The sequence below is a fragment of the uncultured Roseobacter sp. genome (assembly GCF_947493125.1).
Taxonomy (GTDB): Bacteria; Pseudomonadota; Alphaproteobacteria; order Rhodobacterales; family Rhodobacteraceae; genus Roseobacter.
On record NZ_CANLQB010000002.1, the window covers coordinates 342,631 to 397,969 of the forward strand.

Sequence of the window (55,339 nt, forward strand, 5' to 3'; positions counted from 1 at the left end):
CGGGCTTTTCCAGGGCCAGGCGGTCGAGTTCCGCATCGTGGTTGGACGTGCCGTCAAAGCCGACCACCGAGGTCAGAAAGCGGGAGGTCTTGGCGCAGGCGACCAGTTCGTCCATCAGCCGGGTGTCGCAGAGCGCGTGGGTGATCTCAGCCTTGTCGACGATCTTGGAGAGTTCGCCCGCGCGCAGCATCGGCATGGTGTTGACGACCACGGCGCCGACTTTGGTTGCCGCCAGCCAGCAAGCGACCATGGCCGGGTTGTTCGCGGAGCGGATCAGGACGCGGTTGCCCGGCTTGATCTTGAGATCGTCCACCAACGCGTGGGCGAGGCGGTTGGTCCAGTCGCTGAGCTCCTTGTAGGTGCGCCGACGGCCATTGCCGATCAGGGCGGTGTTGTCGCCCATGCCCTTGGCCACGATGGCGTCGGTCAGCTCGACCGCCGCGTTCAGATGTTCGGGGTAGTCGAAGCCGTCGAGCAGGAACGCCGGCTGCTGGCTGGCGGGTGGCAGGTTGTCGCGCGCAAAGCTGTCGATATGTCCGCTGTGCCCCAGCATGATCTAACCTCCCAGATGCTCCGACATGGCCTGCCGCGCGATGATCACCCGCTGTACGTCCGAGGCGCCTTCGTAGATGCGTAAGGCTCTGATATCACGGTAGAGTTCTTCGACTTTCTGGCCTTTGCGGACGCCGTCGCCACCGTGCAACTGGACGGCGCGGTCGATGACCTGTTGCGCCTGTTCGGTGGAGAAGAGCTTGGCCATGGCGGCTTCGCGGGTGACGCGCGCAGCCCCCTGATCCTTGGCCCAGGCGGCGCGATAGACCAGCAGCGCGCTGGCGTCGATGTCGAGCGCCATGTCGGCGATATGGCCCTGCACCATCTGCAGATCGAAGAGCGGCGCGCCCTGCACGTGGCGGGTGCCGACACGTGTGAGCGCCTCGTCGAGGGCGCGGCGTGCAAAGCCGAGGGCGGCGGCGGCGACCGACGAGCGGAAGACATCAAGGACGGACATCGCGATCTTGAAGCCTGCGCCACTGTCCCCGATCCGGGCGGTTTCGGGCACGCGCACATCATCAAAGCGCAGTGTGGCAAGCGGATGCGGCGCGATCACCTCCAGTCGTTCGACGACGGTGAGGCCGAGGCTGTTGGCGGGCACGATGAAGGCGGAGAGGCCGCGGGCACCGGGCTCTTCGCCGGTGCGGGCGAAGACGGTGTAGACGTCCGCGATGCCGCCGTTTGAGATCCACGTCTTTTCGCCGCTGAGGACATAGCTGTCGCCATCGCGGGTGGCGGCCATCGTCGCATTGGCCACGTCCGACCCGGACTGAGGTTCGGTCAGCGCAAACCCGGCGATGGCGCTGCCGTCGCGGACCCTCGGCAGCCATTCGGCCCTTTGTGCGTCGCGTCCAAAGAGCGAGATCGCGCCGGTGCCAAGCCCCTGCATCGCAAAGGCGAAATCCGCCAGCCCGTCGTGGCGGGCGAGGGTTTCGCGGATGAGGCAGAGGCAGCGCACGTCGAGCGGCGCGGAGCCTGCGGGATCGACCGTTGCGTGTTCGAGCCAGCCTGCGTCGCCCAGTGCGGCGACGAGTTGTCGGCAGGCGGCGTCATTGTCCGTGTGGTCGATCTCGCCCAGGGCGCTTTTGGCCCAGGTGTCGAGATCGTTGGCCAGCGCCCGGTGGCGGGCGTCGAAGAAGGGCCAGTCGAGGAAGCTCTTGTCTGGCATCAGTTCCCCTCGAACACCGGTTTGTCTTTGGCGACAAACGCTTTGTAGGCGCGTTCGAAATCGCCGGTCTGCATGCAGATCGCCTGCGCCTGCGCTTCGGCCTCGATGGCCTGTTCGATGGACATGGACCATTCCTGCGCGAGCATCGTCTTGGTCATCATGTGTGCGAAGTTGGGGCCGGCTGCGATGCGCTCGGCCCGCGTGTGGGCTTCGGTGGTGAGGGCGTCGGAGGGGACCAGCTGATTGAAGAAACCCCAGGCCAGCCCTTCGTCGGCGCTCATGGAGCGTCCGGTGTAGAGCAGCTCGGCCGCGCGGCCCTGTCCGATGATCCGGGGCAGGATCGCGCAGGCACCCATGTCGCAGCCGGCGAGGCCGACGCGGGTGAAGAGGAAGGCGGTCTTGGCCTCGGGCGTGGCGATCCGCAGATCGGAGGCCATGGCGATGATGGCACCGGCGCCAACGCAGATCCCGTCGATGGCGGCGATGACCGGCTTGCCGCAGTTCACCATCGCCTTGACCAGATCGCCGGTCATGCGGGTGAAGGTCAGCAGCTCTTTCATGCTCATCTGTGTCAGGGGGCCGATGATATCGTGGACATCGCCGCCCGAGCTGAAATTGCCGCCGTTTGATGCGAAGATCACCACGTCGATGTCGTCAGAGTAGGCGAGAGCGCGGAACCAGTCGCGCAGTTCAGCATAGCTGTCGAAGGTCAGCGGGTTCTTTCGGTCCGGCCGGTCGAGCGCGATGGTGGCGATACGGCCCTCGATCTCGCAGAGGAAGTGTTGTGGTGTGCTGCTAGCCATTCTCCGCCTCCGCCGTCTTCAGAGTGAGTGCGCTGCCCAGATCATCGGTGATGCGTTGGGTCTGCTCCGGATCGAGGCCGCCGAGAAGCTCGCTCACCCAGCTTTCATGGGCCGCGGCCTGACGCTCGAATTCCGCAATGCCGCGGCGGGTGAGCCGCACGCGCGCGGCGCGTCGGTCCCCCGGAACGGCCTCGCGCAGCATCAGCCCGTCTTCGGTCAGCCGATCAACGATGCCTGTGACATTGCCGTTCGAGACCATGAGCAGGCGCGACAGCTCGCTCATCTTCATGCCGGCAGGGTTGCGATAGAGCGCTGACATCACGTCGAACCGCGGCAAGGTGGTGCCGAAGGTCAGCCGCAGGCGCTCGCGCAACTCGGCCTCGATCAGCCGGTTGATCTTCAGCAGGCGCAGCCAGAGGCGCAGATGCCCCTTGGAGGCCGGATCGCCGGAGGGTTGCGGGCGGGGTGTCATACTTCGCCTCCCGAGACGGACAGCGCGTGACCATTGACCATCGCCGCGCCGGGCGAGGCAAGATAGAGGGCGGCGGAGGCGACTTCGTCGGTGCGGATCAGCCGGTTGACGGGGTTGGTCGATGCCACGATCTGCCGTGCGGCGGCGTCATCCAGCCTGCGGCTTTCCATCACGCTTTTCACCGCTGCATCGGCGAGCGGCGTGTCGACAAAGCCGGGGCAAATCGCGTTGCAGGTGATCTCCTTGCGGGCGACCTCATGGGCGATGGAGCGGACAAGGCCGAGCACGCCGTGTTTCGAGGCCGCATAGGCGGCGATGCGGGCGCCGCCTTTCAGCGCCTGTGTCGAGGCGATGGCGATCAGCCGCCCGCCCGGGGGCATGTCGCGCAACGCCGCGCGGAACGTGAGGAAGGTGCCGGTGAGGTTGATCGCCAGGGTGGCGTTCCACTCTGCGAGGCTCACCTCCGTCAGAGGGCGGGCTTTCCCGGTGCCTGCATTGGCGATGACCACGTCGAAGGGACGATCAAAGAGCGCCTCCACCGCGGCCTCGTCGGTCACATCGGCCACCGTGCAGGTCATGCCGCGGCCCGCATCGGTTTCGTGCAGCGCGTCCTCTCGGCGTCCGGCGATGGTGACATTGTCGCCTGCATCGGCGAAGGCGCGGGCGATGCCGCGCCCGATGCCCGATCCGCCGCCTGTGACCAGAACCCGCCTCATACCGCGCGCTCCATCTCTCCGGCGCGGTCGGCCAGCCGCCAGAGCTGGTCGCGCCCGGCTTCATAGGGCCGCGGCCAGGCCAGTGACCGGTCGCCGATCTCGGCCCCTGCGCGCAGGGTCCAATAGGGATCGCTCAGGTGCGGCCGGGCGAGGCAGACCAGATCCGCCCGCCCGGCCATCAGGATCGAATTTACGTGATCAGGCTCGTAGATATTGCCCACGGCCATGGTTGCGATGCCGGCCTCGTTGCGGATCCGGTCGGAGAACGGGGTCTGGAACATGCGGCCATAGACGGGCTGTGCCTCGGTGGAGGTCTGCCCCGCGGAGACGTCTATGATATCGGCGCCTGCGTCGGCGAAGGCCTTGGCGATCTTCACCGCCTCTTCGGGTGTGACCCCGGCCTCGCCTGCCCAGTCGTGCGCGGAGATGCGCACCGACATCGGTTTGGCGGCGGGCCAGACGGCGCGCATGGCGGCGAAGACCTCGAGCGGATAGCGCAGGCGATTCTGCAGGCTGCCGCCGTAATCATCCTCCCGCTGGTTCGACAGCGGTGAGATGAATGACGACAGCAGATAGCCGTGGGCTGCGTGCAGTTCGATCATGTCGAACCCGGCGCGCAGGGCCATTTCGGTGGCAGAGATGAAGTCTTGCCGGACCGCGTCCATGTCGTCGCGTGTCATGGCACGGGGTGTGGCGTTGTCTGGAGACCATGGGATGGCGGACGCCGAGATCAGATCCCAGTTGCCCGAGGCAAGCGGTGTGTCCATGCCCTCCCAGCCGAGGTTGGTGGAGCCCTTGCGCCCCGAATGGCCGATCTGGCAGCAGATCTTGGCGGGGGTCTCCTCATGCACAAAGGTTGTCAGGCGGCGCCAGGCCGCTTCATGCGCGGGATCGTAGAGGCCGGGGCAGCCGGGCGTGATCCGTCCGTCGGCGGAGACGCAGGTCATCTCGGTATAGACCAGCCCGGTCCCGCCCTTGGCGCGTTCGGCATAATGCACGAAGTGCCAGTCGGTCGGGCAACCGTCGACCGCCTTGTATTGCGCCATCGGTGAGACGACGACGCGGTTGTCCAAGGCCATGTCACGCAGCTTGAACGGCGCGAACATGGGCGCCCGCACGGGGGTTTCCGGTGCACCCGCGGTCGTCTGGAACCAGCGTTCGGCGCCTTCCAGCCAGGAGGGATCGCGCAGGCGGAGGTTTTCGTGGCTGATCCGCTGGCTGCGGGTGAGCAGGGAATAGTTGAACTGTACCGGGTCGAGGGCGAGGTAGCGATCCAAGTCTTCGAACCACTCCAGCGAGTTGCGGGCGGCGGATTGCAGACGCAGGACCTGCAGGCGGCGCTCCTCCTCGTAGAGCGCGAAGGCCTCGGCCAGCGTCTCCTTCTCGGTGACATAGTCGGCCAGTGCTATGGCGCTTTCCAGGGCGAGCTTGGTCCCTGACCCGATGGAGAAATGCGCCGACGCGGCGGCATCACCCATCAGGACGATGTTCCGATGGCTCCAGTGGTCGCAGAGCACGCGGGGGAAATTGATCCAGGCGGAGCCTCGGATATGGTTGGCATTGGTCATCAGCGGATGGCCGTCGAGGTAGTCCTTGAAGACCTCCTCGCAGACGGCGATGCTCTCCTGCTGGGTCATGTCGCCAAAGCCATAGGCGTGCCACGTCGCCTCATCGGTTTCGACGATGAAGGTCGCGGTGTCGTCATCGAACTGATAGGCGTGCGCCCAGAGCCAGCCCTTGTCGGTCTGCTCGAAGATGAAGGTGAAGGCGTCGTCGAACTTTTGCCGGGTGCCAAGCCAGACGAATTTGCAGGCGCGGGTGTCGATGTCCGGTTTGAAATGCTCGGCGAATTCCGTGCGTGCGACGGAGTTCAGACCGTCCGAGGCCACGACAAGATCGTAGTCCTTGGCGAACTCCGCGACGCTTTCCACCTCATGCTCGAAGACCAGGGTGACACCGAGGTCGCGGGCGCGGGCCTGCAGCAGGATCAGCAGCGTCTTGCGCCCGATGCCGCAGAAGCCGTGCCCGGTGGAGAGCTGTTTGCTGCCCCGGTAGTGCACGGCGATGTCGTCCCAGTAGGCGAACTGACTGCGGATGGCGTCGGCGCTTGCGGGGTCGTTCCGTTCAAGATTGTCGAGCGTTTCGTCCGAGAGCACGACGCCCCAGCCGAAGGTGTCGTCAGGCTTGTTGCGCTCGAACACGGTGACATCGGCCTCAGGGGCGCGCAGCTTCAGCGAAATCGCGAAATAGAGACCAGCAGGTCCGCCGCCCAGACATGCTACACGCATGATCGCCCCTTTTTTTGGCCAGAGAATGCCGTCGAGGGTAGGCGGCAATCTCGCTTATTTCAAGTCTGAAATTTTAAGCTTGAAATAAATGCCGCCGAAACATACGAGACCTGTTATGATGGCCGCGATCCCGCCGTATCCAGGAAAGGCCCTTTGCATGAGCGATTCCTACGATCCCGCCGAAGATGGCGCAAAGATGTCGTTTTCCAAAGACATGAGCTATGGCGATTATCTGGGCATGGACGGGCTGCTCGGAGCTGCGACACCGCTGTCGGATGCGCATGACGAGATGCTCTTCATCGTGCAGCACCAGACATCGGAGTTGTGGATGCGGCTGGCCCTGCATGAGCTGAGTTCAGCGCGGGACCTGATGCTGCAGGGCCGGACGCAGGAGGTGTTCAAGATGCTGGCGCGCGTGGCGCGGATCTTCGAGCAGCTCAACAGCGCCTGGGATGTGCTGCGCACGATGACGCCCAGCGACTATACCGCGTTTCGGGGTGATCTGGGACAATCCTCCGGCTTTCAGTCTCATCAGTACCGGCTGATCGAGTTCATCCTCGGCAACCGCAACCGCGCGATGATGAAGGTGCATGAGCATCGCACAGAACTGCACGCGATGTTGGCATACGAGCTGACGCAGCCCTCTCTCTATCATGTGGCGCTGGGTCTTCTGGAACGTGAACTTGATCTGACGTTCGATCCGTCCATCTTCCACATGGACACGCCGCACACTTCGGACCCGGCAGTGGTAGAGGCCTGGACGACAATCTACAAAGACCCACAGGCACATTGGACGCTCTATGACCTTGCGGAGAAACTTGTCGATCTTGAGGATTACTTCCGCCGATGGCGGTTCAACCACGTGACGACGGTGGAACGTATCATCGGGTTCAAGCGCGGGACCGGAGGGACCAGCGGTGTGAAATACCTGCGGCGCATGCTGGAGGTGGAGCTGTTTCCCGAACTTTGGCACCTGCGCGGAGGATTGTGATGACCTTGCCGAAAAAGCACCTCTTCGATCTGCCCTCGGGTGTCATCTACCTTGATGGCAATTCTCTGGGACCGCTGCCCAAAGGTGTCGCTGAAAAGGTACAGGGCGTGGTGACCGGGGAGTGGGGCCAGGCGCTGATCCGGGGGTGGAACGCCTGCGGCTGGATGGAGCAGCCGGCGCGGGTCGGCGACAAGGTCGCCCGACTGATCGGCGCCCCCCGCGGCAGCGTCGTGATGGGGGATACCCTGTCGATCAAGGTGTTTCAGGCGCTGTCTGCGGCCCTTGCGATGCGGCCGGATCGAAAGGTGATTCTCTCGGACACCGGAAATTTTCCAACCGATCTCTACATGGCGGAAGGCCTCATTCGGCTGAAGGATGCCGGATTTGAGCTGCGCACGGTCGATCCCGAAGCGGTGTCTCAGGCCATCAATGACGAGGTGGCCGCCGTGCTGCTGACCGAAGTGGATTACCGGACCGGCCGTAAGCATGACATGACCGCGATCACCCGACAGGCGCAGGAGGCGGGCGCGATCATGATCTGGGATCTGGCGCATAGTGCCGGTGCTCTGGAGGTCGATCTGGAAGGGTCGGGATGCGAGTTCGCGGTTGGTTGTACCTACAAGTATCTGAACGGCGGGCCGGGCGCGCCCGCCTTCATCTATGTGCGCCCGGATCTGACGACGCAGGCAGAGCCGGCGCTCTCAGGCTGGCTGGGTCATGACGCGCCGTTTGCCTTCGAGACCAGCTATGTCCCTGCCCCGTCGATCGAGCGGATGCGGGTCGGAACGCCGCCGGTTCTGCAGATGTCTGCCCTGGAAGAGGCGCTGCGGATCTGGGACGACATCGAGATGGCAGAGGTCCGCGCGGCCTCCATTGCGTTGTCGGAGCTTTTCATCCGGGAGGTCGAGGCGCGGTGCCCGCAGTTGAGCCTTGTGAGCCCGCGCGATGCGGCGATCCGCGGGTCGCAGGTGTCCTTTGCCTTTGAACACGGCTATGCCGCCATGCAGGCCCTGATCGAGCGCGGCGTGATCGGGGATTTCCGCGCGCCGAACGTGATGCGGTTCGGCTTCACGCCGCTCTATCTGGAGGCATCGGACGTGATGTCGGCGGTTGAGCACCTTGCCGCCGTTATCGGGGACCGGTTGTGGGACAATCCCGCCTATCGCACGGCAAATCGCGTCACGTGATGACAGAGGGCGCGCGCAATTGAAGGGCAAACCCTTGCCGCACCGCCCGTCTTTGATATGAAGTCGCTAACTACAGTGGCGACGAGGGCCTGATTCAGGCAGGTATTTCTGACATGATGAGCGCGATGGCATGCGCAGGTCTGCAGGCCGCGCAAATCTTCACAACTGCATGGCCCCCCTGCAGGATCGCCGCTTCGGCGAAGCACTGACCCCGGTGTAGGGTACGCCGCCGGATAGACAGAGACGGAAGAACGCAATGCAGACGTCATACGCGAAGATCGGACGCAAGGAGCTGAAGCGGGTGCGCAAGCGCAGCCGGTCGCTCTATTGGGCGGTGGCTCTGTTCAGCCTGTTTGCCAATCTGCTCATGCTCACCGGGCCGCTTTACATGTTGCAGGTCTATGACCGTGTTCTGGGGTCGGGATCGCAGGAGACGCTCATCGCGCTCTCGATGATCGTGATCTTCATGTACAGCATCATGGGGTTGCTCGACTACACACGCGGTCGGGTGATGGCGCGGGTCGGTGCGCGCTTTCAGGCGGATCTGGACCGCAGGGTGTTTGACGCGGTGGTGCGCAAGTCGGTCGTGGCGCCCGATCTCAAGACGCAGACCGGTCTGGCTGATCTGGAATCAGTCCAGCGGCTGATGACGTCGCCGGTGCTGATGGCGGCCTTTGACTTGCCCTGGACGCCCGTCTTCTTTGCGGGGATTTTCCTGTTTCATCCGATTTTGGGGTATTTCGCGGTCTGTGGTGCAGCGGTGCTGGTGATCATCGCCCTGGCGAACCAGCTGCTGTCGCGCGAGCCGCAGGCCAGTGCGACGCATGCTGGCCATGTGGCCACGCAGATGTCCGATCAGATCCGCACCGAATCCGAGATGGTTCAGGCCATGGGGATGCGGGATGCCGCCTTTGCGCGCTGGCAGACGGCGCGCGATCAGTCGCTGGGGCGGCAGGTGCAGGCCACCGATGTCACCGGGCTTTTCACCTCGCTGACGAAAGCGCTGCGGTTGCTGCTGCAGTCGGCGATGCTGGGTATTGGCGCCTGGCTTGTGCTGCACAACGAGATGACTGCGGGTGCGATGATCGCGGGTTCGATCCTGCTGGGGCGCGCGCTGGCGCCGGTGGAACTGGCGCTGAACCAGTGGCCCGTCGTGCAGCGCGCGTTCAAAGGGTGGGAGAATCTGAGCGAGCTTCTGGGTGCGGTGCCTGAGGAACGAGACCGGACGCCTCTGCCGAACCCGAAGGCGAACCTTGCGGTGAAACTGCTTAGCGTGGTGCCGCCGGGCGAGCGTCAGGCGTCGCTCAAGTCGCTGACCTTCGATGTCAAACCCGGCCAGGCCATCGGGGTGATCGGGCCGTCGGGGGCGGGCAAGTCGACCCTGGCTCGGGCGCTGACCGGTGTCTGGGCGCCGACTGCGGGGTCGATCCGGTTGGATGGGGCGACCCTCGATCAATATGCGCCGCATGTTCTGGGACAGCACATCGGCTACCTGCCGCAGCGAGTGCAGCTCTTCGATGGGACGATTGCGGAGAATATCGCCCGACTCGAATCGACCCCCGACCCGGAGAAGGTCGTGATTGCTGCCAAGAAGGCAGCGGCGCATCAGATGATCCTGGATTTGCCCAACGGGTACGATACGGTGATAGCGGCGGGCCAGTCGCGGTTGTCCGGCGGGCAGATGCAGCGGATCGGACTGGCGCGTGCGCTCTACAAGGACCCGGTGATCGTGGTGCTGGACGAGCCAAATTCGAATCTCGACAACGAGGGCAGCCAGGCTTTGAATGGCGCCATTCGGATGTTGAAGAAAAACGGCAGCTCGGTGCTGATCATGGCGCACCGGCCGGCTGCCATTCAGGAGTGCGATCTGTTGCTTGTGCTGGATAATGGCATGCGGTTGGCTTTCGGTCCCAAGGATGAGGTGCTGGCCGGCATGGTCAAGAACCACAAGCAGATCAAGAAGGCTCCGGCCGGTGCGGGAGGTGTGACATGAGCGACGCGTCGAAATGGTCCGCTCGGACGCAACTCATTCTGGGGTTTCTGGGCCTCATCGTGCTCGTCGGCGGGTTCGGCGCCTGGGCGGCCCTGACCCAGATATCGGGCGCCGTGGTGTCATCGGGGCGGTTCGAGGTCGACCGCAACCGCCAGATCGTGCAGCACGAAACCGGCGGCACGGTGGCGGAAATCCTCGTCGATGAGGGCGATACCGTCGATGCGGGCGATCTGCTTCTGAAGCTGGACGGGGCGCAGTTGACCTCGCGGCTGACCATTGTGGAGGATCAGCTTTTCGAACTGATGGCCCGCCGCGGCCGGTTGGAGGCCGAGCGCGATGAGGTCGATACCATCGACTTCGACCCTGAGGTTCTTGCGGCAGGCGAGTCGGACACGGACGTGCGGGAGTTGATTGAGGGACAGCGGAACCTCTTCAACGCGCGGCGTGCCTCTGTTGCGCAGGAGATTGATCAGCTGTCCAAGAGGTCCGGACAGATCCGGAGCCAGATCGTCGGGATCGAGGCGCAGGAAGTCTCTCTGTCCCAGCAACTTGCGCTGATCGAAGAGGAACTGGCCAATCAGCAATCCCTGCTGGAGCGGCAGTTGACGCAGGCCGGAACCGTGCTGGCGCTGCAACGCGAGTCAGCGGGGTTGAACGGACAATTGGGCGAGTTGGCGGCAGCGAAGGCGGAGGCGCAGGGGCGGATCACGGAGATCGAGATCGAACGGCTCAAGCTGTCCACCGGAGCCCGTGAGGAGGCGATCACCCGGCTGCGGGATCTGCGGGCGCAGGAGCTTGAGCTTCTGGAGCAACGCAATGCGCTGCGCGAGGAGATCGACCGGCTCAACATCCGGGCGCCGGTGTCCGGCGTGATCTATGACATGCAGGTGCGCACGCCCCGATCCGTCATTCGTGCGGCCGAGCCGGTCATGTTCCTGGTGCCGCAGGACAGGCCGCTCGTCATTGCCGCGCGGGTCGATCTGATCCACGTGGATCAACTGGTGGCGGGGCAGGAGGTGACGCTGCGGCTGTCAGCGCTGGATCAGCGGACGACGCCTGAGCTTTATGGTCAGGTCGTGCAGATTTCGGCGGATGCCTTCGAGGATGAGGTCACGGGGCAGAGCTATTATCGGACGGAAATCGTGCTGAACGACGGCGAGGTCGACAAGCTGGCGCAGGGCACCGTGCTGATCCCCGGGATGCCGGTCGAGGCCTATATCAAGACCGGGGATCGCACGCCCATCGCCTATCTTGTGAAGCCAGTCACGGATTACTTCGCGCGGGCGTTCCGCGAGAGCTGAGGCCTCTCCGGGCGTCGTGCATCAGCTGCGCCCCGGAATTTCCCTGCGTGCCGGCAGCTCCTGCCAGGCGTCGATCAGACGCATCGCCTCGTCGGCACTGTCGACGAAGCGGAAGAGCGACAGATCTTCCTCTGAGATGGTGCCCGCATCGGCGAGGGCCTCCCAGTTGAGGATCCGTTCCCAGAAATCCCTGCCAAAGAGCAGAACGGGCACGGGTTGCATTCGGCCCGTCTGGATCAGCGTGAGCGTTTCGAAGAGCTCATCCATCGTGCCGAAGCCACCGGGAAAAACGCAGATTGCCTTGGCCCGCATCAGAAAATGCATCTTGCGGATCGCGAAGTAGTGAAAGTTGAAGCAGAGGTCCGGGGTCACGTATTCATTCGGCGCCTGCTCATGCGGCAGGACGATGTTCAGCCCGATGGAGTGCCCGCCCGCGTCGATTGCGCCGCGGTTTCCCGCCTCCATCACGCCGGGGCCACCGCCGGTGACCACCACGTTTTCCCGCCCACTGCTTTCCAGGCTTTTCAGGGTCATCAGCCGCGAGAACTCGCGCGCCTCGTCGTAGAAGTGCGACAGATCCGCGAGGGTCTTGGTGCGGGCGCTGCCCTTGTTCGCAGGGCTGGGGATGCGCGCACCACCGAAGAGGACAATCGTGCTGGTGATGTTATGCGCATCCAGCATCATCTCGGGTTTCAAGAGTTCCAGCTGCAGCCGCACCGGGCGCAGCTCTTCACGGCAGAGAAAATCCTCGTCGGCAAACGCCAGCCGGTAGGCGGGCGCGCGGGTTTGGGGTGTATCCGGTACGTCTTGAACCGCGTCGCGGTCCATATGCGCGTCGCGCAGCGGGTGGCGGGGTCTGTTCATTCCGGTTCTCCGATCCATCTTGGGTGCTAGGGGGACATGTTGCGTGCCCAGATGCAATGGCTTTGACGCAGATGGATTGCGCGTATGCCGTCGGGCTTGTATAGGCGCGGCATATTAATTCTTTGCTTGGGGGAGCCTGATGTCCAACGCACAGCTTGAAACTGCGATTGAAGCCGCATGGGACGCGCGGGATACAATCACCCCCGCCACGACCGGTGAGACCCGCGAGGCCATCGAGGACACGCTGGCCGCGCTGGACAGTGGCAGCCTGCGCGTGGCCGAAAGGCAGCCGGGCGGTGACTGGCATGTCAATCAGTGGGCCAAGAAGGCCGTGCTCCTCGGCTTTCGCATCAAGGACATGGAGATGCAGTCGGGCGGGCCGCAGCAGGGCGGCTGGTGGGACAAGGTGGACAGCAAGTTCGCAGGCTGGGGGGACAATCAGTGGAAGGCGGCGGGCTTCCGTGCGGTCCCGAACTGTGTCGTGCGCAAGTCCGCCTTCATCGCGCCGGGCGTGGTGCTGATGCCGTCTTTCGTCAATCTCGGTGCCTATGTGGACGAAGGCACGATGGTCGACACCTGGGCTACGGTTGGCTCCTGTGCGCAGATCGGCAAGAACGTGCATCTTTCGGGTGGCGTGGGCATTGGCGGTGTGCTGGAGCCCATGCAGGCGGGCCCGACCATCATCGAGGACAATTGCTTCATCGGTGCGCGGTCGGAAGTTGTCGAGGGGTGCATCGTGCGCGAAGGCTCCGTCCTTGGTATGGGGGTTTTCATCGGGAAATCCACAAAGATCGTGGATCGTGAAACCGGCGAGTTCACCTATGGCGAAGTTCCGGCAGGGTCGGTTGTCGTGGCCGGGTCGATGCCATCGAAAAACGGTGTGAACCTCTATTGTGCCGTCATCGTCAAGAAGGTGGACGCGCAGACGCGCTCAAAAACCTCCATCAACGAACTGCTGCGCGATTAAACTCCGCATTAACACCTGGGGCAGTGTTGCCTCAGGAATACCCGGCAAAGGTCAGGGCTTGGATATAATCCGGCCTGCATGGTCTACTATGGCCAAAATATGCGTCACGCCTCTGTACCCATATCATTTCAGACACTTCAGGTCGTTGGCGACCTGCAGTCGGCTGCGGCCATCGGGTTCACGGGCCTGGCGGAGCGTCTGAAGCCGGCGCAGAAGCAGGTTCTGCGGCGGGTCATTTTCGACCAGAAGGGTGTTTTGTCGACAGCGGATGCGGAGGCGATCCACGCTGATCTGCTATTGATTGCGGCGCTGCCCGACAAGGGGCCGGATGCGTTTTTGTCCGCGACGGCGCTGTTGCTGGCGGACAGGCTTCAGGGTGGCGCGGGCCATGACGATCTTTTCTGGAACTGGGATGCCTTCCGAGAGCATTACCGCAAGGGGCCATCGCCGGTCCGGGCTGCGGTGATGAACGGATATCGCTGGGCGCATACCACCCGGCGGGTCAATCTCGAGCAACTGCCCGAGGGGCGCGATCTGCAGACGTATGACGCCGATGATCTGATCCGTGTGCTGAAGGTCGTGGCCTGCGCGATGCCGGACAGCCTGCGTGATCTCGTCTGCAAGGCGGCCCCCGAAGATACGCGCATCGTACACCGCAAGGCGCTCGACAACTGCCTCAACGGCAGCTGCATCCTGTCGGACTATGGCGGCTGGTTTCCGGGCGAGGTCGTCGAACTGGTCTCGCTGGATCCGGAGCATGCCGCCTTTGCGTATTGCACGGCGATGATCCTGCTGGATGCCATTGTCACGCGGGATGCCAAGGGCCGCATGGCGTTTCGCTGGGAAGAACATGCGCCGCGCTATCTTCGCATGAAGTCGAACCTGCGCAATGCGATCATCGCGGGCGTCCGGCATCTTTATGAGTCCTCTGTGGATTGGGCACCCTATTCCGGATGGGCGCCGGACAGGCTGGTTGAAAAAGCCGTTGTGGTCCCGTTTGCCAAGCCCTAACAGAAGGGGCATGGCACAGAACAAAAAAGCCTCGCGGCAGCAGGTCTATACGCTGGTTGTGCAGATCGGCCGGAAGGAGGGCGACGGTCTTCCAGCCAACGCCACAGGTGCGGGCCTCGTCGTGTTTGCAAGCGGGGTGGACGAGGCTGAGGCGGTGCGTGAAACCGTTGCGGTGCTCAAACAGGCGGAGACCGCGCCGCTCGACGTCACGGGCTATGGCACGCTGGCGGACCGGCTGGCCGAAGGACATGAGATCAGCGACGAGGAACGTGACCTGATGCAGCGGGCGCTTGACGAGAACGCTGTGATCATTGCGCAGATGGAGCCCTTCTATGACACGCATCCGGCCACAGACGCGGACTAGCCGATCCGGCGCAGCCCGACCGCGAAACCAGTGTTGTCCTCCGGATTGGCGCTCCGGTGACGACTCGCTCTCATTCTGGAAGGACACCCTGCCATGCCCGTGACAGATCCCGTTGCGCTCACTGCTGATCTTGTGCGTTGCCCGTCCGTGACACCGGCGGATGAGGGCGCTCTCGACATCCTGCATGATCTTCTGGAGACCGCAGGATTTGAGTGCAGCTGGGCGGACCGCGGCGGAATTCGCAATCTCTTTGCGCGGTGGGGCGAGAAAGGGCATGCGCGCACCTTCGGGTTCAATGGTCATACGGATGTGGTGCCCATTGGTGATGAGGCCGCCTGGACCATGCCACCGTTCGGCGCGGAGATCGACGGCGGCATTCTCTACGGTCGCGGTGCAACGGACATGAAGTCAGGCGTGGCCGCCTTTGCCGCAGCAGCGGTGGATTTCGTGACGACGCAACCGCCGGATGGGGCGATCATCCTTGCCATCACAGGGGACGAGGAAGGCGATGCGGTCGACGGGACGACCGCGTTGCTCGACCATATGGACGCCCGCGGCGAGCGGATGGACGTCTGCCTCGTCGGGGAGCCCACCTGCCCGGATCGCATGGGTGAGATGGTGAAAATCGGGCGCCGCGGATCCATGTCCGCTTGGGTCAAGGTGATCGGCAAGCAAGGGCATTCTGCCTATCCCCACAGGGCGCTGAACCCGCTCCCGGCGATGATGCGCCTGATGGACCGGATGGCCAGTCATGAGCTGGATCAGGGAACGGAGTACTTCGACCCCTCAACGCTGGCGGTCGTGACCGTGGACACAGGCAATGCCGCCACGAATGTGATCCCCGCGGAGTGCTCTGCCGCGATCAACCTCCGGTTCAATGACAGCCATAGTGGCGCCTCCTTGAGCGCGTGGATCAGGGAGGAGATATCCCGGATTGAGGCAGAGTTCGGTGTCAGAACCGAGCTGCGGATCAAGATTTCCGGGGAGAGTTTTCTGACGCCACCGGGCCCTCTCTCCGAGCTTGTCAGCAAAGCCGTTGCTGCGGAGACCGGTGTTGTCCCGGTTCTGTCGACGACCGGTGGCACCTCCGATGCGCGGTTCATCAAGGATCATTGCCCGGTTGTCGAATTCGGCCTCGTCGGTCAGTCCATGCACCAGGTGGATGAACATGTGGAGGTTGCCCAGATCGAGCAGCTCAAGGCCGTCTACAGCCGGATCCTGAAAGACTACTTCGCATGATAATTCGTGGCTGGCAGGCGTGGGCGGCGTGACGATGTGCAGAGGGGTGCTGGGTCGACCGTGCCGCGGACGATGAAACGCACCGTGATCGTTATGCTCAAGGAGCCGCACCCCGGGCGGGTGAAGACGCGCCTGGGTCGTGATATCGGCATGGTGCCCGCGGCGTGGTGGTTTCGACATCAGAGCAGGGCGCTGTTGCGCCGTCTGGAGGATCCGAGATGGTCGGTGGTGCTGGCGGTTAGCCCGGATGCCGAGGGCCTGGCCAGCCGTGTCTGGCCCCATCATTTGCCCCGGACCCCGCAGGGTGCCGGTAGCCTGGGAGATCGCATGCGTCGGATGCTGCGCCGCTTCAAGGGCGGAGATATCTGCATCGTGGGTGCGGATATTCCGGGCATCGGGCGGGATCATATCTTTCGCGCGTTCCGCGCCCTGGGGCGCGCGGATGCCGTCGTCGGACCGGCGCCGGATGGCGGCTATTGGCTCATTGGATTGAAAGCGGCGCGGGCCGTCCCGCCTGGGCTTTTTCGCGGCGTCCGCTGGTCCACGGAGCATGCCTTGTGCGATACAGCGGCGACGTTGGGTGATCTGCGCCTTGCCCATGTCGATGAATTGCGGGACGTGGATGGTCTCGACGATTTGCGCATGACGACCCAGCATGTGCGTGCTACCTGAGGGGCATGAGCCGCATCCCCTCAAAGTCCGACATTCTCGACTGGATCAGCGAAAACCCGACGCTGACCGCGAAGCGCGACATTGCCAAGGCGTTCGGGGTGAAAGGGGCCGCGCGTATTGACCTCAAGCGCGTGCTGAAGGAACTCGAAACCGAGGGTCACCTCGAAAAGCGCAAGCGCAGCTATCAGGATCCCGATCGTCTGCCCCCGGTCTCTGTGCTTCAGATCACCGGCCCGGATGCCGATGGCGACCTTTTTGCCAAACCGATGGAATGGCAGGGCGAGGGCGTGGAGCCCGTGATCCTCGTTGTCACGCGGGCCGCTGACCCGGCGCTGGGGTCAGGCGACCGGATCCTGGCGCGGCTGACGCTGATCAAGGGCGAGGAGCATCACTATGAGGCGCGGCTCATTCGCCGCATCGGCACCAACCCGCGCCGTATCCTCGGAGTATTTCGCAAGACCGCGGAGGGGGGGCGTATTGTTCCGGTCGACAAGGGATCGGACAAGGAATGGGTCGTGGCCGAGGGCGCCACGCACGGAGCCAAAGACGGGGAACTGGTCGAGGCTGAGCAGGCTGGGCCGAAGGGGCGCATGGGGCTGCCACGCGCCCGGGTGGTCGAACGACTGGGAGATCCATCCGCGGCAAAGGCTGTCTCGCTCATTGCGATCCACCAGCACGGTATTCCCGACAGCTTCCCCGATGACGTGATTACCGAAGCCGACCGCGCCAAGCCGATTGGCCTGAAGGGGCGCGAGGATTTGCGGCATCTTCCGCTGATCACCATCGACCCATCGGATGCGCGCGATCACGACGATGCCTGTTATGCACACGCTGACGAGGACCCTTCGAACCCGGACGGCCATATCGTCTGGGTCGCGATTGCGGATGTGGCGGCCTATGTGACGGCGGGCTCGGCGCTGGACCGAGAGGCGCGCAAGCGTGGCAATTCCACGTATTTTCCGGATCGTGTGGTTCCGATGCTGCCGGACCGGCTGTCGGGCGATCTCTGTTCCCTGCATGAAGGGGTGCCGCGCGCCTGCATTGCAGTGCGCATGCAGCTGGATGCGGAGGGCACCATGCTCTCACACAGCTTTCATCGCGGATTGATGCGGTCCCCTGCGTCGCTCCACTACGAAGAGGTTCAGCAGGCTGTCGATGGCGCACCGAATGATCGCTGTGGTCCGCTGCTGGAGCCCGTGTTGAAGCCGCTCTATGCGGCCTATGAGGCTCTGGTTGCGGCGCGTGCGCGGCGCCAGCCGCTCGATCTGGATCTGCCCGAACGGCGGATCGAATTGGACGACGCGGGGCAGGTGACGTCGGTCAGCTTCAAGGACCGGCTGGACGCGCACCGATTGATCGAGGAGTTCATGATCCTCGCCAATGTCGCCGCCGCGGAGACGCTGATCGCGAAGCGGGTCCCGCTTCTCTTCCGCGTCCATGAAGAGCCGAGCCCAGAGAAGCTCGACGCCTTGCGTGAGACGGCGCAGGCCAGCGGCTATGCTCTGGCGAAGGGTCAGGTCCTGAAGACCGCCCACCTCAATCGGTTGCTGAACGCGGCAGCGGGATCCGAGGATGCGGAACTGATCAATATGTCCACTTTGCGCGCGATGACCCAGGCCTATTACGCGCCGGACAATCTTGGGCACTTCGGACTGGCACTGTCGCGGTATGCGCATTTCACCTCTCCCATTCGGCGCTATGCCGATCTGGTGGTTCACCGCGCGCTGATCGCGGCCCATGGTTGGGGCAATGACGGGCTCAGACCCGAAGACTATGACGCACTGGAAGCAATCGGGGAGCATATCTCGGATACGGAACGGCGCTCCATGATTGCCGAACGCGATACCACGGACCGCTACATCGCATCCTATCTGAGTGAGCGCGTGGGCGATGAGTTCAGCGGTCGGATCAGCGGCATTGCCCGCTTCGGTGTCTTCGTGAAGCTGGACGACGCCGGAGCCGACGGGCTGGTTCCGATGCGGTCGATTGGGCGCGAATACTTTCACTATGATGCCGAGGCGGGGACGCTGATGGGTGCAGATACAGGGCTCATGATCAGCCTTGGACAGCGGGTGACCGTACGCCTTGCCGAGGCCACGCCGGTTACGGGTGGTATCGCGCTTGAGCTTCTGGCGCTGGAGGGCGATGCCATTCCGCAGGGCCGCCGGTCGCCTGCGGGCAGGCCGCCGCGCCGCGGGCGGATCAAGGCCAAACGTCGGGCTGAGAAGACACGGCGCAAGGTCAAGCGGACGCGGCGCTAGGCCAGCATCTCTTCTACGCGGGAGACATAGCCCATCAACACGGCATTCTCCTTGATCCGATTCGAAAGTGCTGTCTCGCCCGGGCTTGAGATCGCGGCGCCGAGCATAGGCCCGACGGAGGCATCTGCGGCGGTCGGGCGGTCCCCGAAGAGGAACCGGTTCTGCCAGAGGCGCGTCACGATGGCTTCCAGATCAGGCTCCAGCCTCGCCAGCCGCTGCTCGGACGTGAAGCGCCCCAGACCCTGGACATACATCGCCGCCAAGAGGTTTTTGCGTATCCGGCGGGCGACCATCCGGCGCACCAGTTTCGGCACCGAGGCAAAGTAGGTCTCGCGGATTTCGGGCCAGGCCAAGTCGTCTCCCCAACGGTCCAGTACGATATGGAAGTAGAGATGCTCCTCTGCCATCCGGATGAACGCGCGCGAGGTCGACTTGTCCATCTCTGACAGGCCGCTGTCGAATCTGGCGCCCTGCGCTTCGAGATAAGACCGGATCATGTCGCTGTCTGCGATCAGTTGATCCTCGGCGCGGATCACCGGCAGTTTCTGGTGGGGCATCATGCGGGGATCAAGCGTGTTTTCGCGCCTCCAGCGCTGGCCGGAGAGGTTCAGCAGATGCGCGGCCTTGATGCAAAACGGGCTGCCTGAGAACTGGCCAAAAGCGGGCGGGTAGGTGAGCAATGTGATCATGGGACGCTCCTTGTCTGTCGGGTAAGGTTTATACGCAGCTGCTGTCACTTTCTGTCACCACTTGTGGTAGTGTCGCTGTATGAGCCGCACACACCGCCTCTTTCAGATGATGCAGACGCTGCGCCGGTTGCCACCTCCGGTGACGGCGACGCAGCTGGCGGATGAGATGCAAATGTCCCCCCGCACGATCTATCGTGACATTGATGCGCTGCGCAGCATGGGCGCGGTGATCGACGGGGAGGCCGGGTTTGGCTACACGCTGATCGAGGACGCGGCGCTGCCGCCTTTGGGCTTTGAGGACGATGAGCTGGAGGCGCTGGTGCTCGGTTTGCGCGATGTGGCGGTGATCGGCGATCCGGCGCTTGCCAAGGCGGCACGGTCCGCACTTGCGAAGATCAAGGCGCGCGTTCCACCGCGTCAGGCCCATCGTCTGCAGCATGCCGTGCTGGATGCCCACCGCTTTGTCAGCCTGCCGGAAATCGAGATTGATGTGGCGGGGCTGCGGGCAGCGACCTGGGATGAGGTGAGCGTCACATTCGGCTATCGCGACCGCAATGGAGCAGAGACCATCCGGCAGGTTGATCCTCTTGGTCTTGTCTATCTCGACAAGACCAATGTGCTCCTGGCGTGGTGCCATCTGCGCAAGGATTTCAGGACCTTCCGCCTGGACCGCATGCGGAACCTGCAGCGCACGGATCAGAGTTTTCGCCCGCGCCGTGTTCCGATGTTGCGGGAACATCTGGAAATCATCCGCTGTGAGGTGGAACAATTGGCGAATGACCGCATAACCGCTGATTGAATCCTTTGGAAATCGTCCGACTCGCGCTACACTTCGCCCAACAATAAAGAGCAGCAGTAGGGCACATCATGCGGTTGAAATCGGTTTGCGCAGTTGCTTTTGCAACTGCATTGGTGGGGACAAGTGTCGGTGCTTTGGGCAGCACCCAGTCGCTGAGGCCGGTCTTGCGGCCAGCGGAGGCCCCCGCGCCTGTCGTGAGCGACGTGACTGTGGTTGCATCCGCCATCCGGCCCAAGTTGCGCCCGGACCGAGCGGTCGCACCTCTGATCCCTGCGACCCAAATCGCGTCGAACCCAGGGTTCGAGCGGTGGATTCGCGGTTTTGAACAACGGGCCCGGGCGCAAGGCATCCGGGCATCCACCCTTCAGGCCGCCTTTCGGGGGGTGCAATACGATCCGGATGTGATCCGGCGAGACCGGAACCAGTCGGAATTCACCAAGACGATTTGGGAGTATCTCGACAGCGCGGCATCCGATACGCGGGTGCGGAACGGAAAGGACGCGCTGCGGAAACATCGGCGCAAGCTGGAGGCGATCGAGGCGCGCTATGGCGTCGAGAAGGAGGTCGTCGTGGCGGTCTGGGGGCTCGAGAGCGCCTATGGAGAGTACCGTGGCAAGAACGACATCATCCAGTCTCTCGCCACGCTGGCCTATGACGGTCGGCGCGGCGCGTTTTTCGAAGAACAGCTAATCGCCGCGCTGAAAATTCTGCAGAACGGGGATACCAGCCCGCGAAACATGACCGGAAGCTGGGCGGGTGCCATGGGCCACACGCAGTTTATCCCGACGTCATATCTGGCCTACGCGGTTGATTTCACCGGCGACGGGCGGCGGGACATCTGGGCTGACGATCCGTCTGATGCGCTGGCCTCGACGGCCGCTTATCTGAAGCGCTTTGGTTGGGTCAAAGGCCAGCCGTGGGGTGTGGAGGTTCAACTGCCGCGCGGCTTCAACTATGCGCAGGCCAACCGGAAGGTGACGAAAACGCCCGGGCAGTGGGCGCAACTCGGCGTGGTGGACATGCGCGGGCGTGCAGTGCCAAATTATGGCCGCGCGTCGATCCTGCTGCCAGCGGGCGGACAGGGCGCGGCCTTCATGATTTTCAAGAACTTCAGTGTGATCGAGCGCTACAACACGGCGGATGCTTACGTGATTGGTGTCGGCCACCTGAGTGACCGGATCAAGGGTGGCCCTGCGATCCAGGCGAGCTGGCCGCGCGGAGACCGGGCTCTGACCTTTTCGGAGCGCAAGGAGTTGCAGCAGCGTCTGACCCGGGCGGGGTTCAGCACCCAAGGTGTGGACGGTCGGATCGGGCCCAAGACCATCGCCGCGGTCCGTGCCTATCAGCGCAATCAGGGATTGGTGCAGGACGGCTATGCCTCCCTCAGCCTGCTCAAAAGACTGCGCTAGAGCATTGCTGTAAGGCCTTTTTGGGATCCCTGAAATCCCATTGCGGTCAGGCGGGGGACATCCCCCGCAGCCGTTCGGACCGGCGGCGCAGCAGTTCAACGACCGTGAGCAGTGCGATGGAGAGGATCACGAGGATCGTCGCCACCGCCAGGATCGTCGGGCTTATCTGTTCGCGCAAGCCCGTGAACATCTGCCAGGGCAGTGTTTTCTGTCCGGCCGAGCCGACGAAGAGCACGACGACCACTTCATCGAAGCTGGTGATGAAGGCGAAGAGACCGCCCGAGATCACACCGGGAAGGATCAGCGGCATTTGTACCCGGAAGAACGTGGTGACGGGCCCTGCCCCCATATTGGCGGCGGCCCGTGTCAGGGAGTTGTCGAAGCCGACGAGGGTGGCTGTCACCGTGATAATGACGAAGGGAATGCCCAGGGCGGCATGAGCCAGCACGACGCCGATGTAGGTGCCTTGCAGCCCGATGCGGCTGTAGAAGAAGTACATGCCCGCAGCGGAGATGATCAGCGGGACGATCATGGGCGAGATCAGGATCGCCATGATCGCGCGGCGGAAAGGGACGTGTGGCTGGCTCAGCCCGATGGCCGCGAGAGTGCCGAAGCTGACCGACAACAGCGTGGCCATCGGTGCGATCTTCACCGAATTGGCGAGCGCGCCCTGCCAGTCGGAGTTGGTGAAGAAGTCCTCGTAATGCTTGAGCGAGTAGCCGGCCGGATCGAAGCGCAGCATTTCCGGCGTGAAGGTGAAGAAATCCTCAGCGTTAAAGCTCAGCGGCATCACGACGAGGATGGGCGTGATGAGGAAAATCAGGATCGCGCCGCAGATCATGCGGAAGGTGTGATGCCACAGCACCTGCCCTGGCGTGAGATAGGGTGCGACGTAGGCGCGGTATCGCCCTTCGTATAGCCAGAACGTGAACCATCCGAAGAACCAGCCAAAGAAGGCTCCGATCAGAGCCGCAGCGATCCCGCCGATGACAAGACCCGCGAGCGCGCCCATGACGATCAACGCCCAGCGGCTGGGTCGTTCCGCCTGTACAACTTGCGTCGTGAGGTAGGCTGCTGCTGCCATCAGGATCGCGCCCCCGATGACGCCCAGCAGGGAACTGCCCTGTGCGGTGCCCACAAGCAGACCGGCAAAGGCTCCGGCCAGCGCGACGACCGGAACGTAGAAGGACACCGGCGTCCGGGAAACGGGGGTCAATGCGGACATGGATCAGCCTCCGAGCTTCACGTTGTCGATGCCCACGATCTTGTCGTAGGCCCAATAGAGCGCGAGGACGAGCGCCAGGAGTATCGCGCCAAGGGCCGCTGCGAGCCCCCAGTTCAGCGAACTGGAGATGTGATAGGCGATCCGGTTGGAAATGAACGTGCCGGTGGTGCCGCCGACGAGTTCGGGGGTGATGTAGTAGCCAATCGCGAGGATGAAGACGAGGATCGAGCCTGCGCCGATGCCGGGCACGGACTGCGGGAAATAGACCCGCCAGAAGGCTGTCCAGTTGGTGGCGCCCAGAGATTTCGCGGCGCGCAGATAGCTGGGCGGAATGGTCTTCATCACCGAATAGAGCGGCAGGATCATGAAGGGCAGAAGGATATGTGTCATGGCGATGATCGTGCCGGTCTGGTTGTTGATCAGCGCAAGGCGGCTGTCATCGGCCACGAGGCCCAGCCAGACCAGCGTGTCATTCACGACGCCCTGTTGTTGCAGCATCACCTTCCACGCCGAGGTGCGCACCAGGAGTGACGTCCAGAAAGGTAGCAGAACCAGGATCATCAGCAGGTTGGCCGTCCGCGCCGGCAGGTTCGCCAGAAGCCAGGCCACCGGGTAGCCCAGAAGGATACAGCTGCCGGTGATGACCAGCGACATGAAGAGGGTGCGGATGAAGAGCTTGATATAGATCTGCTCATCCTCGGGGCGGATCACCGGCCCGTCGGGCGATTTCTTCATGTCCACGGAATTGAGAAAATAGCCCGAGGTGAAGTCGGGGCTGTAGGTCTGGATTGTCTGCCAGACCGGAATGCTGTGCCAGTCCTCGTCGACCTCTTCGAAGGCGGCGGGATAGTCAACGGTTTCAAAGGATCTGACGGCGGCCATGGCTTCAAGAAGTTCGGCAGAGCCCGGACCGGCGTATCCGGAGATGTCCGGTTCCACGATCAGATCGTCGTAGAGCGCGGAGTAAACCAGTGCCCAAGGGTCTTCATTTGCCAGATTGTCTTCGTCGTCGTTCTGGACGAAATCGGCAAAGATCTCGAAGGTGGCGGCGGTTTGAGGCAGCAGGCCCTCGATCTCCTCGCGGAGCTCGAACTGGGGTTGGCGGCTGTCGGATGTCTCGTCCCAGGCGGCTTGCTCGGCCAGCCAGGCGTCACTGCCCATCAGAGCGTTCCAGGTTTCGCTGTCCTTCCAGAAGTCGTTCAGGTCTTCGAACTGATCCTGATACACCTCGCCCATATCTTCGACCCGGCGACCGGATTTGCGGAAAAGAGAGGAGATCCCGGTGAGCTCATAGTTTAGCCGCGACCCCAGCCGCGTGTGCAATTTGCGTTCCTGGGCGATGAACATGTCGGTGTAGAGCGCCTTGAAGACCTCCGGCGAGGGGATCTCACCCGTGTCCCCGTCCCAATCGGCGAGAGCCTCGGTCGTTCGGGGCAAGGTATCCGAAACGATCTGGTTCTCGACCGAGCGAAAGAGCATATCGGCAATCGGCGCGATGAAGGTGATGAGCACGAAGATCAGCAAGGGCGCGATCAGTGCGAGCGCGCGCAGTTTCTGACGGCGCAAGGCGCGGTTCAGGCTGGACTTCAGAGGCTTGCCATCGGCGGCCAGCATCTGCCCATTGTCTTGCGCGGCATCCGTCATCACTCGATCCCTTCGACCACGAGGATAGTTCCATCCGAGCAGGCCTGACGGATCTTCAGATTTTCCTGATAGTCTGGGTCATTGTAGAAAGCGAGCGCGTCCGCGTAGGAGGGAAACTCGATGATGACATGTCGCGAGCGGCTCTCTCCTTCGAGGATCTCGGAGGGTCCACCGCGTGCGAGGAAGCGGCCGCCATAACGTGGCACAAGCTCATCATTGCGCGCGCTATAGGGTCTATAGCCCTCCGCGTCGTGCAGCTCGACGTTGCCGATGATGTATCCCTTGGGCATGGTCGCGTCCTTTTCCGTGTGTCGGAAGGGGCCAGTGCGGCCCCTCCCAGTGGTGTGTGGTAAATGGCGCTTACTGCGTCAGCCAAGCCTGGAATTTCGAATCCAGATCATCGCGGTAGTCGGCCCACCAAGTGTAGTTATTTACAAAGGTGTTTTCGGCGTTGCTGGGCTCGGTCGGCATATGCGGTGCCATGTCGATGCCCAACTCCGCGTGCGTGCTGACCAGCGGTGCAGAGGATGCGCGCGCAGGGCCATAGGAGATGTATTTCGCCTGATCCGCCAGACGCTGCGTATCGGTCGCGAAATAGAGGTAGTCCATCACCCGCGCGAGGCGGTCTTCCGGCAGGTCGGCAGGAACCACCCAACCGTCGAGATCGAACATCTGCCAGTCCCAGGCCATGCCGATGGGCTGGCCCTGCTCCTCGATGGCCGAGAACAGCCGGCCATTGTAGGTGGAGCTCATGAAGACCTCACCATCGGCCAGAAGCTGGATGGCTTCGGCGGCCGAAGACCAGAAGATCGTCTGATCCTTGATGGTGTCGAGCTTGGCAAAGGCGCGGTCCTGGCCCTCTTCCGTTTCCAGCACGTCATAGACATCCTCATAGGCGACGCCGTCGCAGAGCAGCGCCCATTCGAGGTTGGCGATCGGCTGCTTGTTGAGCCCGCGCTTGCCCGGATAGGTCTCCAGATCGAAGACGTCACAGGCCCCTTTCGGAGGCTCCACCCCGTCTGCTACCTGATCGGTGCGGTAGCCGAAGGTGGTCGAAAAAACGATCTGCGGGATAAAGCAGTCCGACACGATCATATCGCCGAAGTCTTCGGAGGCCGGTGTGCCATCTGGCGCAGGAGCGAGAACTTCATCGTGATCGATTTCCATGGCCAGACCTTCATCGCAGACGCGGATCGCATCGGCGGCTTCCAGATCGACCAGGTCCCAGGTGATATTCCCGGCCTCGGCCTGTGCGCGCATCTTGGCGACACCTTCAGGCGAGCTTTCGTCGTTGATGATATTGATGCCCGTCTTCTCCATGTAGGGATCGTGATAGGCTTTTTGCTGTGAGTTGGAGTAGGCGCCGCCCCAGCTGACAATCGTCATCTCGGACGCCATATGGCCGTCTGCAAAGGCCATGCCACTGGCAACTGTCAGGGCCGTCGAGGCCAGAAGCGTCTTGGTCAGTTTCATGTGTAGTCTCCCAGTTATGTGCCCGTTGGCTTGGTGTCAGGCGGGTGGCAACGGGCTTGGCCACCGCCTCTGTCGGGTCGCGCCCAGTGCATGGGCGTGACGGGTCGCGCGGTGCGCCATCAGGCGTCCAGTGCGCGGCAATCTTGGGGCAGCCAACCGATCTCGATCTGCTGTCCGGGGGCGAGACGCTCCACATCCGGCGCGTTGCGTGTCTTGATCACGAAGTCATCTGTCCCCGCGACACGCAGCCGCGTGCGGAAGATGTCCCCCATGTAAATGAATTCGAGCACCTCGGCCTTGAGAGTGTGGGCGTCCTCGCTGAGGCGGCTCTTGTTGTATTCAACCCGCTCGGGCCGGATCGAGACGCGGGTGCGGTCCCCGGCGGAGGCCACATTCACGGGTTTCGCGTCGATCACCTCGCCCCCGTCAAGCTGGATCAGGGCAGTCTCTCCCTTGATCTCCTTGACCACCCCTTCGAGCGTGTTGTTTTCACCGATGAACTGCGCCACGAAACTGTTTTCGGGCGCCTCGTACAGTTGATCGGGCGGTGCAAGCTGCTGGATGCGGCCATCATCAAAGACCGCCACACGGTCGGACATGGTCAGCGCTTCGGTCTGGTCGTGCGTGACGTAGACCACGGTAATCCCGAGATCATGCGCAAGGTTGGTGATTTCGAACTGCAGGGTTTCGCGTAGTTGCTTGTCGAGCGCGCCCAGCGGTTCGTCCATCAGGACCAACTCCGGTTCGAAGACCAGCGCGCGGGCAAGGGCAATCCGCTGTTGCTGACCCCCCGACAGTTGCGATGGTCGGCGTCCGGCGAAGTGTCCCATCTGCACCATATCCAGCGCCCGCTTGATCTTGGCTTCGCGGTCGGATTTTCCCATCTTGCGCACTTCCAGCGGGAACGAGAGATTCTCCGCGACCGTCATGTGCGGAAACAGCGCATAGTTCTGGAACACCATCCCAATGCCGCGCTTGTGTGGCGGGATATTGTTGATCGATTGGCCGTCGAGGCGGATGTCACCATGCGTGGCGGTCTCAAAGCCTGCAAGCATCATCAGGCAGGTGGTCTTGCCCGACCCCGATGGCCCCAACATGGTGAGAAATTCGCCCTTCGGCATGGCAAGGTTTAGGTCTTTGACGACAAGTGTTTCGCCATCATAGCTTTTTTGTACACGCTCGAACTCGACGAACGCATCGGCAGTGGTTGTATCGGCCAAAGGTGGCTCCCCGTCTGTGCCGGCGGTTTTCCGCGCTGATTGCCGCAAATCTAACACGAAGAAACTGACAAGGTGCAAGCGCTTAACGCGTTTTGAAGGGCCCTGTTGGCCATTCAAGGCGATTTTGCCGACCTTCGACCAGAGTATGAGCTGATGTGCTGCGGATCCGGCGTGTCGCAGCAGAATTTCCGGCCAGCCTCGGAGAGGCCACTCCAGCGATGACACGCTGCTGGCTCAAGACGCGGGCTTCAGTAAGTCCTGCTCTTTCAACTGCGCATAGGTTTCGTTAAGCGCCATGCGCGCGCGCGCCACGAGAATGTCGATTTCCTCCGGCGTGATGACCAACGGAGGTGATACGATCATTCGGTCCCCGACGTGGCGCATCACCAGATTGTTCGCAAAACAGCGCTCGCGGCACATGTAGCCTACCGTTCCGTCTTCCACTGCGAACTTGGCCCGGCTTTCCTTGTGCGGCGTCAAAGGCAGCGAGGCCATCATTCCCTTGATGGACAGTCCGCCGACCAGCGGATGTTCGGCAAGCTCTTCGAGCCCTGCCTTGAGAGCGGGCGCGGCGACGTTTCGGACGTGTTCAAGAATATTTTCCTCCTGCAGAATCCGCAGATTCTCCATCGCAACCGCAGCGGCCACAGGGTGGCCGGAGTAGGTATAGCCGTGGTTGAATTCGGTTGCGCCAATCACCTCGGCGATCTCCTCGCGGACAATCGACCCACCGATCGGCTGATACCCCGAGCTCAGTCCTTTTGCGATGGTCATGATATCGGGGCGGATGCCGAGTGTCTGGCTTCCGAACCAATTCCCCGTGCGGCCAAAACCGCAGATGACCTCATCGGCGATCAACAGAATATCATAGGCATCGCAGATCCGCTGAATTTCGCGCCAGTAGCTGTCGGGCGGGACAACGACCCCACCTGCCCCCTGGACCGGTTCGGCGATGAAGGCCGCGACATTGTCTTCGCCGAGTTCCAGGATCTTGTGCTCAAGTTCTTGCGCGCGGGCCAGCCCGAATTCATCGGGGCTCATGTCTCCGCCTTCGGCCCACCAATCGGGCTGATTGATGTGATGAATGCCCGGGATCGGCATCCCACCCTGAGCGTGCATATAGCTCATTCCGCCGAGAGACCCCGACCCGACCGATGAGCCGTGATAGGCGTTCCTGCGGCTGATGATATGCGTTTTCCCGGGCTGGCCTTTCTCGGCCCAATACGTCCGCACCATGCGAATATTGGTGTCGTTTGCTTCTGAACCTGAGCCGGCAAAAAACACATGGTTCAGACCGTCCGGCGCGAGCTTGGCGATTTCTTGCGCCAGCGCGATGGCGGGTACATGCGTGGTCATGAAGAAGGTGTTGTAGTAGGGCAATTCCATCATCTGTCGGGCTGCGACGTCCGCCATCTCGGCACGTCCATAGCCGATGTTGACGCACCACAGCCCCGCCATACCGTCAAGGATCTGATTGCCCTCACTGTCCGTGAGATAGACACCCTTGGCGCGTGTGATGACACGCGCACCCTTGTCCGCCAGATCATCATTTGTCGTAAAAGGATGCATGTGATGCGCCGCATCGAGCGCCTGCAGCTCGGACGTGGGCATATGGTTGGTAATCGCCGGCATTCAGGACCTGTCGGTTGGAAAAAGCGGGGAGTGTCCCACACCCTGGAAGAATATGATCAAATTATTCGGTGTCAATCGAATCGCTCGTCGCCTGCTGCGTCTTCCAGCGATGCTCGGATTTGCAGCATGCCTTGATGCGCGTCTTCAGCCATGGCTCTGGCTGCTGCATCCGCATCGCCCGCAGCAAAGGCCATCATGAGGTCTGCGTGTTTGTCGGGCAGGTTGAGCGTTCCGTAGCGCCCGCAGACCACCCGAAGGGACGGAGCGAACCGCAGCCAGAGGCGATCCACCGTGGCGCTGAGGATGGGCGCCTGCGCAATCTGGTAGAGGGTGGCGTGGAAGCGATAGTTGTGAGTGAGATAGCCCGCGATGTCGCCACGTTCGATGGCAACGTTCAATGCGTCGTCGCAGCCTTTCAGCGCGGAAAGACCATTAGCGTCAATACGGGATGCAGCCCGACGCGCCAGTTGAGGCTCCAAGGATTGACGCATGAAATCAAGTTGTTCGATGCAGTCTTCCGTCAGTTCTGGAACGATGACGCGGCGATTTCCCAGCATGCTGAGCGCTCCATCCGAGATCAGCCGGCGAATGGCTTCGCGCACCGGAGTCATACCCGCGCCCAAACTGTCCACCAGCCCTTGAATGGTGACGGCCTGCCCGGGCGCAAGATCCCCGAACAGAATGCGCATCCTGAGTTGTTCATACACATGCTGGTGGGCGGGGCGGTCGGCGCGGGGCTTTTCGGCGGAGGCTGCCGGTTTTCTGAGCAATTGCATGAGTGGTCCTCCGTCGTTGGCCGGGGCCGCGCCCCCAGTCTCTTGCGCGGCCTGTCATGGCGTGAAAGCATAAAGCATCTTGCCGCGAGGGACAAAACTTGATCAAAATTGACGAAACCGGGACAAACCCGGTCTATATCAACGGGAGTATGATATGAAAAAGCTCATGCTGAGCTGCGCCGCAATGGCGCTGTGCACAATGTCTGCGGTTGCGGATGAAGTGCGCGTTTACAACTGGTCCGACTACATTGATGAGGCGTTGCTGGAGAAGTTTGAAGCCGAGACCGGTATCGACTTGGTCTATGACGTGTTCGACAGCAACGAAGTTCTGGAAACCAAGATGCTGGCAGGCGGATCGGGATATGACGTCGTTGTGCCGACCGGCACGTTCCTCCAACGCCAGATTTCTGCGGGGGCCTTCCAGAAGCTCGACAAGTCGCAGCTTCCCAATCTGGAAAACATGTGGGCAACGATTGAAGAGCGGACGGCCCAATACGACCCCGGCAATGAGTATTCGATCAACTACATGTGGGGGACCACCGGCATCGGTGCGAATGTCGGAAAGGTTCAGGAATTGCTTGGTGCGGATGCCCCACTTGGATCGCTGAACTTGATCTTTGACCCGGCGAGCATGGAGAAGCTTTCCGAATGTGGTGTGCATTTCCTCGACGCCCCGACGGAGATGATTCCGGCCGCGCTCAAATACATCGGCGAGGACCCGGACAGTCATGACCCGGAGGTGATCGCCAAGGCGGAAGAGGTCTTCATGGGCGTGCGCCCTTACGTGCAGAAATTCCACAGTTCGGAATATATCAACGCGCTGGCCAATGGAGACATATGCGTGGCCTTTGGATGGTCCGGTGACATCCTTCAAGCCCGTGATCGTGCGGCAGAGGCGGACAATGGGGTCGAGATTGTCTACAACGCGCCGTCCGAAGGGGCGCTGATGTGGTTCGACCAGATGGCGATCCCGGCGGATGCGCCGAACCCGGAAGCGGCCCATGCGTTCCTGAATTTCATCATGGATGCCGAGAACATGGCGGCAGCATCGAACTATGTTTATTACGCCAACGGCAACGAGGCCTCCAAGCCGTTCCTCGAAGAGGATGTGATCGGTGACACCGCGATCTATCCGGATGAGGCGACGTTGCAGAACCTCTATACCGTCACACCCTACCCGGCGAAGGTGCAGCGCGTGGTCACGCGCCTCTGGACCAAGATCAAGTCCGGCACCTGAGAGATGAACACGGCGGGCGGGGCAGGATGCTCCGCCCGTCTCGCATGAGTTCGCGCTCAGGCACACGAAGGACATGACGTGACGCAGACCGTCTTCGCCCCCTGGGACGACCCGAATGAAAAACCGCTGATCCGATTTCGCGGTGTCACGAAGCGGTTTGGTGAGTTCACGGCCATAGATGACCTGACATTGGATATTTTCGAGCGCGAGTTCTTCGCGCTTCTTGGGCCCTCCGGCTGTGGCAAGACGACAATGATGCGGATGCTGGCCGGGTTCGAAACACCGACATCCGGGACGATTGAACTCTCCGGGCAGGACATCGCTGCGGTCCCCCCCAATAAGCGCGCCGTGAACATGATGTTTCAGTCCTACGCACTGTTCCCACATTTGAGCGTTTACGAGAACATCGCCTTCGGGCTGCGGCGGGACAAGCTGCCGAAGGCAGAGATTGATGCGCGGGTTTTGGAGATGCTGAAACTCACGCGATTGGAGAAGTTCGCCCGCCGCAAGCCGCATCAGATCTCCGGCGGCCAGCGTCAACGTGTCGCCCTGGCGCGGAGCCTCGCGAAGGCGCCCAAGCTTCTCCTACTTGATGAGCCGCTCGGCGCATTGGACGCCAAGCTGCGGCAGGCGACGCAATTCGAACTGATGGATATTCAGGAGAAGACCGGCACCACCTTTGTGATCGTGACCCATGATCAGGAAGAAGCGATGACCGTCGCAAGCCGCGTGGCGGTCATGGATGAAGGTCGGGTCATGCAGGTGGCGACGCCCGAGAAAATCTATGAGGCGCCCAACAGCGTCTATGTCGCCGATTTCATCGGCGATGTGAACATCATATCCGGCAAGGCGCGACCGGCCGAGACAGGAACGTTCCAGCTACACTGGGCGGATGCGCATGCGCCCTTTGTTGCAGCCTCCGATCACGCTTTTTCGGATGGCCAGGCCTGTCATCTGGCCATTCGGCCCGAGAAGGTCGCAATCAGTTCCGAACGGCCGGCAGAGGCGGAGAATGCCGTCCAAGGCAAAGTGCTCGACATTGCCTATCTGGGCAATCTGAGCACCTATCACGTGGAGCTGTCGACGGGGCTCATCCTGAAGGCGCAGACGGCGAACACCCGTCGCATATCTCGTCGGAGTTTCACCTGGGAAGATCCCGTCTGGGTTTCCTGGACGGCCACGGCTGGTGTCTTGCTGGGCCAGTGAGCCGACACACACATATCGAGGTGCGGGCCTGATGCAGCGGTTCATACTCATAGCGGTGCCCTACGCGTGGTTGCTCGCCCTGTTCCTGATCCCTTTCGTGATCGTCTTCAAGATATCTCTGTCGGATATCGCCTTGTCGATTCCGCCCTATGCTCCGATCTTGGATGATGGAATTGGCCCGTTCTTTGCGGCCTTGGATTTTGAGAACTTCGTCTTTCTGACATCAGACGATCTCTATTGGAAAGCCTATGTCAGCTCGCTGAGAATCGCGGCCATATCAACGGCCATAACGTTGCTGGTGGGCTACCCGATCGCATATGCGATGGCCCGAGCACCCGAAGAATGGCGCCCGACCTTGATGATGCTGGTCATCCTGCCGTTTTGGACTTCGTTCCTGATCCGGGTTTACGCGTGGATGGGTATTCTCAGTCAAGAAGGGTTTCTCAACCAGTTCCTGCTTTGGCTTGGCGTGATCGGTGAGCCCCTGACGATCCTGAATACCACCACTGCGGTCTACATCGGCATCGTCTACACCTACCTGCCCTTCATGATCTTGCCGATATTCGCGGCGCTGGATCGGCTGGACGGATCGCTGATCGAGGCGGCGGAAGATCTCGGCTGCTCACGGCTTCAGGCCTTTTGGCTGGTGACAATACCGCTGTCGAAGAACGGGATTGTCGCAGGCAGCTTTCTTGTGTTCATTCCCGCGCTGGGTGAATTTGTCATCCCATCGCTTCTCGGTGGCTCCGGTACGCTGATGATCGGGAAGGTGCTCTGGGAGGAGTTCTTCAACAACCGCGACTGGCCGGTTGCGAGCGCTGTTGCCGTCATCTTGCTGCTGATTCTGGTCATTCCGATTGTCCTCTTCCAGCGCAATCAGCAGCGTCAGGCGGAGGCAGAGACATGAACAGACTGAGTTGGTTCAATGCCACGTCCTTGACGCTCGGGTTTGCGTTTCTTTACCTGCCGATGATTATCCTGGTCGTCTACTCGTTCAATGAAAGCAAGCTGGTGACGGTCTGGGCCGGTTTCTCGACCAAGTGGTACGGTGAACTTCTTCAGAATGAGTCGTTTCTCGATGCCGCCTGGGTGACGATCAAGGTCGCGGTGCTGTCATCGACCTTTGCGACGGTGCTTGGAACGATGGCTGCCTATGTCCTCGTGCGAGGCGGGCGCTTTTTGGGTCGGACCGTGTTTTCGGGCATGATCTACGCGCCCCTGGTGATGCCGGAGGTGATCACCGGCTTGTCGCTGCTGCTGCTTTTCATTGGTATCGGTCTGGATCGCGGGGTGATCACCATTGTGCTGGCCCATACCACCTTCTCCATGTGCTATGTTTCGGTTGTTGTGTCGTCGCGATTGATGACCTTCGACCGGTCGCTCGAAGAAGCGGCGCTGGATCTTGGCTGTTCGAGTTTCAATGCGTTTCGTTTGGTCACATTGCCGATCATCGCTCCCGCCGTCATTTCCGGATGGCTGCTTGCCTTCACGCTCAGCCTCGACGATCTGGTGATCGCGTCTTTCACGGCGGGGCCGTCCGCCACCACGTTGCCGATCAAGATCTTCTCGGCCGTCAGATTGGGTGTGTCTCCCGAGATCAACGCGCTTTCAACACTCATGATCGGGATTGTGACGGTGGGCGTGATCAGCGCCTCCTTGATTTCCAAACGCAAGAGTGTCCGTCAGCAGCAGGAGGAGCAGGCCGCGGCGCGGGCGGCATGAGACGCATTTTTTCGGACTACGCCTATGGCGACGGCCCGCGCAAAGGGTGCTGGTGGGATGAGACCAGCAAAAACCCTGATCGTCCGACGCTTTCGGGCGTCCGTGACGCCGAAGTGGTGATCATAGGAGCGGGATACACGGGTCTCTCTGCCGCCTACCATCTTGCGCGGGCTGGTTGGCAAACCCTCGTCCTCGAAGCGGAGGCTCCGGGCTGGGGCGCATCTGGACGCAACGGCGGCTTTTGCTGTTTGGGCGGCGGCATGTTGAGCGATGCCACGCTGGACGCGAGGTTCGGAAAGAAGGACCGGCTGGAGTTTCGCGCGGCCGAAAGGGCAGCTGTTGATCTCGTATCACGTCTTATAGAGAATCTTGGGCTTGACGTCGACCGGCACTCCAAAGGAGAGACCGAACTGGCACATCGCCCGCGCGACATGATCGGTTTGCGCTCCAAGGCCGAAACTATCGAAGAAAACTACGGTGTGCGTCCCGATATTGTCGAGGCGTCGGATCTCGCCAGGTATGGTTTGAGCGGATCTTTTCACGGAGCATTGACGATTCCGATCGGGTTCGGACTCAATCCACTGAAGTATCTGCATGGTCTTGCCGCAGCCGCCGAGGCGGAAGGGGCCGTGATCTGTCCTCATAGTCCGGTGATGGGCTTCGAGACTGAGGGGGCGCACCATTGCCTTCAGACACCCTCAGGGATTGTGCGGGCGCGACAGGTGATCGTTGCGACAAACGGCTATTCTTCCGAAGATCTTCCGGCGTGGCTGGCCGGTCGCTACATGCCGTTCCAGTCGAACGTCCTTGTTACCCGACCCCTGACCCCCTCCGAGATCGAGCGCCAAGGATGGACGAGTGATCAGATGTGCTACGATACCCGGCATCTTCTGCACTATTTCCGCTTGATGCCCGACGGTCGGTTTCTTTTTGGTATGCGCGGCGGGTTGATGACCGGTGCTCGTGCCGAGGCGCAGGCGCGCAAACGGATCTGTCGGGATTTCGCGCGCTTGTTCCCGAAGTGGGCACAGGTTGACGTGTCGCATATTTGGTCCGGAATGGTTTGCCTCGCGCGGGGTTCTCTGCCCTTTGTCGGGGAAACGACACCGGGCTCTCGGATCTGGGCAGGGCTCTGCTATCATGGCAATGGGGTTGCCATGGCCAGCCTCGCTGGAAGAATTCTCGCAGACTTGGTCCGAGGCGCACAGCCTCCGATTTGGCCGAAGGCTATGCAAATCCCCTTGAGAAGGTTTCCTTTTGGCCGCGCCAGACGCCTGATCATGCCGCCGACCTATCTTGGTTTGATGCTCTCCGACTATGGCTCGTAATCAGGCTGGTTCCCGCAGGGCGCTGACGTCATCCGCCGTCACTGTGGTTCCACCTTCAAGCACAAAAATCGTGTCGGCTCCTTCACGTCGGGCTTCCGTGATCCGGGCATAGGTCTCTGCAGGCGTGACGCTCAGCGTCTGGCCGACGGCGCGATGTTCGACTTTAAAGCTGTAGAGCCCCTCCGGAAACGCTGTCCCGTTACTCGCGCGTCCTGCCCATTCCACAGGATCGCCACTCGTGGAAATCTGGCGGCGATCAATCTCATTGCCGTCTGCGTTGTAGGCAATCAGAACCGCTTCATCCGCACCGGCAACGGTCTTTGGTGTTACTGTCAGCGGTGATCCGTCAAAAGGAACCGCAGACGTTGTTCTCGCTTCCATTCCGATCCAACCCGCAACCTGACCCATGCTGGCTGCATCCAGTTGGCTGCTCAAGGCTTGCAGAAGGTCGTTGGAAAGGACCTGCTGCTCAACCATCGAAAACTGAGCCAACTGTGCGGCATACTCGGAGGAATCGATTGGTTCCAGCGGATCCTGATATCGGGCCTGAGCCGTCAGCATCTGCAGAAAGGTTTCGAAGTCTGACGACAACACTGCTGCGGATTGTTCGCTTGCTGCAGCGCTGCGAGCCGCCGCCTGTGTCGCGGGGGAATTGGTGATCTCCATTGGACTGCTCCTTAGACCCGAATATCCACGCCCGTGGCGGAGGCCATGGTCACCGGGATGGGGGTTTCTGTGTCAGCGTCGCCCGATATTGTTATGGCCATATGCTGACCGCTGGTTTCATTCTGATCACCGCTGGCATTGTCGGATTGACCCTCGTTGAAGGCGAAGTTGATCGATTCATATCCCAGCGCCTCAAACTCGCGGGCGAGTTGATCGATATGCCGTCGCATCAGATCAAGTGTTTCCGGTCGCTCCGCGAGCACCTGAACGGTGATCCCACTCTCCGCTGCGGATATACTGAGCCGAACCCGGCCAAGTTCCTCCGGGTTTAGCGAAAGCTCTACCGGTCGATCGGGGAATCTCTGCAGAATTTCGGCCATTTGCCGACCAATCATGCCGGGCGTTTCCGGTCGAGCGAGCGTCTGCGTCAGAGAAGCAGGAGCGGCGGCTCGAGGGTCCCATGACGTTGGTGTATCGACATCGCCGATCGGTGAGAGTGGCACATCCATTGCCGGACCGTCGGATTGGGCCGTGAGAGGTGCAATCTGTTGTGTCTGCGTCACTGGAGCAGGAGGCGGCGTCTTCGCCGTTTGGCTCGGGCTCTGCGTCGTGTCGCGCTGGAGGCTCAGGCGCGCTTCATCGCTTGATTTGCGTCGCTCCCGAGGTTCGCCCGTTTGCTCCGCGCCTGGCAGCGGTTGTTTTGAAATGGACGCGGCCACCTCTGTGGCGGAGGCCGGTTCAGCAGCATGTGCCAAGGGTATTGGTTGGCCGGTCGGCATCTGCGTTGAGGGAGCCGCTTTCGGAGCTGGAACAGTACCGTCTACCTTAAGCGAAATAGGCCGCTCTTTTGCGACTGCGCTGGTGCCCTGACCCTCGGCTTTTAGGACCTTCTGCCCGTCAACGGCTGGCTCACCTTTCGTCTTGGTTGCGCCTTGTTCAGCACGCAGTTGCTGGACAAAGGCCAATTCGCTGGTATCCGTTCTGCGAGTTTTTGCGGCAGGTGGCTGTACGGCCGCCTCTTTCGACGCGGGGAGCGGCTCGTCTCCATCGACAAGATCTATGTCAGTGTCACCGCCGTCCTCAATTACTGACACGAGTTCTGACGTATCCGAGTTCTCAGCAGTTGGACCGGTAAGTTTCGGTGCTTCCTTCTCAGGAGCTTGCTTGTCGGCGGTGTCGTCGGCTGCCGATTTCGCCTCGCCTTCTGCATCGGCAGAGTAGGCTGCGTCGAAGTCAGCGTCAGACGTATCTCCATCCGAGTTTGACGACGCGACATCGTTTGATGGTGTCTTTTCATTGCGGCCGACCTTGGCGGCCGGCTGTGTCATGGGAATCTCAAGCACTGACATCTCCGGGAGTTCTTCCTCGATTTGCCGACGTTATGACGCCTGTTGGTTACTGCATCTTTACCGATTGCCTGCATGCTCTCGAAAAATAGTTGCAATTGGAGATATCCGAATGACAGCCCCTTCCCCCATTGGCATGCCGGCCAACACCATGTCCCGGCAGGACCAGGCACTGAGAGAGGTCGCCGACAAACTCGAGGCCAGTTTTCTTGCGGAAATGCTGAAATCTGCGGGTTTGGGCAAAACAAGCGAGCATTTCGGAGGGGGCGCCGGAGAGGACCAGTTCAGCTCTTTCATGCTCCAGGAGCAGGCCATGCAAATGGTGAAAGCGGGTGGGATTGGGCTCAGCGAATCGCTGTTCCACGCATTGAAGGAGAAACAGAATGACCAATGAAGAGTTTGAAGACGTCATCGACGCTCTTGACGATTTGCTGGAAGCAGAGCGATCTGCCCTCTTGGCTGGTGATCTGGATGAGATCGGTCGCCTGCTGGAGCGAAAGGAATCACTAATTGAGCAACTCTCCGCGTTGGAGCAGGCAGACCATCAACCTCTGGTCGACCTGCAGGTCAAGGTGCAGCGAAACCAGGTGCTCCTCGACCAGGCACTTGAGGGGATCCGGACGGTATCCCGACGTTTGGCAGCCCTGCGACGCGTTCGGAGCTCATTGGAGACATATGATGAAAAAGGTGAGCGCCGTACCATCGATGTGGCGTCTGATGGATCTGTTGAAAAGCGGGCATAAGGACCGATTTGAATCAAAACCGAACAACAGCGGAGGCATGGTTTAAACACTCATTAGCCTTTGGAACTGCATGTTGGCGCTGCATCCGAGGTCGGGTGGCGCTTCGCCGAGAGCCGGTGACAGCATTGGTCAGAACGACAGTTTCGTTCCCGCGTGAAAACGCCGGGGGCATAATCCACGCAAAGCGTGAATGATCAAAGGAACATGCTTATGTCGAGCATTCTTACCAACAACAGCGCAATGGTTGCGCTGCAGACCCTGAAGCAAATCAACATGAATCTGGGCAAAGTTCAGAGCGAAATTTCCACCGGTAAGACCGTGGAAAGCGCCAAGGACAATGCCGCCGTTTGGGCAATCTCCAAGGTCATGTCTTCGGACGTGAAAGGCTTTGAAGCGATTTCCGACTCGCTGGCTCTTGGCCAGGCAACCGTGGGTGTTGCGCTGAATGCTTCCGAAAGCGTGACCGATCTGCTGACTGAAATCAAAGGCAAGATCGTGAACTCGCAAGAGGAAAATGTTGACCGCGCTAAAATCCAGACCGACATCAAAGCTCTGACCAATCAGATTAGCTCGATTGTTGGTGCTGCCCAGTTCAACGGCCTCAACCTGCTGAATGATGATGGCATTGCGCTGGAAGATCAGACGTCGAACATCCTGTCTTCTCTCGATCGCGCCAGCGATGGCACGGTTACTTCGGGCGAAATCAGCGTTGATCGTGTCAACCTCGGTACGAACAAGGCGTCGTATCTTGAATCTGCTACGACCTTCGCAGCTGGTTCGGCAAACGGTGGTACTGTTGCCGCAACACTTGACGCTTCCGATGGGGCAACTACTGCGATCGAAGTAACCAACACTGGCGCGGCTGGCAACATCACGCAGACTGAAGGCACCGTGTTCGTGCTGCAGATCACCGGTACCGACGTGGACTCCAGCAGCTTCACAGCTGCCGATTTCACAACCACAGATGGCGACGATGGCAACACTGCTGATATCGCTTATGTTGCTCAAGAGGGCGACACTGCTGTCGAGGTTGCAGCGGGATTGAAGGCGGCGTTTGATGTTTGGCGCGTAGAGAACGGCGTTGATGCCGACGACTTCAACGTGCTCGATGACGGTGATGGTTCGCTGACTGCAACATCTGTCAATGGCATCACAGACGCCACCGACACGATCGCAATCCAAGTGAACGTACGCGACTCTGATTTGTCGGCAGGCGCCACCACTCGGGCAGGTTCGCTTGCGATGCTTGATGCAATCGACGTCAGCACAAACGAAGGCGCTGAAGAAGCACTGGCGGCCATCGAAGGTCTGATCCAGACCTCCATCGACACAGCGGCCGCCTTGGGTTCCAGCGGCAGCCGGATCGAGACGCAAGCTGACTTCGTCAGCAAGCTGACCGATAACCTAACATCGGGTATCGGCGCTCTCGTCGACGCAGACATGGAAGCGGCCTCGGCTAAGCTTCAGGCACTGCAGACACAGCAGCAGCTGGGTGTTCAGGCTCTGTCGATTGCCAACCAGGCACCGCAGACCATCCTGTCGCTCTTCCGTTAAGCGATACTTCAGGGGCGCGGTTTTTCGCGCCCCTGATCCCAGTTTCCAGTTTTTGACAAAGGTTGCATCGTGAACGCATACGCACAGGCCCAGAGCGCATACGCGCCCGCCGCGGCCCCGACCAGAACGGCACGCAGTGCAGAATATGAAGTCATCGCGCGAATCTCTCATCGTTTGAAGAAGGCGATAAAGAACGATGATTTTCCCGCGCTTGCGGAAGCGTTGTACGAGAACAATAAGCTTTGGACAGCACTCGCCATCGACGTTGCAGATGAGAACAACCTTCTTCCTGATGAGTTGCGGGCGCGGATCATCTACCTCGCCGATTTCACGCGAATTCACACCCAGAAGGTTTTGCGCAAACAGGATTCGGCCATTCCGCTTCTTGAAATCAATGCGCTCATTCTGGGCGGCCTGAAACAAGAAGGAGAGATGAAATGAGCGGTCTCGTCCTAAAGTTGAGCCCGAAGGAGCGCGTCTTGATCAACGGTGTCGTCATCGAAAACGGTGACCGTCGTAGCAGACTTGCGATCATGACGCCTGGTGCGAATATCCTGAGACTCCGTGATGCAATTCATCCTGAAGACGCCAAGACGCCGGTGAGACGCGCATGCTTTGCGATGCAGCTCGTGTTGTCGGGCGACAAAAGCCCGGAAGAGTCCCATCTACCGCTGCTGCGTCAGATCGAAGAGTTGAGCCAGGTGTTTACGGATGCTGACAGTCGCAACGTCCTGGCGGAAGCGACACGTGGTATTGTCGAGAAGCAGCATTATCGGTCACTGAAGGCCCTGCGCGCTCTGCTGCCGCGGGAAGAACGGCTTTTGGCGGCGAGGGTGAACTAGTGTTTACGCCAGTTATTCCATCATCCGGTCTGACCGGGTGGCGGTTCCTGCAGAGGACCTACGATAGCCAATTGGAAAACTTCTCCAATTCGGCACAAATCGTGCGCAATACAGAATACTTCCGCGAAAATATAAGCAAGGTAACTTCGGCCGAGGACCTAACGTCCGATCGTCGCCTTCTGGAGGTCGCGCTCGGTGCCTTCGGCCTTCAAGACGACATCAATAACCGCTTCTTTATAAAGAAAATTTTAGAAGAAGGCACAACTGCAGACGATTCTCTTGCCAATCGTTTCTCGGACAATCGATACAAGGAATTTTCTGCTGCTTTTGGCCTAGGTCCAGGTGAAGATAGACAAACTGCAACCATTGGATTTGCGGATGACATGGTTTTGCGATTTCGGGCAAATAGCTTCGAAGTTTCCGCAGGTCAGCAAGACGAATCCATGCGGATTGCGCTATATGCTCAAAGGGTTTTGGGTGCTCTGGCCAGTCCTCCGCAAAAGTCGCAAGATCGGTTGGACGCTGAAGCTGTCGCGCGCGCCGTTGCTGACTTTGCATCATCTGCGTCCGATGATATCGAGTACTTCGAGCAGAATATCGGCCAGATCGCGACACCGGAAGAACTGTTGAATGACCAGAGACTGTTGAAGGTCGCATTGGGTGCCTTTGGTCTTCAGGATGACTATGAGGCCATTGTCGAATTCGAGCCGAATGATGAGGTTTCCGTCAGCCCCGAATGGGTGAAAATCAAGGAAGTGCTTGAGGAAGGAAGCATCTCGGTGGTCGCACGGGCGAACGAACTCGAAAATCCGGCATATGCTGATTTGTCCCGTGCCTTTGGGTTTGGTATTGCCGAAGACTTTCAAGCCAATGACTTTGACTTTTCCGATGGCATAACAGACCTTTATATCGCGCGAAGCTTCGGGATGCCCGATGGCTTGGAGTTCGATCAACCGGTTATCGTAACAAATGGACGGTTCGAGCTTGAGCCCTTTCGGGCCGATGATATGTCGAATGATGCGAAGTGGTTTACTCTGATGGGGGAGCCTCCATTGCGCAGCTTATTCGAAACAGCCCTAAATCTGCCACGTGAGTTTGGTCAGATAGATATCGAGCAGCAGCTCACCGTGTTTAAGGAACGTGCACGCGCCATATTCGGTAGCGATGAGGTGAACCAGTTTTCGGACCCCGAGAAGTTAGATCAGCTGATCACCCAGTACGTCGTTCGTTCGCAGATTTCATCTTTCAATAACGGTGCATCTTCTGCGGCTATCGCGCTTTCTTTGCTTCAATCCTGATCGCGGATCTAGGCGGCAGATGTTGGGCGAATCGGTTTTCCGTTTCTCGCCCCGGCATTGCCCGTGCGTACACGCCGGAGGATCAGCTCAAGCTGTGTGAAACTGTTGTCGACACCTTGTTTCTCGACCTTCGCCAAAAATCCATCCAATTCGGTCCATATTTGGACAGCGGCATCCAATTCAGGATCACTCCCAGCCGAGTAAAGGCCTGCGCGGACCATCATCGCATTGCGATCATAGATCGACAGAAGATTTCGGGCTTGTGTGATAAGGGCGTTTTGAGGTTCGCTTGCTGCCGCCGGCAGACTTCTGGACACGGAACGCAAAACATCGATTGCGGGATATCTTCCACGTTCGGCGATCTCTCTGTCTAAAACTATGTGGCCGTCCAGAACACCGCGAAGAATGTCGGCAATTGGCTCATCCATATCAGACCCAGCGACAAGAACGCTGAAAACGCCAGTGATGTCGCCTTGTTGGTTTTGGCCAGGTCCAGCGCGTTCGCAAAGCGACATGATCAGATGGGCTGTCGACGGTGGGAAGCCGCGCAAAACCGGCGACTCTCCCGCTGCAACAGCGACTTCGCGATGCGCTTCTGCAAAACGCGTAATAGAATCTGACAGCAGCAGAACAGATTTGCCTTGATCGCGAAAGTGCTCGGCGACCGACATCGCTGCCCAAGCACAACGCCGCCGGATCAAAGGAGATTGATCCGATGTTGCACAGATAATAACTGCTCGCTTCAGTCCGTCTTTCCCCAGTACATCTTCAATGAATTGGCGCAGTTCACGACCACGCTCTCCAATCAGGGCTATGACGACAACATCTGCGGTCATGTTTTGGGCGAGATGGCCAAGAAGGCTGGACTTGCCCACGCCCGAACCAGCGAACAGGCCGATGCGCTGCCCGCGTACGATCGGTAACATCGTGTTGAGCCCCGCCATGCCTGTATTCAGCCGTTCGCCAAGCCCACGGCGTGCTCCCGGATCTGGAGGCGCCTGGCGCAACGGTCGTGCCGCAGCACCTCTCAGGAGCGGCTTGCCATCGATCGGATTGCCAAAGGGATCGATGATCCGACCGATCCAAGCGTTTGATGGCGCAATACCACGAGATTCAAGAAGTGCTGCTCTGTCCCGCAAGGCGACACCATCGGGAGCCTGATCTGGCAACAGAACCAAGGTATCGCCTTTCAATTGCAGAACTTCTCCGGAAAGCGGTTCTCCTTGGCGATATACCACGATAAGGTCTCCGATCCTCGCTTTCCCGGAAAGCCCAGAGACATGTATCACTCCGCCTTCGACACGTAGCACTCGTCCAATCGCCCGGACTGGGTTCAGTTCAGTGATCTGGGCGGTCAACCCGTCGAAAGAAATTGGCTGATTCATGGCAACCCTTCGGTCTTTGCACACTCTTTCTAAAGGAATCAGAGTTAAGCCTTGATGAAATCGTTCGAGGGAGAAGCCCGGATGTTCAAAAACTTAGAAGTCTTTAAGATTTCACACGCCATGGCCGTTCATGCTGGCCAGAAACAGGCCGTTGCGGCGCAAAACGTCGCCAACTCCGATACACCCGAATACAAGGCGCGGGATGTCGCTCCTTTTGCAGATTCTTATCGTACTCATGTCTCTATGGGAGACAGCGTTGGCCAGCGTGCGACGCGTGACCGCCATCTACATGGTGTGTCCGACGGGCATATGGCTGAGCCGACAATAGACGAAGATGCAATTGCATCGCCAAACGGAAACACCGTTTCGCTCGAAGGTGAAATGCTGAAATCGCTCGATGCAAAGCGACAGCATGATCGCGCCGTAGCAATCTACAAGTCATCGCTCGGCATTCTGCGCGCAACACTCAGCCGCTAGTAAGAGGAGAACGTATCATGAACGACTTTTCCAAAGCACTCAGTGTGACATCAAGTGGCTTGAAAGCGCAGGCAACACGGTTGCGCCATCTCGCCGAGAACATATCGAATGCAGATACACCTGGCTACCGTCGCAAACTGGTGCCATTCGAAACGGCGTTCAACGCCGGGAATGGTGTGTCGATGGTGGAGACCGGTCGCGTCCAACTGGACCGCTCCACGCTTGAACGAGTCTATGATCCATCGCACCCCATGGCGGATGAGACAGGATACTTCGACAGCTCGAATGTGGATCTCATGATCGAGCTCGCTGACGCGAGAGAAGCACAGAGAAGCTACGAAGCAAACCTAAAAGTTTTTGAACAAACGCGCAAAATGTCCAGCGGTTTAATGGACATTTTGCGGAACTAGAGCGAACCGATTCAGTCAACATAACGATGCGACTTGAAGGAGATCCAGAATGGATATGAAAGCAGTCTCAGCAATTCAACGCTTTACTGACGCACGATCATCTTCGGCGATACAAAGCTACGCTCAGGCGCGGCCAGCAACAGAGCCGACGCCAGAAGAACCAACAATGGTAGAAGCGGTGAGCAAAGTCGCTGTTGATTTTGCCCAAACCCTTGCGGAGAGCGAGGAGACCGCAAAAGCATCTATGATCGGCGATGCCGACCCGCATGCTTTGGTTCAGGCGTTGGCTCAAACCGAATTGGCTGTCGAAGCCGCTGTTTCGGTACGAAACAAGGTGGTGGAAGCCTATCAGGAAATCCTACGTATGCCGGTTTGATATGTTAGATGAAGTCCTCTTCTTCGACACCTTGCGACAAGGCCTGTGGATTTCGGTGATCATATCGCTCCCGATTCTTACGGCAGCGTTGATCACCGGCGTCTCGATCGGGCTCGTGCAGGCGTTGACCTCCATCCAGGAGATGACACTGACCTTCGTCCCGAAACTCGCGGCAATCGTCATCGTCTTCTGGATCTCGATGGGCTTCATGACACAAACGCTTGTTGCATTCTTCCAGAACCGCATCGTCCCGCTGATTATCGGAGGTTGAAATGGAAAACGCTGGTTACACGACACTGACCCGCCAGTCGGGTTTGATGCGAGAAATGCGCATTGTTGCCAACAACATAGCGAATGCCGCAACAAGCGGATATCGTCAAGAAGGCATGGTGTTTTCGGAATATGTCATGTCGGTGGACGGTGCATCCAGCCTATCGATGGGACAGGGCAATGTACGTAATACCTCGTTCGAGCAAGGGACACTCACTCAGACCGGTGGGACGTTTGACTTCGCGATTGAGGGTGATGGATTCTTTCTCATTGAAACGCCAGCCGGAGAAAGACTTTCGCGCTCCGGCGCCTTTTCACCAAACGCTCAGGGCGACCTGGTCAACATGGATGGCTACCGTGTTTTGGACGCTGGAGGTGCACCAGTTTTTGTCCCGCCCGGTGCGGCCGATATCGCTGTGTCGGCAGATGGAACAATTTCGAGTGACGGCAACCCGATCGGGCAGATTGGCGTCGTTCAGCCTCTCAATCCCCGCGAGATGATCCGCGAAGACGGCGTAATGTTTCGCGCAGATGATGGCTATGAGCCTGCGGAAGGCGCCCGCGTGCTCCAGCGTTTTGTTGAGAATTCCAATGTGAATTCAATTCTTCAGATCACCCGCATGATCGAAGTTCAGCGTGCCTACGAGTTGGGCGCGAGTTTCCTTGAAGCAGAAGACGAGCGTGTGCGCCAAGCGCTTCGCACGATGTCCCAGTAATTCGAAGTATTTAGGAGAGACAGTATGCGTGCCCTAAAGATTGCAGCGACCGGCATGAGCGCACAACAGATGCGCGTGGAAACCATTTCGAACAACCTTTCCAACATGAGCACGACTGGCTACAACGCCCGCCGTGCAGAATTTGCGGATCTTCACTATCAGCAGATGACGCGACCGGGAACGATCAGTGCAACGGACGGAACCGTGATGCCGACCGGTGTGCAACTCGGGCTTGGTGTTCGTCCTGCAGCCGTCTCGGTGCAACTGCAGCAAGGCTCATTGAGCCAGACCGGCGGTGATCTGGACCTCGCGATTGAAGGTAAAGGTTATCTCGAAATCACGCTTCCATCAGGCCTGAGCGCTTACACCCGCGATGGCGGTCTCAAGCGGACCGGAGAGGGACTGATCGTTACGTCTGACGGCTTTCCTGTAGAGCCGCAGATCGTCATCCCAGACGACGCGAGAAGTATTTCGATCAATGCTGCCGGCGAGGTCTATGCCTATTTTGCCGACGCCCCAGATGCGCAGCTGCTCGGTCAGTTCAATATGGTCGGTTTTACCAACGCGAAGGGTCTTGAAGCACTTGGTGGCAATCTCTTTGGAGAGACCGAAGCCTCGGGCCCGCCTTTGATCTCGACGCCTGGTGAAGACGGTCTCGGAACCGTACGCCAAGGCTATCTGGAAGACAGCTCCGTTGACGCCGTACGCGAAATCACAGAGCTGATCGAAGCGCAGCGCGGATATGAGATGAACGCCAAGGTGATCTCCGCTGCCGACCAGATGATGGGGGCGACGACGCAAATCCGATGACCAAAGCCTTTAGCTTTTTCCTTCTTTTGAGCATGACGGCGGCGGCTTGGTCTGACGTAGTGGTGCCGACCCGCACCATTCGAGCGAATGCGATCATCACGGATATCGACGTGGGCCTCACTGCTGGCGATATCGCCAACGGGTTTGATCGCGTTGGTGATGTTATAGGGCAGGAAGCACGTACAACGCTCTACGCCGGTCGGCCGATCCGCGTTGATGAGATTGGGCCCCCTGCGCTCGTTACACGCAATCAGATCGTCTCCCTCAAATTCCAGTCGGCAGGTCTCGTGATTATGACGGAAGGACGCTCATTGGAACGCGGAGGTGTGGGCGACAGAGTCAGGATAATGAACCTGTCGTCACGGGCGACGTTGTTCGGACAAATCCAGCCTGATGGCTCGGTTGAAGTAAAGAAATAGAGGTACTTATGCTGTTGCGAAACTGTACGACCGTTGCTGGGATTCTGCTTATTGCCGCTTGCGGTCGCATGGATCATCTGGGCAAGCCACCGTCTTTTTCCTCACCCAGAGCTACGAGTGAGCATAACGCGATGATGTCTCCAGGTCTTCCGCTTCGCACAGATGCGCAAGGACCGACGGAACGGGCGTCGCTTTGGTCAGGCGCGAGACAGTCTCTTCTGGGAGATCGCCGCGCAGTGCAGCAGGGCGACATCCTGACCGTGGTAATCGAAATCGATGAGGAAGCGGAGATTTCGAACGCGACCGATCGGTCGCGCTCGGGTTCCGAAAGCCTGGGTATTCCTGGCTTGTTTGGTTTGCCGCAGCGTATAGATGAACGCCTACCCGAAGGTGCATCGACCGCCGAAGCTGTTTCAATCAATTCAAGCAGCAGCTCATCCGGCGACGGTTCCGTTCGGCGCAATGAAAAACTGACACTCCGTGTCGCGGCTACGGTCGTCGATGTCCTTCCGAATGGTGTACTGTCCATTTCTGGTAGCCAGGAACTCCGCGTCAATTTTGAGATGCGGGAGCTCTTGGTGACAGGTTATGTCCGCCCGGAGGATATCTCCCGGCAGAATGAAATCACCTATGACAAGATCGCCACTGCGCGTGTGTCTTATGGCGGACGGGGTCAGATTTCAGACGTGCAGCAGCCCCGCATCGGTCAACAAGTCCTCGATTCCGTTTTACCTTTTTGAGGAGTTTGAGATGAAAAAGCTGCTACCCATCGTCATGCTGCTCATTGGATCTGGAGCGGGTGTTGGAGCCGGAATCTTTCTTCGTCCCGAACCTGTTCAAGACGAAGTCGCCTCTGTCGATGCGGAGACCGGGGCTACTGAAGCCGAGAGCGAGACCGCTGACGCGCAAGCTTCAAATAGTCTGGACGATGCCGAGCCCGCCGATGGTATGGAATACGTTAGGCTGCCAAACCAATTTGTAGTTCCCCTGGTCGACAATGAGCGTATCTCGGCACTGGTCGTCATGTCGCTCAGCATTGAGGTCTCGATTGGTAATGCCGAGAGTGTCCTCGACAAGGAACCTAAGCTGCGGGATGGTTTTTTACGAGTGCTATTTGATCACGCAAGTATTGGCGGCTTTGATGGAGCGTTCATCAACAACGAAAACCTGGATGTGGTGCGGCGAAAATTGAGAGATGTCGCCAAAGCAGTTATGGGCTCGGATGTTGCAAAAGATGTTCTCATCTTCGAGGTGGCGCGACAGGATTACTGATCCCGGCCGGACCATATGGATTACAACGACACAAAAACCTAACCAGATCTCGGTCACATATATCGACGCCATGCCCTGATCAATGCAGGGTATTGCTGCACATGCAGGTGCGCCAAATGGTCCGTAAGGGTCACTGTTGTTTTTCGTCCAGAATAGCTATCTCTACTGCGGCGTCCAGCTCGGCCTTTCGAAGCGTTTTGTTTCGTTCGCTTAACAGCCCCTTTAGAATTTCCTCTGTAGCAAGCACTTTGCCATAGGCTTGTTTGATCTGTCGCATATGCTGGTCTTTCTCCGCCAATATTAGGGCCAGTTGCATATTTAGCGACTTTCTGGTTTTGCCCAGCCAGGTTTTCCAGATCACATCAGCGCCGATCGACTGCATCGTCCCGTCCGCTGACTGCTCTGCTGATCGCGCTTGCCGGTCTAATTTTTCCAGATCTGCTCTGACGACATTTTCGCGTTGCAGCAGACTTTGAAACAGCTGTTGACGGGCTTGATATCTCGCATCGGCCAGTGCGTGTAGCCTACGCGCATCTTCTATACGCATCAAATTCGTCCTTTCGCCCGGCGGCGCATGGCCTCGGCAAATCGGATAGCGGCCGCAACAGCGCGATAGTGATCAGGTGATATCTGTTCGCCCAACTGTGTGGTCGCATGAATTGCGCGCGCTGTGGGCGGATCGCTGTGAATGGGCACACCGTTTTCCGTAGCAATTTCGCGGATGCGGAGGGCGATCTCATCAAGACCTTTGGCAACACAGACTGGAGCTTGCCCAGGCTTGCGGTCCCACTTCAAGGCGACGGCATAGTGGGTGGGGTTTACGATGATGACATCTGCCATAGGAACGTCTGCCATCATTTGCGCGCCTGCTATGCTCTGAGCCCGCTGTCGGCGTTCCTGCTTCATGTAGGGGTCGCCTTCGTTATTCTTTGTTTCGTCCATGACCTCTTTGCGAGACATCATGTTCTTGCGGAGATGCTCGAAGTGTTGCCAGATTGCGTCGATTACTCCGATTACGCTGGAAACAATGACGACAACTAAGAGAAAGGATAGGCAGATCTCTGCGAGAAGCGAAACGACAATTCGAGGATTAGTTTGCAAAACGGCAACCATCTCGTCGAGCCTGAGATGGATAAATAGCGCCAGACAGGCGGAGTAAATCATCAGCTTTGCAAAACTGACCACGAACTGGAAAAGGCCGCGCCGACCGAACTTATTCTTTGCGTTGGCGATAATCGAGATGTTTGAGAGCTTGGGTGCGACTTTGGTCGGCGCAAAAACGATACCTCGCATGGCGAAGAGGCAAAGAAGCACGGCCAGCGCAGGGAACCCAAATATGGGAGACATCGACCATAGTATGCTGGCCAATATGCCTCCTGTTGGCGCGCCAGCAGCTCCGCCAAAAAAAAGCGGAGCCAACTGCGCAGACTGGTCAATCAAGACCATCATTGACGTGCCAAGATAAATGAGGCCGCTGCTACCGGCGGCCATGAATGCGACAAGCAACCCCGCGTAAGCGAATGCGGTCAATATCTCGGTAGAGCGAGCAATTTCGCCTTTTTTTCGGGCGTCAAGTAGCTTCTGCGGTGTCGCCTCATAGGTCTTGTCACTTTGATCTGTTGGCTCGCTCATGGGATTGGACCAAATGGGTTGGCAAGGAACCGGTCCATTGCCTGCACCCATACCGACAGCATTAGTGGTGAGGCCACAAGAAGCAGAAAAAGTCCGCCCGCCGTAATGACCGGGGCGCCCACAAAGGCGACCATCAGCTGTGGCATTGCCTTGTTTATCGCACCCAAGGCGACGTTGTAGAGAACGGACAGGATGACGAAGGGAGCGGCCAAGGTAAATGCAAGCGTGAAAGCACGCGCGACCTGTGCGACGCCCCAATCCGACAGGATCGACGCATCCGTGAAACGCCCCATCGGCATAAACTCATAAGAAAGGATGATAAGTTCGGCGGCCTTAACGTGAAGCCCTGTCATGACAGCCAGTGCAATTCCGCCAATAATGAGCACATAGCCCATTGCAGGCATTGGATCGACGCCAGCCCCGCCCAGGACCTGAGACAATGATGTCGCATGGGCGGCGATTGTTCCCGCTGTTTGGAGTGCCAGGATGAACAGCCGAATCCCAATACCCAAAGCAAGGCCTGAAAGAACTTCGGTCAATATGAGGAAAGTGCTTATACCAAAGGATGCCGGCATTTGCATGGCAGGTATCGCCGGCGCGACAATGAGCGTAAAGGCGAGTGCAATGATTAGCTTTACTCGAGCTGGTACGGTCTGCTCGCCGAAGGCTGGCAACATCGAGACAATTGCGGCAACCCTCAAAAACACAGCAAAGCCATGCCAAAGCGAGTCGTTCAGAAGAGGAAATAGGTCAGCGAGACCACTCATGCTGCGACAACACCCACAAGAGATGGCCGCGCATCAAGACCGATTTCTTCGAACGACAACACAGGATTGTTAATACCTTTGGCACGCATAACCGTCCTCAGGAATCGACGTCGACGCGTATTGGTGACAATTGCAGCATTAATACCGCTTTCGCTGACCGCCCGAAGCTTCTCGGACATGTTCTCAGCCAGCTGATTGAAAATCTCCGGCGGTAAAGCAATATCCAAACCTCGGTCAGCTTCGACTTGATAGGTGTTGAAGGTTTCCTCCCACTCCGGTGCAAGTTGGACAAGCGGAAGGGTACCATCCTCCCGTTTCATATCTGCGATGAGCTGGAATCCAAGCCTCTGGCGAACGTGCTCGCAGATGGCCTCCGGCTGAGCGTTCTGGCCACGTGCTTCGGCAGTAGCTTCCAAGATGAGCGGTAGATTCCTGATCGAGACTTGTTCATCGAGCAAAAGCCGCAAAACGGCGTGCAAGACATCGATCGGCACTTTGTCTGGGATCATTTCGTCGAGTAGTTTGCGGTTTGCTTCAGCGCGTTTTGGGTCTGAGACGTTTGTCATCTCATGCAACAAGCGTCTAAGCGACTTTAAAGACAACAGTCGGCTGAAGTTTCGTTTTACGGTTTCCAAAACATGTGTTGCCAGGATTTCGGCTGGTGTCACGAGTGTTAGTCCGTCCAGTGAGGCTTGTTCTTGATCCCGCGCATTTATCCAACGCGCCGGAGCGCCATAGACCGGTTCAGTTGTATCGCGACCATCGGGCAGGCTCCCTGCATTCTCTGGTACAAGAGCTAGAATTTGGTCGGGGTTCAGTGAAGCCCGAGCTTGTTCAACGCCCTGGATCCGGAGAATGTAGGTACCAACCGGTAACGCCGTGTTGTCGGTCAGGCGGATCTCGGGAAGGATCAATCCGTAGACCGAAGCGACATGTGTGCGCATATTGGATATTCGCGCATCCAGCCCAGTACCGGGGTCCAGAACCATGTTGACCAGATCTGCGGCGAATTCGACATGAATGTCATCCAGTTCAAGAATATCTCCAAGAGGCTTTTCTTTGGGCAAATCTGTTTGAACCATTTCAAGTTCTTCATTTTTCGCTTTTGCTTTTGCTTTTCTATCCAGCCAATAAGCGAGGCCGCCCATTGCCGCGCCACCGACAATGAACGGAGCAAACGGTAGACCTGGAAACAACGCAAAAAGGATAAGCAACCCAGCAACAGTTGCGATGGCCGCGGGATGTTTGCCAAGCTGGTCGAAGACTGCCAAGTCGGTCGCACCTTGGGCCCCGCCTCGGGCCAATAGAAGAGCAGATGCAATCGAAATGACTACCGCGGGGATTTGTGAGACCAAGCCGTCGCCAACCGTCAGTATCGCGTACGTCTCAAAAGCCTGACCAATTGGCATATCATGCACGACGATACCCATGATCAGTCCAGCGACTAGGTTAAGTAGTGTGATCAGAAGACCCGCGATAGCATCCCCTTTGACAAACTTGGATGCACCGTCGAGTGAGCCGAAAAACGTCGTTTCCTGTTGCTCCCTTTCGCGTCGCTCCCTTGCCTCAGTATGCGTAATTGCGCCAGCTGACATGTCGCTATCGATCGCAAGCTGCTTGCCAGGCATACCATCAAGAGCAAATCTTGCGCCAACTTCTGCCATGCGAGTTGCGCCTTTGGTAATCACCATGAAGTTGACAATCAGGAGCACGCAAAAGACCACAAGACCAAGGAATACGCTTCCACCCATTACGAATTGGGCGAAACCCTCGATAACGTCACCTGCCGCGTCCGTGCCGGTATGCCCCTCCCCAATGATCAATTTTGTAGAGGATACGTTTAGAGATAGTCGGAGCATCAGTGATGCAAGCAGGATTGTTGGAAAGGCCGAGAAGTCCAGCGGCCGCTCAATGAAAAGAGTTACAGTGAAGATCAGTATGGCAAGGGCAAAGGATGCCGCGAGCCCAACATCTAAGACCCAAGCAGGCATCGGCAGGATCATCATGACGATAACGGCCATCAGGGCGACAGCGAGCATGACTGTTGGGTTAAATAGCGCTTTTGCAGTCAAATTCTGCACAGCTAGATCTCTCCGATTGGTGGCAGAAGAATACTGGTGCCCGTCGTCTGCCCGAGCGGCACCAATGAGCCAAGGCTCGGCTGTGTATTGGACCTTTGGAGAAGTGGAAAGCGATTGCTGCGACTGGCCGGTGCTGATCCGTAACTTGGCCGAGCAATGCTATCCGCCAGTTGGGCATGAACTTCTGAAAACCGACGCTTATAGCGTGAGGCGTTTTCTTGCGTCCGGGAATGATAGGCGCCAACGGCTCCAATCCAGTCCTTTTTCTCGGCGTAAAGCTTTGACAAAAAGCCCGCTGCGTAGCGCGCGTTCTCGACGGGGTCGAACATGTGTTCTAAGTTCGAAAATGCATGACCATGCCATCGGTAATTCAGTTGAAAGCAACCGATGTCTATATTTGTGGTCCCTTTGTTCAAACGAGCCTGAGCATGTTGAATGGCTTCCGATTTTGTATCGAACCAACGGCCTTCTCCACCGGTATTGGTCGCCCAGGGCCAAGGCTCAAAGTGGCCCGAACGCGTCCGACCTGTCTCAGTTCTCGTGATTGCACGCAGGATAGAAAGGGGGACATTTGTCTCTTGTGCCACGAGAGTTGCGGCTCGATCACAGGTGTTCGTCCCGCTGGCCTTTACAGGATAGCCACTTATGATGATGACGACTAGGACTGCCGATCCGACGCTCCAAACCCAACTCAAAAACCAGATTCCCCGTGTCATTCTGACCCTCTCACACACTGCGTTTTGCAGAGTCTCCTTTGTATCTATTCATGGTTTACAGGAGGTAACCGAAGCGCTGTTTCTGTGATCGCTGTGATCGAAGCTTGTCAGCGATCAACTGGGACGCGGTCCAGCAGGTCTTGCAGGGCCGAGCGAGCAGATGTGCTCTGTTCGACCGCTGCACCAATCGACTCCAACATCCCGTCACGCGGCCTTACGGTTGGAACTATCTCTTCAGCGAGTGAACGTGCACTACCGAAAACTGGAGTTTCAGGTGGCATTATTTCGGTCCACTCACTTGCAAGCCAAGCCGACCTGACGGCCGCATCTTCAGAGTTCAGGGTTTGAAATAATTCAAACGCTTGCTCGTTCTCGCCAAGTTGAGACAAAGCGCGGGCGCGGACATCGTCTGACTGGTCAGCTTCGACCAGATCAAGGATCGTTAAGGCTGCCTCCGGCTGTTGTATAGCCACGAGTGATTCTGCGTGAAGCATACGAAGGTCATCATCTTTTTGACTAGAGGGTAGCTCTGCCAGTATGCTCTCCGCCTCGGTTGAGAAGCCAAGTTCTAAGAGTCGGGACGTTGTTAGCTTGGTCGCCCTATTTGTCAGCGCTACTGGCGTCGAAGGAAACTGTGAAAAGAACGCCTCCAAAAAAGTTACGTCGTCAGCGCTGGAGGACAGTGCGGAGAAGATATGTGACAAAAGTTCAGCGGTGAGTGCAGGGTCCTCGGAAACAAGATCACTGCGCATCGCATCGAATGCCTTTGAGAACTGACCGGAGTATGCTGATGCAATGACGTGGGTTCGATGAATATCCTTTGCGATTGGACTATCACGCAACTCAAACGCATATGTTTCAATTAGCAGTGCGATATCGGCTGGAATAGCATCTCCATCCCTTAGTCGGCTTTCCACGAAAGCGATCATCGCTTCGGGTGTTTCAGGAGTGTTGCTTGCAACAACGGCCGACAGAATTTTTTCTGCACGATCTCTGTTGCCATGCTGTTTCTCTATCATCGCCTGCGCAAGTTCGGTACTGCTGCTTTGAGTATCTTCATTCCATTCAAGATTGCGCAATGCGATGGACGCGGAATCTAAATCGCCGCGATCTGCAAGCCGTTGACTGAGCGCGGGTGCAATAAAGCGTTTCACGTGATCCGGAAGGCTAGCCAAAGCCCGAAGGGCGGCCGCTTCGTTCAGGATCTGATCGGGGGAGAGTTCTTTGGCGGCCATTGCTGCCCAAAGAGCTAAATCCGAGTCGCAATCTGCAAATTGATGTACGAACCTAGGATTAACAGCAAAGCCATGTTCCATGATGCTTGCAAGATCGAATAACTCTGGGTTGGTGGCTAGCAAATCATCTGACAGCCTCAACACCTGCTTTGCTTCTGCGCCAAAGCCGAAGAAGATATACAAACGTGCGAGTTGCAAAGCAATGTCTTGGTCCAAGCGGTCAAATTCGGAGAATAGCTCACGGCGTAATTCTGCAACTTGAAGATGAAACGGCTTGTCGCTTCCCCAAGTTGAAACTTTCACTGTGGCTGGATCTGGGCAGACCGCTCCAGATGTCATGAACCCACTATCATGGAAGGAAGTTGGGGTATCGCGGCTACTAGTTATCCGAATATTGCCTGTTTTGGGCGAAGCTTCGGACACTATTTCCTCGGAAGAGTCGTAGATATCTTGCTCTGTTGGTTCTGTGGTATCGTTGAGTAATCCACCGAGATCTGGCGTGGCAGGTTCGAGAATGCCACGGGACGTGGCGTTACTAAGCCCGCGCAACAACTCTGTTCGCGTTTCTTCGATCAAGGTCGTTTCAATATCTGTAGCCGCCGAAGACCCACTGGCGACATCAGTTTGCGGACTCTCGGTCAGTTGGCTCTCTGAGTCATCGTCATCTTGGGACGCAAACTCAGACCAAAGTAAATCTCCAAAGTTGAATCGAGAAGCAGGACGCGCCGTTATGAAGCGAGCGGCATCGGCTCGGATCATTGGCGGCAAAGGTGGGCCGTCCAGAATATCAATGACCAGAAAACGTCCGCGCTCCATGAATGTATTGATTCCGCACGCGCATGACACCTCGAGTTCAAGGCGAGATGGATACGAGCGGACACTGGTGAGTTGGTCTCTTGGAATGACATCGAACACGCGGTTGATATCAAAACCTTCACTATGGTCGGAAATTGTAACAATTTTTAGGCCCGGATTTTCTGTAACTTGCCAGTCTGCATCATTTGGTAGCTGCATGACCAACCGCGTAAAGCCCTCGTGATCCCCAGATCGCACAACAATGGGACTGGCGTATCCCATGGATGCGATACACAGACCAACCAGCAAACCTGAGGCGA

General features: G+C 59.1%; 56 protein-coding genes (2 of these 56 running past the window's edge). 32 read left to right on the forward strand and 24 right to left on the reverse strand.

From position 1 onward, the window contains the following. The 6 genes in view from Q1A71_RS05430 to Q1A71_RS05455 are tightly spaced (at most 3 nt apart) and all read right to left on the reverse strand, a layout consistent with a single transcriptional unit that may run on beyond the window. Window positions 1-553, reverse strand: the 5' end (the start) of a protein-coding gene (locus Q1A71_RS05430; RefSeq protein ID WP_299672675.1) for an AMP-binding protein. 1,067 nt of this gene lie to the left of the window's left edge; only the first 553 of its 1,620 coding nucleotides appear in the window; it begins with the start codon at window positions 551-553; the stop codon falls past the left edge of the window. Between the two features lie 3 nt (window positions 554-556). Then, the gene (locus Q1A71_RS05435; RefSeq protein WP_299672678.1) at window positions 557-1,720 is read right to left on the reverse strand and encodes an acyl-CoA dehydrogenase family protein; all 1,164 of its coding nucleotides are present in this window, start codon (window positions 1,718-1,720) and stop codon (window positions 557-559) included. Continuing rightward, entirely contained in the window at window positions 1,720-2,523 is an 804-nt protein-coding gene (locus Q1A71_RS05440; protein ID WP_299672681.1) for an enoyl-CoA hydratase family protein, read from the reverse strand. The genes Q1A71_RS05435 and Q1A71_RS05440 overlap by 1 nt, the downstream gene beginning before the upstream one ends. Continuing rightward, entirely contained in the window at window positions 2,516-2,995 is a 480-nt protein-coding gene (locus tag Q1A71_RS05445) for a MarR family transcriptional regulator (protein ID WP_299672684.1), read from the reverse strand. The genes Q1A71_RS05440 and Q1A71_RS05445 overlap by 8 nt, the downstream gene beginning before the upstream one ends. After that, a complete protein-coding gene (locus Q1A71_RS05450; RefSeq protein ID WP_299672687.1) occupies window positions 2,992-3,711 on the reverse strand; it encodes an SDR family oxidoreductase in 720 nt (239 codons plus the stop codon). The genes Q1A71_RS05445 and Q1A71_RS05450 overlap by 4 nt, the downstream gene beginning before the upstream one ends. Next, window positions 3,708-5,999: a bifunctional salicylyl-CoA 5-hydroxylase/oxidoreductase gene (locus Q1A71_RS05455; RefSeq protein ID WP_299672690.1), complete on the reverse strand. Its 2,292-nt coding sequence runs from the start codon at window positions 5,997-5,999 to the stop codon at window positions 3,708-3,710. The genes Q1A71_RS05450 and Q1A71_RS05455 overlap by 4 nt, the downstream gene beginning before the upstream one ends. A gap of 157 nt (window positions 6,000-6,156) precedes the next feature. On the opposite strand from Q1A71_RS05455, the gene Q1A71_RS05460 reads away from it, so the two are divergent. From Q1A71_RS05460 to Q1A71_RS05475, 4 genes are all read left to right on the forward strand, one after another. Then, window positions 6,157-6,990: a tryptophan 2,3-dioxygenase family protein gene (locus Q1A71_RS05460; protein WP_299672693.1), complete on the forward strand. Its 834-nt coding sequence runs from the start codon at window positions 6,157-6,159 to the stop codon at window positions 6,988-6,990. Next, on the forward strand, window positions 6,990-8,177 hold the full coding sequence (kynU, locus tag Q1A71_RS05465) for a kynureninase (protein WP_299672696.1): 1,188 nt from the start codon (window positions 6,990-6,992) through the stop codon (window positions 8,175-8,177). The genes Q1A71_RS05460 and kynU overlap by 1 nt, the downstream gene beginning before the upstream one ends. 256 nt (window positions 8,178-8,433) lie before the next feature. Beyond that, on the forward strand, window positions 8,434-10,170 hold the full coding sequence (locus Q1A71_RS05470; RefSeq protein ID WP_299672700.1) for a type I secretion system permease/ATPase: 1,737 nt from the start codon (window positions 8,434-8,436) through the stop codon (window positions 10,168-10,170). Next, complete coding sequence (locus Q1A71_RS05475; protein WP_299672703.1) at window positions 10,167-11,471, forward strand: HlyD family type I secretion periplasmic adaptor subunit; 1,305 nt, start codon at window positions 10,167-10,169, stop codon at window positions 11,469-11,471. The genes Q1A71_RS05470 and Q1A71_RS05475 overlap by 4 nt, the downstream gene beginning before the upstream one ends. Before the next feature lie 21 nt (window positions 11,472-11,492). Here Q1A71_RS05475 and Q1A71_RS05480 read toward each other — a convergent pair whose 3' ends face one another. Then, complete coding sequence (locus tag Q1A71_RS05480) at window positions 11,493-12,335, reverse strand: TIGR00730 family Rossman fold protein (protein WP_299672706.1); 843 nt, start codon at window positions 12,333-12,335, stop codon at window positions 11,493-11,495. A gap of 139 nt (window positions 12,336-12,474) precedes the next feature. Here Q1A71_RS05480 and dapD point away from each other — a divergent pair, with 139 nt between their 5' ends. From dapD to rnr, 6 genes are all read left to right on the forward strand, one after another. After that, window positions 12,475-13,302 carry a 2,3,4,5-tetrahydropyridine-2,6-dicarboxylate N-succinyltransferase gene (dapD, locus tag Q1A71_RS05485; protein WP_299672709.1) on the forward strand — a complete coding sequence of 276 codons (828 nt, stop codon included), beginning with the start codon at window positions 12,475-12,477 and terminating at the stop codon, window positions 13,300-13,302. Between the two features lie 99 nt (window positions 13,303-13,401). After that, window positions 13,402-14,313, forward strand: a complete 912-nt coding sequence (locus Q1A71_RS05490) for a hypothetical protein (protein WP_299672712.1) — start codon at window positions 13,402-13,404, stop codon at window positions 14,311-14,313. A 10-nt stretch (window positions 14,314-14,323) separates the two neighbouring features. Then, a complete protein-coding gene (locus Q1A71_RS05495; protein ID WP_299672715.1) occupies window positions 14,324-14,677 on the forward strand; it encodes a hypothetical protein in 354 nt (117 codons plus the stop codon). 93 nt (window positions 14,678-14,770) lie between these two features. Next, window positions 14,771-15,916 (forward strand): succinyl-diaminopimelate desuccinylase, encoded by a 1,146-nt coding sequence (gene dapE, locus Q1A71_RS05500; RefSeq protein ID WP_299672718.1) that lies wholly within the window; start codon window positions 14,771-14,773, stop codon window positions 15,914-15,916. A gap of 72 nt (window positions 15,917-15,988) precedes the next feature. Further along, complete coding sequence (locus tag Q1A71_RS05505; RefSeq protein ID WP_299673196.1) at window positions 15,989-16,588, forward strand: TIGR04282 family arsenosugar biosynthesis glycosyltransferase; 600 nt, start codon at window positions 15,989-15,991, stop codon at window positions 16,586-16,588. 5 nt (window positions 16,589-16,593) lie between these two features. Next, window positions 16,594-18,849: a ribonuclease R gene (gene rnr / locus Q1A71_RS05510; protein WP_299672721.1), complete on the forward strand. Its 2,256-nt coding sequence runs from the start codon at window positions 16,594-16,596 to the stop codon at window positions 18,847-18,849. Here rnr and Q1A71_RS05515 read toward each other — a convergent pair. Then, window positions 18,846-19,538 carry a glutathione S-transferase family protein gene (locus tag Q1A71_RS05515; RefSeq protein WP_299672724.1) on the reverse strand — a complete coding sequence of 231 codons (693 nt, stop codon included), beginning with the start codon at window positions 19,536-19,538 and terminating at the stop codon, window positions 18,846-18,848. The genes rnr and Q1A71_RS05515 overlap by 4 nt on opposite strands. 79 nt (window positions 19,539-19,617) lie before the next feature. Here Q1A71_RS05515 and Q1A71_RS05520 point away from each other — a divergent pair, with 79 nt between their 5' ends. Together Q1A71_RS05520 and Q1A71_RS05525 are read left to right on the forward strand one after the other, a co-directional pair. Next, window positions 19,618-20,337, forward strand: a complete 720-nt coding sequence (locus Q1A71_RS05520) for a YafY family protein (protein WP_299672727.1) — start codon at window positions 19,618-19,620, stop codon at window positions 20,335-20,337. A gap of 68 nt (window positions 20,338-20,405) precedes the next feature. Next, window positions 20,406-21,746, forward strand: coding sequence for a lytic murein transglycosylase (locus Q1A71_RS05525; RefSeq protein ID WP_299672730.1), 1,341 nt, complete (start codon window positions 20,406-20,408; stop codon window positions 21,744-21,746). A 46-nt stretch (window positions 21,747-21,792) separates the two neighbouring features. On the opposite strand, the gene Q1A71_RS05530 is transcribed toward Q1A71_RS05525, so the two are convergent. The 7 genes from Q1A71_RS05530 to Q1A71_RS05560 form a co-directional block, all read right to left on the reverse strand. Beyond that, window positions 21,793-22,971: an ABC transporter permease gene (locus Q1A71_RS05530; protein ID WP_299672733.1), complete on the reverse strand. Its 1,179-nt coding sequence runs from the start codon at window positions 22,969-22,971 to the stop codon at window positions 21,793-21,795. 3 nt (window positions 22,972-22,974) lie between these two features. After that, window positions 22,975-24,615 carry an ABC transporter permease gene (locus Q1A71_RS05535; RefSeq protein WP_299672736.1) on the reverse strand — a complete coding sequence of 547 codons (1,641 nt, stop codon included), beginning with the start codon at window positions 24,613-24,615 and terminating at the stop codon, window positions 22,975-22,977. Next, window positions 24,615-24,905 (reverse strand): DUF1330 domain-containing protein, encoded by a 291-nt coding sequence (locus tag Q1A71_RS05540; RefSeq protein ID WP_299672739.1) that lies wholly within the window; start codon window positions 24,903-24,905, stop codon window positions 24,615-24,617. Before Q1A71_RS05540 ends, Q1A71_RS05535 begins: the two co-directional genes overlap by 1 nt. Before the next feature lie 70 nt (window positions 24,906-24,975). Then, a complete protein-coding gene (locus Q1A71_RS05545) occupies window positions 24,976-26,088 on the reverse strand; it encodes an extracellular solute-binding protein (protein ID WP_299672742.1) in 1,113 nt (370 codons plus the stop codon). Between the two features lie 119 nt (window positions 26,089-26,207). Continuing rightward, window positions 26,208-27,308: an ABC transporter ATP-binding protein gene (locus tag Q1A71_RS05550; RefSeq protein ID WP_299672744.1), complete on the reverse strand. Its 1,101-nt coding sequence runs from the start codon at window positions 27,306-27,308 to the stop codon at window positions 26,208-26,210. 234 nt (window positions 27,309-27,542) lie between these two features. Continuing rightward, on the reverse strand, window positions 27,543-28,940 hold the full coding sequence (locus Q1A71_RS05555; protein WP_299672747.1) for an aspartate aminotransferase family protein: 1,398 nt from the start codon (window positions 28,938-28,940) through the stop codon (window positions 27,543-27,545). A gap of 71 nt (window positions 28,941-29,011) precedes the next feature. Beyond that, window positions 29,012-29,716: a GntR family transcriptional regulator gene (locus Q1A71_RS05560; protein ID WP_299672750.1), complete on the reverse strand. Its 705-nt coding sequence runs from the start codon at window positions 29,714-29,716 to the stop codon at window positions 29,012-29,014. A 154-nt stretch (window positions 29,717-29,870) separates the two neighbouring features. On the opposite strand from Q1A71_RS05560, the gene Q1A71_RS05565 reads away from it, so the two are divergent. The 5 genes from Q1A71_RS05565 (at window position 29,871) to Q1A71_RS05585 (ending at window position 35,209) form a co-directional block, all read left to right on the forward strand. Then, a complete protein-coding gene (locus Q1A71_RS05565) occupies window positions 29,871-30,953 on the forward strand; it encodes a polyamine ABC transporter substrate-binding protein (protein WP_299672753.1) in 1,083 nt (360 codons plus the stop codon). A 78-nt stretch (window positions 30,954-31,031) separates the two neighbouring features. Continuing rightward, a complete protein-coding gene (locus tag Q1A71_RS05570; protein WP_299672756.1) occupies window positions 31,032-32,159 on the forward strand; it encodes an ABC transporter ATP-binding protein in 1,128 nt (375 codons plus the stop codon). A gap of 31 nt (window positions 32,160-32,190) precedes the next feature. Continuing rightward, complete coding sequence (locus tag Q1A71_RS05575) at window positions 32,191-33,066, forward strand: ABC transporter permease subunit (protein WP_299672759.1); 876 nt, start codon at window positions 32,191-32,193, stop codon at window positions 33,064-33,066. Next, window positions 33,063-33,881 (forward strand): ABC transporter permease subunit, encoded by an 819-nt coding sequence (locus Q1A71_RS05580; protein WP_299672762.1) that lies wholly within the window; start codon window positions 33,063-33,065, stop codon window positions 33,879-33,881. The genes Q1A71_RS05575 and Q1A71_RS05580 overlap by 4 nt, the downstream gene beginning before the upstream one ends. Further along, window positions 33,878-35,209 (forward strand): FAD-binding oxidoreductase, encoded by a 1,332-nt coding sequence (locus tag Q1A71_RS05585; RefSeq protein ID WP_299672765.1) that lies wholly within the window; start codon window positions 33,878-33,880, stop codon window positions 35,207-35,209. Before Q1A71_RS05580 ends, Q1A71_RS05585 begins: the two co-directional genes overlap by 4 nt. On the opposite strand, the gene Q1A71_RS05590 is transcribed toward Q1A71_RS05585, so the two are convergent. Beyond that, complete coding sequence (locus Q1A71_RS05590; RefSeq protein WP_299672768.1) at window positions 35,210-35,875, reverse strand: flagellar hook capping FlgD N-terminal domain-containing protein; 666 nt, start codon at window positions 35,873-35,875, stop codon at window positions 35,210-35,212. 11 nt (window positions 35,876-35,886) lie between these two features. Beyond that, the gene (locus Q1A71_RS05595; RefSeq protein WP_299672771.1) at window positions 35,887-37,203 is read right to left on the reverse strand and encodes a flagellar hook-length control protein FliK; all 1,317 of its coding nucleotides are present in this window, start codon (window positions 37,201-37,203) and stop codon (window positions 35,887-35,889) included. 130 nt (window positions 37,204-37,333) lie between these two features. Between Q1A71_RS05595 and Q1A71_RS05600 the strand changes: the two genes are divergently transcribed. The 6 genes from Q1A71_RS05600 to Q1A71_RS05625 all read left to right on the forward strand — a co-directional run bounded on the left by Q1A71_RS05600 (window position 37,334) and on the right by Q1A71_RS05625 (window position 41,658). Next, window positions 37,334-37,615 (forward strand): rod-binding protein, encoded by a 282-nt coding sequence (locus tag Q1A71_RS05600; RefSeq protein WP_299672774.1) that lies wholly within the window; start codon window positions 37,334-37,336, stop codon window positions 37,613-37,615. Then, window positions 37,605-37,964: a flagellar export chaperone FlgN gene (gene flgN / locus Q1A71_RS05605; RefSeq protein ID WP_299672777.1), complete on the forward strand. Its 360-nt coding sequence runs from the start codon at window positions 37,605-37,607 to the stop codon at window positions 37,962-37,964. The genes Q1A71_RS05600 and flgN overlap by 11 nt, the downstream gene beginning before the upstream one ends. Window positions 37,965-38,174: 210 nt before the next feature. Beyond that, the gene (locus Q1A71_RS05610; RefSeq protein WP_299672780.1) at window positions 38,175-39,518 is read left to right on the forward strand and encodes a flagellin; all 1,344 of its coding nucleotides are present in this window, start codon (window positions 38,175-38,177) and stop codon (window positions 39,516-39,518) included. A gap of 69 nt (window positions 39,519-39,587) precedes the next feature. Then, entirely contained in the window at window positions 39,588-39,959 is a 372-nt protein-coding gene (flaF, locus tag Q1A71_RS05615) for a flagellar biosynthesis regulator FlaF (protein ID WP_299672783.1), read from the forward strand. After that, the gene (gene flbT / locus Q1A71_RS05620; protein WP_299672786.1) at window positions 39,956-40,360 is read left to right on the forward strand and encodes a flagellar biosynthesis repressor FlbT; all 405 of its coding nucleotides are present in this window, start codon (window positions 39,956-39,958) and stop codon (window positions 40,358-40,360) included. The genes flaF and flbT overlap by 4 nt, the downstream gene beginning before the upstream one ends. Continuing rightward, window positions 40,360-41,658, forward strand: coding sequence for a DUF1217 domain-containing protein (locus Q1A71_RS05625; protein ID WP_299672789.1), 1,299 nt, complete (start codon window positions 40,360-40,362; stop codon window positions 41,656-41,658). Before flbT ends, Q1A71_RS05625 begins: the two co-directional genes overlap by 1 nt. A gap of 8 nt (window positions 41,659-41,666) precedes the next feature. On the opposite strand, the gene Q1A71_RS05630 is transcribed toward Q1A71_RS05625, so the two are convergent. After that, window positions 41,667-43,043, reverse strand: coding sequence for a FliI/YscN family ATPase (locus Q1A71_RS05630; RefSeq protein WP_299672792.1), 1,377 nt, complete (start codon window positions 43,041-43,043; stop codon window positions 41,667-41,669). Window positions 43,044-43,124: 81 nt separating this feature from the next. On the opposite strand from Q1A71_RS05630, the gene Q1A71_RS05635 reads away from it, so the two are divergent. From Q1A71_RS05635 to Q1A71_RS05675, 9 genes are read left to right on the forward strand one after another with little or no spacing between them, the layout of a single operon-like run. After that, window positions 43,125-43,520: a FlgB family protein gene (locus tag Q1A71_RS05635; RefSeq protein WP_299672795.1), complete on the forward strand. Its 396-nt coding sequence runs from the start codon at window positions 43,125-43,127 to the stop codon at window positions 43,518-43,520. 17 nt (window positions 43,521-43,537) lie between these two features. Further along, complete coding sequence (gene flgC, locus Q1A71_RS05640; protein WP_299672798.1) at window positions 43,538-43,930, forward strand: flagellar basal body rod protein FlgC; 393 nt, start codon at window positions 43,538-43,540, stop codon at window positions 43,928-43,930. A 49-nt stretch (window positions 43,931-43,979) separates the two neighbouring features. Then, entirely contained in the window at window positions 43,980-44,306 is a 327-nt protein-coding gene (fliE, locus tag Q1A71_RS05645; protein WP_299672801.1) for a flagellar hook-basal body complex protein FliE, read from the forward strand. A gap of 1 nt (window position 44,307) precedes the next feature. After that, the gene (locus Q1A71_RS05650; RefSeq protein ID WP_299672804.1) at window positions 44,308-44,577 is read left to right on the forward strand and encodes a flagellar biosynthetic protein FliQ; all 270 of its coding nucleotides are present in this window, start codon (window positions 44,308-44,310) and stop codon (window positions 44,575-44,577) included. A gap of 1 nt (window position 44,578) precedes the next feature. After that, the gene (locus tag Q1A71_RS05655; RefSeq protein ID WP_299672807.1) at window positions 44,579-45,292 is read left to right on the forward strand and encodes a flagellar hook-basal body complex protein; all 714 of its coding nucleotides are present in this window, start codon (window positions 44,579-44,581) and stop codon (window positions 45,290-45,292) included. Window positions 45,293-45,316: 24 nt separating this feature from the next. Continuing rightward, on the forward strand, window positions 45,317-46,102 hold the full coding sequence (gene flgG, locus Q1A71_RS05660; protein WP_299672810.1) for a flagellar basal-body rod protein FlgG: 786 nt from the start codon (window positions 45,317-45,319) through the stop codon (window positions 46,100-46,102). Then, window positions 46,099-46,521 carry a flagellar basal body P-ring formation chaperone FlgA gene (gene flgA, locus Q1A71_RS05665; RefSeq protein WP_299672813.1) on the forward strand — a complete coding sequence of 141 codons (423 nt, stop codon included), beginning with the start codon at window positions 46,099-46,101 and terminating at the stop codon, window positions 46,519-46,521. The genes flgG and flgA overlap by 4 nt, the downstream gene beginning before the upstream one ends. A gap of 8 nt (window positions 46,522-46,529) precedes the next feature. Further along, window positions 46,530-47,261, forward strand: a complete 732-nt coding sequence (gene flgH, locus Q1A71_RS05670) for a flagellar basal body L-ring protein FlgH (RefSeq protein ID WP_299672816.1) — start codon at window positions 46,530-46,532, stop codon at window positions 47,259-47,261. 10 nt (window positions 47,262-47,271) lie between these two features. Beyond that, window positions 47,272-47,793, forward strand: coding sequence for a flagellar basal body-associated FliL family protein (locus Q1A71_RS05675; protein WP_299672819.1), 522 nt, complete (start codon window positions 47,272-47,274; stop codon window positions 47,791-47,793). A 130-nt stretch (window positions 47,794-47,923) separates the two neighbouring features. Here the strand turns inward: Q1A71_RS05675 and Q1A71_RS05680 are convergent, their stop codons facing one another. The 6 genes from Q1A71_RS05680 to Q1A71_RS05705 form a co-directional block, all read right to left on the reverse strand. Next, entirely contained in the window at window positions 47,924-48,340 is a 417-nt protein-coding gene (locus tag Q1A71_RS05680; RefSeq protein ID WP_299672822.1) for a hypothetical protein, read from the reverse strand. Beyond that, window positions 48,340-49,425, reverse strand: coding sequence for a flagellar type III secretion system protein FlhB (locus Q1A71_RS05685; protein WP_299672825.1), 1,086 nt, complete (start codon window positions 49,423-49,425; stop codon window positions 48,340-48,342). The genes Q1A71_RS05680 and Q1A71_RS05685 overlap by 1 nt, the downstream gene beginning before the upstream one ends. After that, a complete protein-coding gene (locus Q1A71_RS05690; protein WP_299672828.1) occupies window positions 49,422-50,192 on the reverse strand; it encodes a flagellar biosynthetic protein FliR in 771 nt (256 codons plus the stop codon). Before Q1A71_RS05690 ends, Q1A71_RS05685 begins: the two co-directional genes overlap by 4 nt. Then, entirely contained in the window at window positions 50,189-52,231 is a 2,043-nt protein-coding gene (flhA, locus tag Q1A71_RS05695) for a flagellar biosynthesis protein FlhA (protein ID WP_299673198.1), read from the reverse strand. The genes Q1A71_RS05690 and flhA overlap by 4 nt, the downstream gene beginning before the upstream one ends. Before the next feature lie 44 nt (window positions 52,232-52,275). After that, entirely contained in the window at window positions 52,276-52,989 is a 714-nt protein-coding gene (locus Q1A71_RS05700) for a transglycosylase SLT domain-containing protein (RefSeq protein WP_299672831.1), read from the reverse strand. Between the two features lie 107 nt (window positions 52,990-53,096). After that, window positions 53,097-55,339, reverse strand: partial view of a hypothetical protein gene (locus tag Q1A71_RS05705; protein WP_299672834.1) — the 3' portion only. The gene runs 13 nt beyond the window's last position; 2,243 of the gene's 2,256 nt are visible here — the last part of the coding sequence; the start codon falls outside the window, past its right edge; its stop codon occupies window positions 53,097-53,099.

Excerpts from the sequence above, each read along its gene's own strand:
- Q1A71_RS05435 (WP_299672678.1), bottom strand. The coding sequence starts at position 1,720 with ATGCCAGACAAGAGCTTCCTCGACTGGCCCTTCTTCGACGCCCGCCAC.
- Q1A71_RS05440 (WP_299672681.1), bottom strand. The coding sequence starts at position 2,523 with ATGGCTAGCAGCACACCACAACACTTCCTCTGCGAGATCGAGGGCCGT.
- Q1A71_RS05445 (WP_299672684.1), bottom strand. The coding sequence starts at position 2,995 with ATGACACCCCGCCCGCAACCCTCCGGCGATCCGGCCTCCAAGGGGCAT.
- Q1A71_RS05450 (WP_299672687.1), bottom strand. The coding sequence starts at position 3,711 with ATGAGGCGGGTTCTGGTCACAGGCGGCGGATCGGGCATCGGGCGCGGC.
- Q1A71_RS05455 (WP_299672690.1), bottom strand. The coding sequence starts at position 5,999 with ATGCGTGTAGCATGTCTGGGCGGCGGACCTGCTGGTCTCTATTTCGCG.
- Q1A71_RS05460 (WP_299672693.1), top strand. The coding sequence starts at position 6,157 with ATGAGCGATTCCTACGATCCCGCCGAAGATGGCGCAAAGATGTCGTTT.
- kynU (WP_299672696.1), top strand. The coding sequence starts at position 6,990 with ATGACCTTGCCGAAAAAGCACCTCTTCGATCTGCCCTCGGGTGTCATC.
- Q1A71_RS05470 (WP_299672700.1), top strand. The coding sequence starts at position 8,434 with ATGCAGACGTCATACGCGAAGATCGGACGCAAGGAGCTGAAGCGGGTG.
- Q1A71_RS05475 (WP_299672703.1), top strand. The coding sequence starts at position 10,167 with ATGAGCGACGCGTCGAAATGGTCCGCTCGGACGCAACTCATTCTGGGG.
- Q1A71_RS05480 (WP_299672706.1), bottom strand. The coding sequence starts at position 12,335 with ATGAACAGACCCCGCCACCCGCTGCGCGACGCGCATATGGACCGCGAC.
- dapD (WP_299672709.1), top strand. The coding sequence starts at position 12,475 with ATGTCCAACGCACAGCTTGAAACTGCGATTGAAGCCGCATGGGACGCG.
- Q1A71_RS05490 (WP_299672712.1), top strand. The coding sequence starts at position 13,402 with ATGCGTCACGCCTCTGTACCCATATCATTTCAGACACTTCAGGTCGTT.
- Q1A71_RS05495 (WP_299672715.1), top strand. The coding sequence starts at position 14,324 with ATGGCACAGAACAAAAAAGCCTCGCGGCAGCAGGTCTATACGCTGGTT.
- dapE (WP_299672718.1), top strand. The coding sequence starts at position 14,771 with ATGCCCGTGACAGATCCCGTTGCGCTCACTGCTGATCTTGTGCGTTGC.
- Q1A71_RS05505 (WP_299673196.1), top strand. The coding sequence starts at position 15,989 with ATGAAACGCACCGTGATCGTTATGCTCAAGGAGCCGCACCCCGGGCGG.
- rnr (WP_299672721.1), top strand. The coding sequence starts at position 16,594 with ATGAGCCGCATCCCCTCAAAGTCCGACATTCTCGACTGGATCAGCGAA.
- Q1A71_RS05515 (WP_299672724.1), bottom strand. The coding sequence starts at position 19,538 with ATGATCACATTGCTCACCTACCCGCCCGCTTTTGGCCAGTTCTCAGGC.
- Q1A71_RS05520 (WP_299672727.1), top strand. The coding sequence starts at position 19,618 with ATGAGCCGCACACACCGCCTCTTTCAGATGATGCAGACGCTGCGCCGG.
- Q1A71_RS05525 (WP_299672730.1), top strand. The coding sequence starts at position 20,406 with ATGCGGTTGAAATCGGTTTGCGCAGTTGCTTTTGCAACTGCATTGGTG.
- Q1A71_RS05530 (WP_299672733.1), bottom strand. The coding sequence starts at position 22,971 with ATGTCCGCATTGACCCCCGTTTCCCGGACGCCGGTGTCCTTCTACGTT.
- Q1A71_RS05535 (WP_299672736.1), bottom strand. The coding sequence starts at position 24,615 with ATGACGGATGCCGCGCAAGACAATGGGCAGATGCTGGCCGCCGATGGC.
- Q1A71_RS05540 (WP_299672739.1), bottom strand. The coding sequence starts at position 24,905 with ATGCCCAAGGGATACATCATCGGCAACGTCGAGCTGCACGACGCGGAG.
- Q1A71_RS05545 (WP_299672742.1), bottom strand. The coding sequence starts at position 26,088 with ATGAAACTGACCAAGACGCTTCTGGCCTCGACGGCCCTGACAGTTGCC.
- Q1A71_RS05555 (WP_299672747.1), bottom strand. The coding sequence starts at position 28,940 with ATGCCGGCGATTACCAACCATATGCCCACGTCCGAGCTGCAGGCGCTC.
- Q1A71_RS05560 (WP_299672750.1), bottom strand. The coding sequence starts at position 29,716 with ATGCAATTGCTCAGAAAACCGGCAGCCTCCGCCGAAAAGCCCCGCGCC.
- Q1A71_RS05565 (WP_299672753.1), top strand. The coding sequence starts at position 29,871 with ATGAAAAAGCTCATGCTGAGCTGCGCCGCAATGGCGCTGTGCACAATG.
- Q1A71_RS05575 (WP_299672759.1), top strand. The coding sequence starts at position 32,191 with ATGCAGCGGTTCATACTCATAGCGGTGCCCTACGCGTGGTTGCTCGCC.
- Q1A71_RS05580 (WP_299672762.1), top strand. The coding sequence starts at position 33,063 with ATGAACAGACTGAGTTGGTTCAATGCCACGTCCTTGACGCTCGGGTTT.
- Q1A71_RS05585 (WP_299672765.1), top strand. The coding sequence starts at position 33,878 with ATGAGACGCATTTTTTCGGACTACGCCTATGGCGACGGCCCGCGCAAA.
- Q1A71_RS05590 (WP_299672768.1), bottom strand. The coding sequence starts at position 35,875 with ATGGAGATCACCAATTCCCCCGCGACACAGGCGGCGGCTCGCAGCGCT.
- Q1A71_RS05595 (WP_299672771.1), bottom strand. The coding sequence starts at position 37,203 with ATGACACAGCCGGCCGCCAAGGTCGGCCGCAATGAAAAGACACCATCA.
- Q1A71_RS05600 (WP_299672774.1), top strand. The coding sequence starts at position 37,334 with ATGACAGCCCCTTCCCCCATTGGCATGCCGGCCAACACCATGTCCCGG.
- flgN (WP_299672777.1), top strand. The coding sequence starts at position 37,605 with ATGACCAATGAAGAGTTTGAAGACGTCATCGACGCTCTTGACGATTTG.
- Q1A71_RS05610 (WP_299672780.1), top strand. The coding sequence starts at position 38,175 with ATGTCGAGCATTCTTACCAACAACAGCGCAATGGTTGCGCTGCAGACC.
- flbT (WP_299672786.1), top strand. The coding sequence starts at position 39,956 with ATGAGCGGTCTCGTCCTAAAGTTGAGCCCGAAGGAGCGCGTCTTGATC.
- Q1A71_RS05630 (WP_299672792.1), bottom strand. The coding sequence starts at position 43,043 with ATGAATCAGCCAATTTCTTTCGACGGGTTGACCGCCCAGATCACTGAA.
- Q1A71_RS05635 (WP_299672795.1), top strand. The coding sequence starts at position 43,125 with ATGTTCAAAAACTTAGAAGTCTTTAAGATTTCACACGCCATGGCCGTT.
- flgC (WP_299672798.1), top strand. The coding sequence starts at position 43,538 with ATGAACGACTTTTCCAAAGCACTCAGTGTGACATCAAGTGGCTTGAAA.
- fliE (WP_299672801.1), top strand. The coding sequence starts at position 43,980 with ATGGATATGAAAGCAGTCTCAGCAATTCAACGCTTTACTGACGCACGA.
- Q1A71_RS05650 (WP_299672804.1), top strand. The coding sequence starts at position 44,308 with ATGTTAGATGAAGTCCTCTTCTTCGACACCTTGCGACAAGGCCTGTGG.
- Q1A71_RS05655 (WP_299672807.1), top strand. The coding sequence starts at position 44,579 with ATGGAAAACGCTGGTTACACGACACTGACCCGCCAGTCGGGTTTGATG.
- flgG (WP_299672810.1), top strand. The coding sequence starts at position 45,317 with ATGCGTGCCCTAAAGATTGCAGCGACCGGCATGAGCGCACAACAGATG.
- flgA (WP_299672813.1), top strand. The coding sequence starts at position 46,099 with ATGACCAAAGCCTTTAGCTTTTTCCTTCTTTTGAGCATGACGGCGGCG.
- flgH (WP_299672816.1), top strand. The coding sequence starts at position 46,530 with ATGCTGTTGCGAAACTGTACGACCGTTGCTGGGATTCTGCTTATTGCC.
- Q1A71_RS05675 (WP_299672819.1), top strand. The coding sequence starts at position 47,272 with ATGAAAAAGCTGCTACCCATCGTCATGCTGCTCATTGGATCTGGAGCG.
- Q1A71_RS05680 (WP_299672822.1), bottom strand. The coding sequence starts at position 48,340 with ATGCGTATAGAAGATGCGCGTAGGCTACACGCACTGGCCGATGCGAGA.
- Q1A71_RS05685 (WP_299672825.1), bottom strand. The coding sequence starts at position 49,425 with ATGAGCGAGCCAACAGATCAAAGTGACAAGACCTATGAGGCGACACCG.
- Q1A71_RS05690 (WP_299672828.1), bottom strand. The coding sequence starts at position 50,192 with ATGAGTGGTCTCGCTGACCTATTTCCTCTTCTGAACGACTCGCTTTGG.
- flhA (WP_299673198.1), bottom strand. The coding sequence starts at position 52,231 with ATGCTCGCTGTCGCCCTGATGGCCGTTATCGTCATGATGATCCTGCCG.
- Q1A71_RS05700 (WP_299672831.1), bottom strand. The coding sequence starts at position 52,989 with ATGACACGGGGAATCTGGTTTTTGAGTTGGGTTTGGAGCGTCGGATCG.